This is a genomic window from Bradyrhizobium algeriense (assembly GCF_003062295.1).
Taxonomy (GTDB): Bacteria; Pseudomonadota; Alphaproteobacteria; order Rhizobiales; family Xanthobacteraceae; genus Bradyrhizobium; species Bradyrhizobium algeriense.
The window spans coordinates 1-57,175 of sequence record NZ_PYCN01000030.1 but is presented as its reverse complement, the minus strand read 5'-3'; the positions used below and the strand labels follow the sequence as shown (position 1 = coordinate 57,175).

Here is a 57,175-nt window from a genome sequence, read left to right as displayed (position 1 = left end):
TCGCGGCAACACGGAGCAGGCCTATCGCTTCGTCGAGACGCTGCCGAACGGCGTCAGCCACGCCATTTTCAAGATGCGCGACAATGGAAGGCTCGACAACATGCCCGAGGTGACGGTGCCGCCGGGCCAGCTGTTCGTGCTCGGCGACAACAGGGACAATTCCGCCGACAGCCGCGTAGCGGTGCGCGACGGCGGCGTGGGGCTGCTGCCGATCGACAATCTGATCGGCCGGGCTGATGCCGTGGTCGGCTCCTGGGATCTCGGCATGCGCAGCCAGCCGGTGTGGACCTGGCCGTCGGGTTTCCGGCTGGCGCGGTTTTTTACGTCCGTGCAGTGAAGGCCGCCCCTCATGGTGAGGAGACGCCAAGCGCCGTCTCGAAGGATGAATCGCACCAGCGGGGCCTCGTGGTTCGAGACAGCGCTACGCGCCTCCTCACCATGAGGGTTTAGGCTTGCCACACGCGGCATTTGCATGAACCAAAATGAATTCCTCACCGCCGCATTACAAAATCCCGCCAACGAAATCATTGCCGAAGAACTGTTTCGGCTGGCGCTGCCCGACGCGTGGCTGGTTTCCGGATGCCTGGTGCAGACGGTATGGAACGTGCTGACGAAGCGCGCGGTGGATTACGGCATCAACGATTACGACGTGTTCTATTTCGATCCCGATACGTCGTGGGAGGCGGAAGACAAGGTCATCCGCACGCTGGCGGAGCGTTTCGCCACACGCGGGATCAAGGTCGAGGCGCGCAACCAGGCGCGCGTTCATCTCTGGTACCCCAAGAAACATGGCCTGCCCTATCCGGAGCTGCGTTGTTCGACGCAAGGCATCGACCGGTTTCTGACCAGGAATACGCAGATCGGAATCCGGCGCACACGCGATGGCTACGAGGTCTATGCGCCGAATGGCTATGAGGATGTCGCCGCGCTGATCGTGCGGCCCAATCCGGGGCCAAATTTTTCCGCCGTGAATTACGAAGCGAAGGCTGCGCGATGGAAAGCGCTGTGGCCGGAGGTCACGGTGCTGCCGGCGGAATGATTCCGTAGCCCTACCGCACCACGCCCGAGGTAAACCCCGCCTTGCGCCGCGGCGGCTTGATGTCTTTCTTCAGGAAGCAGTGCGCCTCCTTGCCGGCGTAGCCGGGCCGGGCATAGGTCCAGGCGCGGCATTTGTTGTCGGCGGCGCAGGCGGCCTTGCAGGCGTCGTCGCCGTCGCCGCTCTTGAGATCAAAACTCTTGTAGTCGCCGCCGAAGCGGTCGATCGAGGTTTCGGTTGTCTCGTTGCGCCGTTCGACCACGCCGGCGCCGCGCACGCCGGAGACACAGCAATCGCTCTGCACCCGCGCCGGCACGTTGCTCTTGAGCCAGCATACCGCGCCTTTGGCCAGGTCGGTCGGATAGCTGAAGGTCCAGGCACGGCAGCGGCGGTCGCGCTCGCACACCAGCGCGCATTCCGCCGGATCGCCCGAGATCACGGGCGAGCTGAGATAATCGCCGCCGGGACGGTCGAAATTGGCCTGCGCCAGCGCCGGGCGCGCGGATACGGCCGCCGCCAAAAAGGCGAGCGTCACCATACACGCCCTGAGCAGGCGAACAGTCCCCATGCAAGGTTGCTTTCGAGTACGTTGCTTTCGAGTATGCGCTTCCAGCGCGGGATGGCTTTTCTTCTAAAAGCCGTCCCGCCCCAGCCCTTTGATTCGAGCATGATTTCCTTGGAAAACCGGCACCGGTCTTCCTTCGCGACAAACGCGAAAAACGCGTTTGCGCGGAGATCATGCTCCATCCGGCCGTCATTTGAGCGCCATCAACCTGTACGGTGGATGAACGGCCCAAAGGTTAAGCAACCCGTTAAATTAAAACGCGTATTCCTGATAGACGGGCTCCACGGAACCGCCCCACTCGCCGTTGAATTTGTCGAGCATTTCTTCCGCCGGCGTGCGGCCCGATTCGAGAATGCGCTCCAGCGGTTCGAGGTAGCGGCTCTCGTCGCGGCCGGAATGATCGACGCGGCCACGCCGCCGCAAGCCGGCATGCGATAGCTTCAGGCATTCCCGGGCGATTTCGAACAGATAACGGTCCTTGATCCGGGCCTTGAAGCCGAAGCGCGGCACGTCGTCGCGTAGCGCCTGACGCTCCTGCGCGGTCCAGTGGCTGACCAGCTCCCAGGCTTCGTTCAGGCTTTCGTCGTCATACAATAGCCCGACCCAGAACGCCGGCAGCGCCGGCAGCCGGCCCCATGGCACGCCGTCCGCACCGCGCATTTCCAGATAACGCTTCAGGCGGACTTCCGGGAAAATCGTCGACAGATGGTTGGCCCAGTCCGACAAGGTCGGACGCTCGCCAGGCAGTGAGTTGTTGCGGCCCTCGAAGAAGGCGCGGAACGAGGAACCTGCGACATCGATATAGGTGTCGCCGCGCTTGACGAAGTACATGGGCACGTCAAGCGCATAGTCGACCCAGCGCTCGAACCCCATGCCGTCCTCGAACACCCACGGCAACATACCGGAGCGCGCGTTATCGGTGTCGCGCCAGATCTCGGAGCGGAACGACAGGTACCCATTGGACTTGCCTTCGGTGAAGGGCGAGTTGGCAAACAGGGCGGTCGCCACCGGCTGCAGCGCAATCGACACGCGCAGCTTCTTGACCATGTCGGCTTCCGAGGAGAAGTCGAGATTGGTCTGCACCGTGCAGGTCCGGTACATCATGTCGATGCCATATTGCCCGACCTTCGGCATGTAGTTGCTCATGATCTTGTAGCGGCCCTTGGGCATCACGGGAATCTGCTCCCGCGACCAGGACGGCGTCATGCCGAGCCCGAGAAAGCCGATCCCAAGGGGCGTCGCGATCTCGCGCACCTGCGCCAGATGCGCCATCAGCTCGGCCTGGGTCTGGTGCACGTTTTCGACCGGCGCCCCCGACAACTCGAACTGCCCGCCCGGCTCCAGCGAAATCGCGCCGCCGCCGGTAACGTCGTAGAGCCCGATGATGTTGCCACGCTCCATGATCGGCTCCCAGCCGAGCAGGAGCTGCATACCTTCGAGCAGCGCGCCGATGCCGCGCGCGCCCTCGTATGGCACGGGCTGACGGCCCTCCAGCGTGAACGGGGTCTTCTCGTGTTCGGTACCGATGCGGAACTCGGACGGCGGCTTGCAGCCGGCCTCGAACCACGTGACGAGTTCGTCACGCGATTGCAGCGGCGTCATATCGATCTGGTCACGCGCCATGAAAAAATCCGGATATCTGGCGATTCGACCGAACGCGCCTTATGGCCAAGGGAATGCGGACGGCGACGTCCGCAACAACGAAACATATCAGGGTTGTCATCGCGCCGGCACGCCGTCGCGGGCAGCGGCCGTCTTGACGTCGGAGCAGGAGCAGCCCAGCCGGTCGAGCAGACCGCAAAGCTTAATGGCGTCGGCATCCGACAGTTTGGAGCCGACGTGCTTTTCGATCGCCGCCGAATAGGCGTTCCACATTTTCTTCTGCAGCTCGCGCCCGGCTTCCGTGATCTCCACGAACTGGCCGCGCTTGTCGATCTTGCATTCACGCCGCGCCGCCAGGCCCTCGTCCACCAGACGGTCGATCAGCCGCGAGGTCGAATATTGCGGGATCAGCATCTGCTTTTCCAGTTCCACCGGGCGCATCTCGCCGGACGGCGCGCGCGACAGTTCCAAGAGCGCGTCATACCAGGCCAGCGGCGGAAAGCCCGCTTTCTTCAAATCCTGCTCGACGGCATCGAGCACCCGGCTCTGCACCCGCATCAGGCGGATCCAGGCGGCGGTCGCCTCGGTCGATGGTTTGCGTTTCATCATCCAGTCCGTATCTGTCACAGATCAGTGTACCGCACTAAATGCAGCTGCATCAATCTTGCTATTCCATGCAAATGCATTTAGTCACTCCACCCGATAATGATAATATCGAGGGAAGGAAAGGCCGATGAAACTGTATTATACGCCAGGCGCCTGCTCGCTATCCCCCCATATCGCGCTTCTCGAGGCCGGTCTGCCCTACGACCTGGTCAAAGTCGACCTGCGCGCCAAGAAGCTGGAGAACGGTGACGACTTTTTGAAGGTCAACCCGAAGGGCCAGGTGCCGGTACTGGCGCTCGATTCGGGCGAACTGGTCACCGAGGGCCCGGTCATCGTCCAGATGATCGCCGACAAGGCCGCGGCCAAGAACCTGGCACCGGCCCGGGATTCGGAGGAGCGCTACAAGCTGCTCGAATGGCTGAACTTCATCACGACCGAGCTGCACAAGAATCTCGGACCGATGTTCTCGCCCGTGCTCGCCGACGACGCCAAGCCCTTCTTTAAGGACCGCGCGATGGGCAAGTTCAAATATCTGGAAACCGCGCTTGCCGGGCGCGACTACCTGATGGGCAAGCAGTTCACCGTCGCCGACGGCTACCTCTTCACCATGCTGATGTGGGCGGCCGACCGGCTGAAGTTCGACCTCTCCGGGCTGCCGAACCTGCTGGCCTACAAGGCCCGCATCGCCGCGCGCCCGAAGGTGCAGGAAGCGCTGACCAAGGAAGGCTTGATGAAGGCGGCGTGAGTTCTCGCGAATAGCGAATACGGAAAGGGCCGGATCGATGATCCGGCCCTTTGTCGTTCCGTAGCCCGGATGGAGCGCAGCGCAATCCGGGAAAGTGCCGCAAGTGGCGAGGTCCCCGGATTTCGCTTCGCTCCATCCGGGCTACGATCGTTCCTCAATGACGACCTACGCCGCCTGCTTCTTCGGCGGGAAGCGGCCGTAGAAGGTCTCGCCGCTGGCCGCCATGTCTTCCAACAGCTTTGGCGGGGTGAAGCGGGAGCCGTATTTGGCCTCGAGCTTATGGCAGAGCTCGACGAACTTCCGCGTGCCCATGAAGTCGATATAGGACAGCGTGCCGCCGGTGAACGGCGCAAAGCCGAAGCCGAGGATCGAGCCGACATCGGCCTCGCGCGGATCGGTGATGACGTGATCCTCGACCGTGCGCGCGGCTTCCACCGCCTGCACCACCAGAAAACGCTGCTTCAGCTCCTCGATATCGAGCGTATCGGGATCGAGCTGCTTGGGCTGCAGCGCCGACAGGCCCGGCCACAGGCTCTTCTGGCCCTTGCCCTTCTCGGGATAGTCGTAAAAGCCCTTGCTGTTCTTGCGCCCCAAGCGCCCCTGCTTCTCGACCAGCTCCACCATCAGCTTCTTCTGATCCGGGTTGATGGAGTTGGGACCGAGATCGGCTTCGGTTGCCTTGATGACCTTGAGGCCGAGGTCGAGGGCGACTTCATCGGACAGCGACAGCGGACCGACCGGCATGCCGGCCATCTTGGCGCAGTTCTCGATCATCGCCGGCGGCACGCCTTCCAGGAACATCTCGTTGCCTTCGGCGATGTAACGGCCGACGCAGCGGTTGGCGTAGAAGCCACGCGAATCATTGACGACGATCGGCGTCTTGCCGATCACCCTGACATAGTCGAGCGCGGCGGCAAGCGCGACGTCGCCGGTGTTCTTGCCGAGGATGATTTCGACCAGCATCATCTTCTCGACCGGCGAGAAGAAGTGGATGCCGACGAACTTGCCCTGCTCCTTGAAGCTTTCGGCCAGCGAGGTGATCGGCAGTGTCGAGGTGTTGGACGCGAAGATCGCGTCAGGCTTGAGGTATTGCTGCGCCTTGGCAAAGGTCTCGGCCTTGACCTTGCGGTCCTCGAACACGGCCTCGATCACGAGGTCGCAATCCCCGAGCGTGGCGTAGTCAGCGGTTGGCGTGATGCGCGCCAGCAGCGCGTCGCGATCGCCCGCCTTGGCGCGGCCCTTGGCGATCTGCTCGTCGATCACCTTCTGCGCATGCGCCTTGCCCTTGTCGGCGCTTTCCTGGTCGCGGTCGATCAGCACGACATCGAGGCCGGCGCGGGCCGAAACGTAGCCGACGCTGGCGCCCATGAAGCCGGCGCCGATCACGGCGACCTTCTTGATCTTGGTCGGCGGGACGCTTTGCGGACGCCGGGCGCCCTTGTTCAGCTCCTGCATGGACAGGAACAGGCTGCGGATCATCGCCGCCGCTTCCTTGGACCGCAGCACCTTCGTGAAGTAACGCGACTCGACGCGCAGCGCGGCGTCGATCGGCAACTGCAGGCCCTCATAGACGCAGCTCATGATGGCGCGCGCCGCCGGATAATTGTCGTAGGTCTCGCGGCGATAGATGGCGTTGCCGGCCGGGAACATCATCATGCCGTTCTTGGAGAACACCGGACCGCCCGGCAGCTTGAAACCCTTCTCGTCCCAGGGCGCGACGGCCTTGCCGCCGCCCTTGATCCAGTCCTTGGCCGCCTTGACCAGGTCGGAAGCCGGCACGATGGCGTGGATCAGGTTGAGCGCCTTGGCCTTGTCGACCGTGACCGGATCGCCCTTGAGCAGGATCGTCATCGCATCCTGCGGCGGCACCAGGCGCGGCACGCGCTGGGTGCCGCCGGCGCCGGGGAACAGGCCGACCTTCACTTCGGGCAGGCCGAGGCGGGTCTTGGGATTTTCAGCCGCAACGCGATAGTGGCAGGACAGCGTCACCTCAAAGCCGCCGCCGAGCGCCAGCCCGTTGATCGCGGCCGCCCACGGCTTGCCGCAGGTTTCGATGCCGCGCAGCACCAGCGAGAAGCGCCGGCTCTGGTCGAACAGCATCTGGTTGGCGGCGACCTCACCCTTTTCCTTGAAGACCTTGGCGTACTCCTTGTTCATACCTTCGAGCATGGAAAGGTCGGCGCCGGCGCAGAACGCATCCTTGCTCGAGGTGATGACAACGCCCTTCACCGCGGCATCCGCCGTGGTCTGCTTCAGGATCTCTTCGAGCTCGGTGGTCGAGGTCTCGTCCAGCACATTCATTGAACGGCCGGGGATGTCCCAGGTGACGAGCGCAATGCCGTCGGCGTCGGTCTCTAGCTTGAAATTCTTGAAGGCCATGTTGGTCGCTCCCTCGGTGCCGGCAGCCGATGTCAGGCGCGGCGGTTGACTTGGATTTCGTAGGGTGGGTTAGCGAAGCGTAACCCACCACTTCTCTCGCCGCGGCACGGTGGGTTACGCCTTCGGCTAACCCACCCTACGGCAGTTACACTCTTTCGATGATCGTCGCGGTCCCCATGCCGCCGCCGATGCACAAGGTCACCAGCGCGGTGGACTTGTTGGTGCGCTCCAGCTCGTCGAGCACGGTACCGAGGATCATGGCCCCTGTCGCGCCGAGCGGATGGCCGAGCGCGATCGCGCCGCCATTGACGTTGATCTTTGCATTGTCGATCTCGAACGCCTGGATGTAGCGCAGCACCACCGAGGCAAAAGCCTCGTTGAGTTCGAACAGGTCGATGTCCGACTTCTTCATGCCGGAACGCTCGAACAGCTTTTCGGTGACGTCGACCGGCCCGGTCAGCATCATCGCGGGCTCCGAGCCGATATTGGCAAAGGCGCGGATCTTTGCACGCGGCTTCAGGCCGTGCTTGGCACCCGCTTCCTTGCTGCCGAGCAGCACGGCGCCGGCGCCATCGACGATGCCGGAGGAGTTGCCGGCGTGGTGGACGTAGTTGACGCGCTCGATTTCCGGATGCGACTGGATCGCCACCGCATCGAAACCGCCCATCTGGCCAACCACGGTGAACGCCGGCTGCAGTTGCGCCAGCGACTGCATCGTCGTGGTCGGGCGCATGTGCTCGTCCTTGGCCAGGATGGTGAGGCCGTTGACGTCCTTCACCGGGACCACCGACTTGTTGAAGCGGCCCTCGTCCCAGGCCTTCGCGGCGCGCTGCTGGCTTTGCACGGCGTAGGCATCGACGTCATCGCGCGAGAAACCGTATTTGGTCGCGATCAGGTCGGCCGAAACACCCTGCGGCATGAAATAGGAAGGCACCGCCATCGAGGGGTCCATCGGCCAGGCGCCGCCGGACGCGCCGATGCCGACGCGGCTCATCGATTCGGCGCCGCCGCCGATCACGAGCTCATGCTGGCCGGCCATGATCTGGGCGGCGGCGAAATTCACGGCATCGAGGCCGGAGGCGCAGAAGCGGCTGATCTGCACGCCGGGGACGGATTCGCCGAGGCCTGCCTTCAGCGCCGCGAAGCGCGCGATGTCTGAGCCCGCCTCGCCGACCGGATCGACCACGCCGAGGATGACGTCGTCGACGACGTCTTCGCCGAGATTGTTGCGCTCCTTCAGCGCCTGCAGTGGCACCGTCGCCAGCGCCAGCGCGGTGACCTCGTGGAGTGCGCCATCGGACTTGCCGCGGCCGCGCGGGGTGCGAACGTGATCGTAGATATATGCCTCAGGCATGACGCCCTCCTGGTATGAGGATCATAATATTATAGGCGAGAAGGACAGGAAACGGCGGAAAATCTCAGAACGCTTCCGCCGCCAATTCCATGGTGGTCGCGCAGCCGGTCTGGATGCGCGCAAGATGGACGTGGGTTTCGGGCAACATGCGCTCCATGAAGAAGCGGCCGGTCACCAGCTTGGTGGAGAGATAGGGCGTGGCGCCACTGCTCGCAATCTTGTCCTGCGCTACCTTGGCCATCCGCGCCCACATATAGGCGAAGGTGACGAGCCCGAACAATTGCATGTAGTCGGTGGCGGCCGCACCCGCATTGTCGGGCTTGGTCAGCGCGTTCTGCATCAGCCAGCCGGTGGCCTGCTGCAGATGGCCGAGGGCTGCCGAGAGCGGGGTGACGAACGGCTTCATCGCCTCATCGCCGCCGTGCTCCTTGGCGAAAGCGCCGACTTCGGCAAAGAACGCCATCACGGCGCGGCCGCCGTCGCGCGGCAATTTACGCCCCACAAGGTCGAGCGCCTGGATGCCGTTGGCGCCCTCATAGAGCATGGCGATGCGCGCATCGCGCACGAACTGCTCCATGCCGTGCTCGGCGATATAGCCGTGGCCGCCATACATCTGCTGCGCCAGCACCGCGTTGGAGAAGCCGACATCGGTCATCACGCCTTTCATGACCGGCGTCATCAGGCCCATATGGTCGTCGGCCTCCTGACGGTCCTTGGGATCGGAGGAACGATGCGCGACGTCGCTCTTCAGCGCGGTCCACACCACCATGGCGCGCGCCGCCTCGTTGAAGGCGCGGATGGTGAGCAGCACACGGCGCACGTCGGGATGCACGATGATCGGGTCGGCCGGCTTGTCTGCTTCCTTTGCGCCGGTCAGGGAGCGGCCCTGCAGACGCTCGCGCGCGTAATTGACAGCGTTCTGATAGGCAACTTCGGACTGCGCCAGCCCCTGCACGGCGACGCCGAGGCGGGCCTCGTTCATCATCACGAACATGCCCTGCATGCCCTTGTTCTCTTCACCGATCAGCCAGCCGGTGGCGTTGTCGTAGTTCATCACGCAGGTGGAATTGCCGTGGATGCCCATCTTGTGCTCGATCGAGCCGCAGGACACGCCGTTGCGCGCGCCGAGCGAGCCGTCGGCATTGACCAGCACCTTCGGCACCACAAACAGCGACACGCCCTTGATGCCTGATGGAGCGCCTTCGATGCGCGCCAGCACCAGATGGATGATGTTCTCGGCGATATCGTGCTCGCCCGCAGAGATGAAGATCTTGGTGCCTGATATCTTGTAGCTGCCGTCGGCCTGCTTGACGGCCTTGGTGCGCAACAGGCCGAGATCGGTGCCGCATTGCGGCTCGGTGAGGTTCATGGTGCCGGTCCACTCGCCCGCCACCATCTTCGGCACGAACATCTTCTTCTGCTCGGGCTTGCCATGCACCAGCAGCGCCGCGGTGGCGCCCATGGTGAGACCGCCATACATCGAGAACGCCATGTTGGCTGCGCTCTGGAATTCGGTGACGACCTGGCTCAGCGTCACCGGCAGCCCCTGCCCGCCATATTCCGCCGGCGCCGACAGTCCGAGCCAGCCGCCCTCGGCGACCTGCTTGAAGGCTTCCTTAAAGCCCTTCGGCGTCGTCACCGAGCCGTCGTCATGCCGCTTGCAGCCTTCGAGATCGCCGACGCGATTGAGCGGCTGCAACACCTCTTCGGAGAGTTTTGCGGCTTCGCCGATGATTGCCTCGCGCACATCGGCGGAGGCGTCGGTGAAGCCGGGCAGATTGTCGTAGCGATCGATCTGGAACACGTCGTTGAGCAGGAAGGTGACGTCTTCCACAGGGGCTTTGTAGATCGGCATGGTGTTCTCCCGGCAGCGGCGAATGTGACGAAGGCGCTTGAAATGAAATTCGTGTGGCGTTCCGGACGTAGACCTTATCCGGTTCCGGAGATTCTAGGGAGTGAGCAGGCCGGCAAATATCTCGTCAGCCATTGCGGCGTAAACGGCGCCGGAGATGGTCGCGGCCTTTGCTCCCTCACCCTTTGGCGAGTTGCTCCCCCATCAAGCGGTGCAGCAGATTGATTCCCTTCAGCGGACGCACCATCACCTTGAAGTGCGTGATCTTACCGTCATCGCTGAAGGTGATGATGTCGACGCCGTTGATCTTGATGCCCTCGATCTCGTTTTCGAATTCGAGGACCGCGCCATCAGCGCTGCGCCATTCGCCGGTGTATTTGAAGCCGGGGCCACCGAGGACCTTTCCGGCGCCCGCCAGATATTTGAAGGTGATGTCGCGCCCGCGCTGCGGCGTGTGGACGACGGGGCTTTCGAACACCGCATCCGGGTGCAGCAGGTCCCACAACGCCGCCGTATCATGCGACTTCATGTAGCCGTACCACTTGTCGAGGCCGCTCATGGTCATCATGTCTCCTCTGGCGGGCGATGGCGGGCTGACGCCGGGGAATGGGTCTCTCCGGAGCTTATGCGAGTTGACGCATATGCAACTTTATGCATAATGTCAATCAATCCTGAGAACCGGAGGCCGGCGTCTTGGCGCTTGGTGACGCGATCCTTGCCTGCCTGACCGAACGTCCGATGACGGGCTATGAGCTCGCCAAGACGTTCGACAACTCCATTGGATTCTTCTGGAAGGCCGACCACCAGCAAATTTATCGGGAACTGACAAAACTCCGCGACCGCGGCCATATCCAGGGCCGCGAGGTGGTGCAGTCCGGCAAGCCGAACAAGCTGGTCTACACGCTCACGCCGGAAGGCCGAGCCGCGCTCAGGCATTGGGCCGCCCGGCCGAGCGTTCCGGCCTCGATCAAGGACGACCTGCTGGTGCGGCTCTATGCGCTCGACAGCGTCGACGTCGAACCGCTGCGCACCGACCTGATGGCGCGGCTGGAACATCACCGCGACCGTTTCGCCCGCTACGAGCGCCTGCTCAACAAACGTTTCCCCCAGGGCATCGCGGCGCCGGCCGATGTCGGCAAACTGCTCGGACTTCGCGTCGGCCTCAGCTATGAGCGCGCGGTGGCGGAATGGTGCGAAGAGGCGATCGAGGCGCTGTCGGCCCTGTCGCCCGGTGCGGAGCGGACCAATGTCGTGTCGCTCGAAGACGGCCAGCGCGAAAATAGCGGCTAGGGCTTTTCCGATCCGATCGAATCGGAACCGCCTTCCGGATTCCTAATCTGACGCGTTTTCCTGACGCGAACCGGCCGCCACGGCGGATCAAGTCCGGGGGCAGGCTTTCGCCGGAAAACGCTTTAAATCCAAAGCCGAACTGGCCCCCGGTAACTTTTGCGGCCGTCCGTCCCATTCCTTAACCCGTTCTTTACCGTAACGCGAAAAAGTCAGTTCCGAGGCAGGCGAGCCGCGCAAAAATTCTATTGTCTCTTCAGTGGGACGCGCGGGGAGGCTGATGGCGCAGGTGGGGCGCCGTAGCGGAACCGGACGAGAGCATGAATTCGCGCGTATCGTGGAGTGTTGACGGCATCGATCCATCCGTCCGCGAAAGGGCCGAGGCGGCCGCGCGGCGCGCCGGCATGTCGCTGAGCGACTGGCTCAATTCGACCATCGGCGAACCGCTCCCGCCCAGTTTCAGCGCGCCTTCCAGTCAACGGCCGGCGATGCCGAGCCGGGAAAGCCGCGACGTTGCCGACATTCACCAGCGGCTGGATTCGATCACAAAGCAGATCGAGCAGATTTCGCGGCCGGCGCCGCGCGGCGAGACGCCGCGTGGCGAAGCAGCGCGCGGCGAGCCGACGGTGGCCCGCCAGCTCAACGACGCCATTTCGCGCCTCGACGCGCGGCTGTCGCAGATTTCCAACCCAGCGCCGACCCGGCAGGCCCAGATGCAGGAAAAGCAGCGTCAGACCGAGCAGGTCGAGCGGGCCGCAGCCCAGGTCTATCGCCCCGCGCCGCCGCTCAATCCGGCCTCGCTGGATTTTGCGATCGCCGAAATCGCCGCGCGCCAGAACGAACTCGACAGTCCGCCACCGCGCCAGATGCCGCCGCGCCATGCCGCGCCGACGGCCCAGCCCAATTTTTCGCAGCCCAATTCTTCTCAACCTATGACGCAGGCAGCGACGGCCGGTCCGGACTTTTCCTCGCTCGAACGTCACCTGCTCAAGATCACAAGCCAGATCGAGGCGCTGCAGCGTCCCGATCACGTCGAGGAATCGATTGCCGCGTTCCGCAGCGAACTCGCCGAAATCCGCCAGGCCATCACCGAGGCGGTGCCGCGCCGGGAGATCGAATCGCTCGAGAACGAAATCCGTTCGCTGTCCCGCCGCATCGACGAAAACAGGCAGCACGGCAGCGACGGCCAGACGCTGACCGGCATCGAACGCGCGCTCGGCGAAATCCGCGAGGTGCTGCGCTCGCTGACGCCGGCCGAGCAGCTCACCGGCTACGACGAGGCGATCCACAACCTGGGCGCCAAGCTCGATCTGATCCTGCGCTCGAACGACGATCCGTCGACCGTGCAGCAGCTCGAAAGCGCGATCGCGGCACTGCGCGGAATCGTTTCCAACGTCGCCTCCAACGATGCGCTGGCGCGGCTCGCCGAAGATGTGCACACGCTGTCGGCCAAGGTCGACCAGCTTTCCCGCTTTGACGGCAACAGCGACGCCTTCGGCATGCTCGAGCAGCGCCTGGCCGCGCTGACCTCGACGCTGGAAAGTAGGCAGGCGCCGGCGGCGATCGACAATTCGGAATATCTCGAAAACGCGTTGCGCACGCTGTCGGAGCGGCTCGACCGTATCCCGGCCGGCAACGACAATGCGTCGGCGTTTGCCCATCTCGAACAGCGCGTGTCCTATCTGCTGGAGCGCCTGGAAGCCTCCGGCGATCGTTCCGCCGCGCCTGCCATCGATCTCGGACGGGTCGAGGAAGGACTGCACGATATTCTGCGTTCGCTCGAACGCCAGCATGCCAGCCTGGTCGCGCTCGCCGATTCCAACCGCAATTCGACCGACACGGCCCAGCCGGTGGACTCCGGCATCGTCGATCTGGTCAAGCGCGAGCTGTCCGACATCCGCTTCAGCCAGTCGGAAACCGACCGCCGCACGCAGGACTCGCTCGAGACCGTTCACAGCACACTCGGCCACGTGGTCGATCGGCTGTCGACGATCGAAGGCGATCTGCGCACGGTTCGCACCGCACCGCCGGCGATCGCCTCTTCTCCTGCAGCCGCCGAAATGCGCGAGGAAGCGCCCCGCGTGATGACGCCGCTGCAGACCTATCCGCAGCAACCGAAACCGGAATTGCCGAATCCCGCCGCACTGCAAGCGAGCCCTCAAGAACATTTTGCCGCCGCGCCGCGCGAATTCCACGCCGTGCAGCCGGCGGCTTCGGCCGCGCCGGCCGCGCCGCCCTTGCCGCCGAGGGCGATCAGCGAAATCCTGGAGCCGCATGCCGCAGCCCCGCGCACCGCGATCGCGCCGGAATTGCCGCCGGATCATCCGCTCGAGCCGGGTACGCGGCCGATGGTGCGCATGTCTTCGCCGTCGGAACGGATCGCGGCTTCCGAAAACGCGATCAGCGAGATCGCTTCCGGGCCCAAGGAGCCGGTGAGTTCGTCGAGCTTCATTGCCGCCGCGCGCCGCGCCGCGCAGGCCGCAGCCGCCGCGCCGCCTCCCGAGAAGGCGGGACGTTCGTCGGCAAAGGCCGCGCCCAAGGACAAGGGCGGCGACAAGGCCAAGGCGGACGACAAGAACCCCTCGAACATTTCCTCCAAGATCCGCTCGCTGCTGGTCGGCGCAAGCGTGGTCGTGATCGTGCTCGGCACGTTCAAGATGGCGATGACGCTGCTCGATACCGGCAGCGTGATGCAACTGCCGATGTTTGAATCCAGCGAGCCGGCCGCTCCAACGCAGGCCCCCGCACCGGCGGAGAGCAGCGCCAGGCCCGCAATGCCCGCGGCGCCGACGATGCCCGCTGCCCCCTTGATGATGTCGCCGACGCCGGTCGAGAAGCAGTCGAACAATTCTTCCGCACCGAACACGCTGGATAGCGCGCGGATCGCGGTCCCGCCGCAGGCCACGCCGCCGGCACCGGCGGCAACCAGCGACGTCACCGGCGCGATCACGACGATGCCGGCCACCGGCGGCAAGGTTGCCATGATCGCCGTGCCGCCGACCGAGCGGTTGCCTGACGGCATCGGCGGCCCGGTATTGCGCACCGCCGCGTTGAAGGGCGACCCGGCCGCGGCCTACGAGGTCGGCGTGCGCTTTGCCGAAGGCAAGGGCGTTGCCCCGGATCTCGACCAGGCCGCCAAATGGTACGACCGCGCGGCGCAGGCCGGCGTGGTGCCCGCGATCTTTCGGCTCGGGACCTTCTACGAGAAGGGCCTGAGCGTGAGAAAGGACGTCGATATCGCGCGGCGTTATTATGCGCAGGCGGCCGAGCGCGGCAGCGCCAAGGCGATGCACAATCTGGCCGTGCTCGACGCTGACGGTGGCGGCAAGGGCGCCAACTACAAGAGCGCGTCGATCTGGTTCCGCAAAGCCGCCGATCGCGGCGTCGCCGACAGCCAGTTCAACCTCGGCATCCTCTATGCCCGCGGCATCGGCGTCGAACAGAACCTCGCCGAATCCTTCAAATGGTTCAGCCTCGCGGCCGCCCAGGGCGACGCGGACGCCGGGCGCAAGCGCGACGACATCGCCAAGCGCCTCGACGTCCAGTCGCTGGCGGCGGCCAGGCTGGCGATCCAGACCTTTACGCCGGAGCCGCAACCCGACGACGCCGTCAACGTGGCGTCGCCCGCCGGCGGCTGGGATTCAGCTCCCGCACCGGCCACCGGCAAGCCCGGCGCCAAGCCGGCTGCGACCAAGCGCACCGCCGCTGTTCATTAAGCAAAAAGTCGCGATGCGCGCCGTCGCATAGACAGGTCGCGTCGCCGCCATATCCTCGGCCATAAATTCGTATAATGCTGCGGATCGGCCCGCCCCCGGACGGGTTCGCCTGCAACGAGGACCGAGTGTCGACCGAAGACAGCCAGAGTGGGGAAAATCGCTTCCGCAGGTCGCCGACCGGCCCGCCGGTCGCGCCGCCGCGCGGACCTGCCGGTCAGGCCCCGCCGCCGGTGCAACCGCCCCGCCGCAGACGGCATTTCTGGTCGGTCGCGATCTTCATCCTGCTGGTCTCCGGCGTCTGCATTCGCGCCTACCGCGACCTGTCGCAGCCCGAGGCCTGGCACTACTGGAAAGACCAGTACGTCTCGCCGAGCCTGACTTTTTCGCTGATCGACAGGGTCGACCTCGACGGCGCCGCGCAGGGCCGCCGCGCCCTCTTCGTCAGCGGCACGATCGGCCCCGCCGCCGCAACGCTGTTTCGCGACAAACTGGACCAGGTCAATCTTGCGGCGGGCGACATCGTCCTGCTGGCCTCCCCCGGCGGCGATCTGAACCAGGCCACGATCATGGGCGAGACCATCCGACAGCGTTCGCTCGCGACCGCGGTCGGCGGCGCCGATGCCTCGGGCCGCGTCAAGCCGGCTTATTGCGCCAGCGCCTGCGTGCTGGTCTATGCCGGGGGCAAAACCCGCTTCGGCGTCCTGGGCTCGGCCTTGGGTGTTCATCGGTTTGTCACAACCAGGCCCGTGGAAGACCCCGTCGCAGACACCCAGCGGATTGCCGGCGCCGTGCTGGGCTACATGACGAAAATGGGGGTCTCCTCCTCCATCGTGGAGGCGATGTCCGAGACCCGGGACATTCGCTGGCTCAGCCCCAAACAGGCGCTGGCGATGAACCTCGTCACCGACCCGCTCGGAAAGCCCTGAGCCAGCCGGATGCCGAGCTTGCGCGAACCGACCTGTCTTTCGGATTTGTAACGCGTTTCAAACGTCCTGACGGACGCGTGGCCACGTGAGGCAAAAATTTGCCTTCCCGGGCATTTTTAGTCCCCCCTCCCCCCGAATTCAGTTATGCAAAGACGCGGGAACCGGCCCTGCGCACGCAAAGGTGCATGCGCGAACCGGATTCCCCACTGCCGGCAAAGACAACAGAAACCGTGCCCTGAGCGGCCTCCCGGCCGTCTCTTGCGGCAAAGCTCCAAAAGCAGACGCGCGTGCAGCTCTACCTCCCGATCGCCGACATTCCAGTCAATGTTTTCCTCATCCTGGCGATGGGCGCGGCGGTTGGGTTCGTGTCCGGCATGTTTGGGATCGGCGGCGGGTTCCTGATGACGCCGCTGCTCATCTTCGTCGGCATTGCGCCGGCGGTCGCGGTCGCCTCCGTCGCCAGCCACATCGCCGCCTCTTCGTTTTCCGGTGCACTCTCTTATTGGCGACGGCGCGCCATCGATCCGCTGCTGGCGGCGGTGCTGTTGACCGGCGGCAGTATGGGCACCGCGCTCGGGGTCTGGACCTTCACGCTGCTGCGCTCGCTGGGTCAGCTCGATCTCATGATCGCGATGTCCTACGTGATCCTGCTGACCACTGTCGGCGCGCTGATGTTCTGGGAGGGCCTGCGGGCGCTGTTGCGGGCCCGCCGCGGCGGCCCGGTCACCACGCGCCGCCCGGGCAGCCATGTCTGGATCCATGGCTTGCCGCTGAAGATGCGCTTCAAGCGTTCGAAAATCTATCTGTCCGTCATTCCTATCGTGGTGATCGGCCTCGTCATTGGCTTCATCGGCGCCGTGATGGGCATCGGCGGCGGTTTCATCCTGGTGCCGCTGTTGATCTACGTGCTGCGGGTGCCGACCTCGACCGTGATCGGCACCTCGATGGTGCTGACCCTGGTCACGATGGTGTTCGCCACCATGCTGCACGCGGTCACCAATCATCTGGTCGATGCCGTGCTGGCGCTGATCCTGATGGTCGGCGGCGTCACCGGCGCGCAGTTCGGCGCGCGCGCGGGGCAGAAAATCCGCGGCGAACATTTGCGGCTGCTGCTCGGGCTGCTGGTGCTCGCCGTCGGCGTCCGGTTTGCCGTCGAACTGGTGATCCGGCCCGAGGATCTCTTCACAATCCGCGAAACCGGGGTGACGGGATGACCAGGCGCCTCATCCTCATGCTCGGATGGCTTGCGCTGGGCGCCGTATTCGCGGCCTCGCCCGCGCAGGCCGAACGGCTGATCGTGTCGGTGTCGAACCACCGCGTCACCGTGACGCCGAATTACTCCGGCGAGGAGCTCGTGCTGTTTGGCTCGGTGGAGAAGGACGCCAATACGCCGGCCAATCGCACTTACGATCTGGTGGTGACGGTGGCCGGCCCACGCGCCGACATGGTGACCCGCCGCAAGGAACGCCGGTTCGGGATCTGGATCAATACGGACTCCCGGCAGTTCCTGAAAGTGCCGGCCTATCTGGCGCTGTTCTCCAACCGGCCGTTCGACGCCATCGCTTCCCCCGAGGTGCAACGGCGGCAGCAGCTCGGGTTGAACAACGTGTTGCTGACCCAGCGCGTCGGCGGCGATTACGCCGACGTGGTGCCGGACGACGTGTTCCGCAGCGCCTTCGTGCGGCTGCGCAAGCAGCACGGCCTCTATCGCGAGGAGACCTCGGCGGTGACGTTCCTGACGCCGACCCTGTTCCGCACCAGCATTCCCCTGCCCGCGGAAGTGCCGATCGGCCTCTATAACGTCGAGATCAAGCTGTTCGCTGACGGCGCGCTGGTGGCCAAGACCGACACCGCGTTCGAAATCGTCAAGGTCGGCTTCGAGCAGTTCGTCGCCACTACCGCGCAGCAGCACGGCTTCGTCTACGGGCTGATCACCGCCTTCATGGCGCTGATGACGGGATGGATGGCGTCGATCGTGTTCAGGAAGGATTGAGGGGCGTTCGTCATTCCGGGATGGTCCGAAGGACCAGACCTCAGATGCGCAATTGCGCATCGGGGAATCTCGAGATTCTCCGATGCGCAACTGCGCATCGTAGTTCGATGCTTCGCATCGCCCCGGAATGACCTCAAACAAAAAACCCCACGCCCATCGCGACGACGCTGAGCACCATCGCTGATGTCGACAGCCAGCCGAGCCAATAAAGCCGACCCCTGACGACGAAGCGACCCATTACGTCCCTTCGCCGCGCCATCAACATCAAGAGCACCATCACCGGCACGGCGAGGACGCCGTTGATGACGGCGCTCCAGTACAGCGCCGAGATCGGGTTGATCGGCGTGAAGTTCAGCGCGATTCCGATACCAGCCGACAGCGCCAGCACGGCGTAGAAGGCGGCGGCTTCCTTCGGTTTGCGCGCGAGGCCAACCGGCCATCGCCGCCCCTCGCCGACGGCGTACGCCGCGGCGCCGGCGAGCACCGGAATTGCCAGCAGGCCAGTGCCGACAATGCCAAGCGCAAAGATCACTTCCGCGAACGCGCCGGCGATCGGACGCAGGGCTTCGGCGGCCTCCGCCGAGGTCTGGATGTCGGTCTTGCCGGAAACGTGCAGCGCCGCCGCCGCGGTGACGATGATCGACAGCGCAATCAGATTGGAGAACGCCATGCCGATGATAGTGTCGGCGCGGATGCGGGAAAATTCCCTCCGCGCGCCGTAGTGCTTTTCGACCAAGGGCCGCTTGTGCGTATCGACGCGCTGGTCCTCGGCCTCCTGCGAGGCCTGCCAGAAAAACAGATAGGGCGAGATCGTGGTGCCGAGGATCGCGACGATGGTGGTGAAATATTCCGTACTCCAGGTCAGTTGCGGAAGCAGGATGCCAGCCAATGCCTCTCCCCACGACACCTTCGCAAAGGCCAGCGCGGCGACATAGGCGAACAGGCTAAGCGTCAGCCATTTCAGCACCGCGACGTAGCGCTTGTAGTCGAGGAAGATCTGCGCCACCACCGACGTCACGCCGAACAGCAACACATAGAAGATGCTGTGGCCACCGATCAGCAGTTTGGTCGCATCCGCCATGGCGCCGAGATCGGCGCCGATGTTGATGGTGTTGGCGATGAACAATAGCACCATCACGCCATTGAGCAGCCATAACGAATAATGCCGGGACACATTTCCGGCTATGCCGTGCCCGGTGACGCGGCCGACGCGCGCGGAAATTTCCTGGATCGCCGCCATCAGCGGAAACGTCAGCAGCATGGTCCAGCCGATACCGTAGCCGAGCTGCGCGCCGGCCTGGCTGTAGGTGCCGATGCCTGACGGATCGTCGTCGGACGCGCCGGTGATCAGGCCGGGGCCGAGCGCCTTCAGCGCATCGCGGAAGCGAAACGGCCGCGGCGGCTTGGCCTTCGTGGCCTTCTTGTCGCCGCCGGTAGGCTTGTTCGCGTGATGCTTCGAATTGGATTTGTTGCGCTCTGCCATGCCGGGTCCAGCCGCGGCGATAACGAACCTGACGGGAGCAGGTTCCGGGCCGCGACCTTGCCCGAGGACGCCGTGGCAACCGTCGATGCCGTCACGCGGCGTGCGCCGGCTCGATGACGGTCGCCACGCCCGGCTTCAGGATGCGCAAGCGCGATCCAAACCCCAGCGTGTCGAAGGTGGCGCGCAAATCGCCGGCGTTCTGGCGGAAATGCGCCCAGCCGTCGGTATGCACGGGCACGATCACCGCATCGGAAAAGGCGCGCGCGGTCTCGATCGTGTCGTTGGTGTCCATGGTGAGATGGAACGGACCGCGGGTTTGCGCCGCGCCGGCGAATGGCAGCACCACGCCTGCCTTGAAGCGCCGCGCGACTTCCGCGACGCCATCGAACCAGGTGGTGTCGCCGCTGATGTAGATCGGGCGGCTGCCTGCTCTGCTTGATTCCACCACGAAGCCGATGACGTCGCCCGACAGCGGTTCGATGCCGGCCGGTCCGTGACGGGCGGGCGTTGCGGTGACTGTCAACGACTGGCCGCCCTTCTTCAACTCGGTCGATGCCCAGGGCGCAAAACCCTCGGTCTTGCCACCGAGCCGCTTTGCGCCCGCCTCCGTCGTCAGCACGCGCTGCGCTTCGTTAAGAAAGTCGCGCCCGGAATGGTCGAGATTGTCCGAGTGCTGGTCATGACTCAGCAGCACCGCGTCGATCGCGCCGACATCGCGGACGCTCAACGCGGGCCCGGTCAACTTCTCCAGCTTCACATGCGGCAGTTGATAGGCGCCGGGTTCGTCGAAGGTGGGATCGGTGAGAAGGCGAAAACCGTCGATCTCGATCAGGGCGGTGGGGCCGCCGATCAGGGTAATGGAAAGGCTCATGTCGCACTCCTCTTGCTCAACGCTGACGCCGCGGGGCGGGTCACCAGATAAATGCCGAGCGCCACCGGAACGATGCCGAGCAGATCGCGGAATTCGACGTGCTCGCCGAGCACGAGGAAGGCGAACAGCATGCCGAGCGGCGGCATCAGGAAATGATAGGCGCTCGCGGCGGTCGCGCCACACACTTTCAGGAGATGAAACCAGAGCAGATAGGCCAGGATCGAGCCGCCAAGCACGAGGAAAGCGAACGCACCCACGAGCCGCGCGCTCGGCACGACGTCGGCGACGCTGGAGAAGGTGAACGCGAACGGCAGCAGCACGATGCCGGCTGCGAGATTCTGCACGCCATTGCCGACCCAGAGGCTGCCCTTCGGCGCCAGCACCTTGAACAGGATGGTGCCGGCCACGATCGAGGCCAATGACGCCAACGTGAACAGAATGCCGTGCCAGTCATCCGTGCCGACTGACATCCGGTGCCAGACGATGAAGCCGACCCCGGCGATGCCAAGCAGAAGCCCCATCACCTTGCGCCAGGTCAGCGCCTCACCCAAGAAGGCCGCCGCGAGCACCGCGGTGAACACTGGATTGGCGCTGACGATCAAACCTCCGAGGCCTGCGGATACGGTCTGCAGCCCGGTATAGCCGAGGCCGAGATAGAGCGCGTTGTTGGCGACGCCAAGGATCGCGAAAATGGCTGCGTCGCGCCAGGTGAGCGAGGACCACGCTTCGCCGCGCAGCGCTGTTATGCCGAGGATCAGGACACCGGCCAGCGAGAAACGCGCCGCGAGCAGAATCAGCGGCGGGCAATCGGTCACGCCGATCTTGCCGGCGACGAAGGCGAAGCTCCAGAGCAGGCAGAACAGCGCGATATAGAGCGGGAGCGGATTGAAGGCGGCGCGGGGAACCGCGACCGAGGGCGCGAGCGACATGGGAAGTCTCCTTTGCCCATGATCTAGGCCTACGCCTTGCTATTTGGAAATTAAATGATAAACTGATATTCAGTGATTTTATAAATGGAGCATTTGCATGCTCGATCTGGAGCTTTTGCGCAGCTTTGTCAGCGTCGTCGATTCCGGCGGCTTCACCCGCGCCGGCGAGCGCGTCCACCGCACCCAATCGACGGTCAGCCAGCAGATCAAACGGCTGGAAGACGATGTCGGCCAGCCGCTGCTCAATCGCAACGGCAAGGACGTGACGCCGACCGAAGCCGGCGAGCGGCTGTTGTCCTATGCGCGGCGCCTGCTGGCGCTTGCGGAAGAAGCACGCGACGTGGTGGCGCGCCCCGAGAGCGAGGGCGCGGTGCGGCTTGGTGTGCCCGAGGATTTTGCCGCGTATCGCCTGGCGAAGCTGCTGGCGGCATTCTCGCGCTCACATCCCGGCCTACGGCTCGACGTCCGTGCCGATCAAAGCGCCAACCTCAAGCGGGAGCTCGAACGTGGCGAACTCGACCTGGCGCTGTTCAAGCGCTCGGCCGGCGAGAAAGGCGGCATCGCCGTATGGCCGGAGCGCGTACATTGGGTCACCAGCAAGAGCCATCCGCGCGATACGCGCACCGGCTCGGTGCCGTTGATCGGGTTTCCCACCGGCTGCCTCTACCGGGCAGGCGCGATCCACGCGTTGGAAAGTGCCGGGCGTTCGTGGCACATGACCTACACCAGCTCCAACCTCTCCGGCATCCAGGCCGCGGTCGCCGCCGGCATGGGCCTGAGCATTCTTTCGGAAATCGCAATCCAGGCCGACCATCGCGTACTGACCGCCAAGGATGGCTTCGCACCAATCGACCGGACCGAAGTGGCATTGGTAGCGGCCCCCGATGCCAGCCCCGCGACGTTGCGGCTGGCGGATCGGCTGGCCGAGTTCTGCAGCACAGTGCAGGCGAAGGCGGCGTAACCGTACGAGGAATCGTAGGGTGGGCAAAGGCGCTCTTGCGCCGTGCCCACCATCGAGCACGCTGCTCGCGATGGTGGGCACGCTTCGCTTTGCCCACCCTACGTCGCTGCGGCTCGCAGCGAATTTCTCAGTAACACCGCGAGGCGGCGATGGTGTGCACGCGGTTGTCACCGAGCACATGCGCCATGAAGCCGGGCGCGCCAAAGATTTTCGCGAATGCCATATCGCGGATGCTCAAGCCCCCCGTATAGGCGCCGAAGGCTGGCATCACGGCGCGCTCGCCGTCGGACGCAAAGCATCGCCGCTCCATCGATCGTCCCCTTGTGGCGACGCGGGCCTTGGGATGCAGGTGGCCGGCGATTTCACCCGCCGCCCCTGTCGGCTCGTGGCGGAACGCAATCGGGCCGATCGCGACTTCGCTTGCCACCACGCCGCCGAGATCGGACGGCAGCGCCGGATCGTGATTGCCCGAGATCCAGATCCAGTCGCGCCGCGCCTGCATCGCCGAGAGCGCGTCGCGGTCGGGCGCCGACAGCCGCTCATGCGCGGAGCGGTCGTGGAAACTGTCGCCGAGCGCAATCACCATGCGCGGGTCATGCCGCGCGATGACGGCGGCGAGACGGCCGAGCGTCGCCACCGTGTCGTAGGGTGGCAGCAGCACACCGCGCGTGGCGAAGCTGGAGCCCTTTTCCAGATGCAAATCGGAGACGACGAGCAGGCGCTGCTCCGGCCAGAACAGCGCGCCGGAGAGATCGGCAACGAATGTCACGTCTGATATTGTGACCTTCGAGGCGCGCATCTGTTGATCGTCTCCCGAAGATTGCGCCCCTGCCGTCACGTGCCTTCCCGTCTATCCCATTGCCTCTTTGACGAGTTCATCGGCGGCTTCCGCCAGCAACTCATCTCCCGCTTCGCCATAAACTGACTCGCGGCCGATTTCCAGCATCACGGGAACGGCGAGCGGCGAAACATGTTCGAGTTCCCGATGGGTGATTCGCCCCTGAATGCGCGACAGCATATCACCCAGGCGCTTGAGATCGAGCAGGCCGGCGGCGGCGTCCGCGCGCGCGGCGCGCAGCAGCACGTGGTCGGCCTGATGCTTGCGCAGCACATCGTACACAAGATCGGTCGAGAACAGCACCTGACGGCGGCTTTTCTCCTCGCCGGTGAAGCGGCGCGGGATCAGGCCCGAGATCAGCGCGCAATTGCGGAAGGTGCGTTTCATCAGCGCGGATTCCGCCAGCCACGCCTCGAGGTCGTCGCCGAGCATGTCGGCTGCGAACAAGGCGGCTAGATCGAGCTTGCCGTGGCGGATCATGAACGACATGTCGCCGAGGCCCCACACCGCCAGCGCATATTCATTGGCGACGAAGCCGAGCGGTCGCACCCGCGCGCGCTCCATGCGCCGTGTCAGCAGCATGCCGAGCGTCTGGTGCGCCAACCGCCCCTCGAAAGGATAGCAGACGAAGTAATGCTTGTTGCCGCGGGGAAAGGTTTCGACCAGCAGCTCCCGCACTGCCGGCACAAGTGAAAAGCTCTTTTGCAGCGACAGCCAGTCGCGCACCTGTTCCGGCAGCGCGTTCCATTGCCGCCGGTCGTCCAGCAGTTTTCGCACCCGTTCGGCGAGATAAGTGGACAACGGAAACTTGCCGCCCATGTAGGACGGCACCTTGGCGTCTTTGTCGTTGGCGCGGGAGACATAGACCTGGTCCTCGACCAGCGCCTCGTAGCGCACGATCTCGCCGCCGAACACAAAGGTGTCGCCGGCGACCAGTCCCTCGATAAAGTATTCCTCGATCTCGCCCAGCATCCTGCCGCCGCGGCCGATCATGCCGGTGGAGCCGGCGCCGCCGCCGCGGCCGCGCACCAGCCTCACCTTCAGCATCGCCTCTTCGACGATGGTGCCGACATTGAGGCGGTAGCTCTGCCGCACTTTTGGGTTGGCGACGCGCCAGCGCCCCTGCTTGTCCTGCTTGATGCGCGCGAAGCGTTCATAGGTCTTCAGTGCGTAGCCGCCGGTGGCGACGAAATCGACCACGTCGTCAAAGTCGGTCCGCGTCAGCGACGCGTATGGCGCCGAGGTCAGCACTTCCGCGTAGAGCTCGTCTGATAGAAACGGCTCGCCGCAGGCGCAGCCGAGCACGTGCTGCGCCAGCACGTCGAGCGCACCGGTGCGCAAGGGCGGCGTGTCCTGTGCATTCTCCGCGATCGCATCGATCGCGACGCGGCATTCCAGCACCTCAAAACGGTTGGCCGGGATCAGCACCGCGCGTGAAGGCTCGTCGAGCCGGTGGTTGGCGCGGCCGATTCTTTGCATCAGGCGCGAGGCCCCCTTGGGCGCGCCGACATTGACGACGAGATCGATATCGCCCCAGTCGATGCCGAGATCGAGCGAGGACGTGCAGACCACGCCGCGCAGTTTGCCCGCCGCCATCGCATCCTCGACCTTGCGGCGCTGGGCGACATCGAGCGAGCCGTGATGCAGGGCAATGGCGAGGCCGTCGTCGTTCATGCGCCAGAAATCCTGGAACAGCATTTCAGCCTGGCTGCGGGTGTTGACGAAAACGAGCGTCGTCTTGTTGCGCTTGATCAGCTCGTACATTTCGCCGAGCGCATGGCGCGCGGTATGGCCGGCCCAGGGCAGGCGCTCCTTGGTGTCGAGCATCTCGACAACAGGCGCCGCCGCGCCGCCGGCCACGACGATGTCGGCGGCGACTTCCTTGCCGTCCAGCTGCGGCACCAGAAACCGCGCCAGCGATTCCGGCTCGGCGACCGTCGCCGAAAGACCGATCGCGCGCATTTCGGGCGCCAGCCGCCACAGCCGCGCCAGGCCGAGCGACAACAGATCGCCGCGCTTGGAGGTGACGAGCGCATGCAGTTCGTCGAGCACGATGCGCTTGAGCGAGGAAAACAAGAACGGTGCGTCGTCGGATGACAGCAACAGCGCCAGTTGCTCGGGCGTGGTGAGCAGGATATCCGGCGGATAGCGGCGCTGCCGCTGCCGCCGCGAAACCGGCGTATCGCCGGTGCGGGTCTCGACCTTGATCGGCAGCCCCATCTCGGCGATCGGCGTTTCCAGATTGCGCGCGATATCGACGGCGAGCGCCTTCAGCGGCGAGATGTAAAGGGTGTGGAGGCCGCCGGTCCGTTTCACGGTGCGACCGGTGGAGATGAGGCTCTTCTCGCCACCGCCCTTTGAGGCGGCGGGAGAAGAAAGCTCCACCAGCGTCGGCAAAAAACCCGCCAGCGTCTTGCCGGCGCCGGTCGGCGCAATCAGCAGCGCCGAGGCGTCATCGCCGGCTTTGGCGAGCAGCGCCAGTTGATGCTCGCGCGGCGACCAGCCCCGCGCCGCGAACCAGCGCCGGAAGCGGTCGGGCAGCAGCGCAGCCGTTTCAAGCGGCGTCAGGGATAAGGGATCGGGCGACGGCACGGAGAAGAGGTAAGCCGTCAGGGCCGGTTCGTCGAGGTAGTTTTGCGCGTCATTCCGGGGCGATGCGCAGCATCGAACCCGGAATCTCGAGGTTCCCCGATGCGCAAATTGCGCATCTGAGGTTCGCGCCTTCGCGCGCCCCGGAACGACGGCCGCCTACTCCGTCACCGGCTTGTCGGAAATATCCCAGTCCTTGCCGTTGAAGATCGAGATGTAGAGCGTCTTCATCGGTGTGTAGTCGTCGGGCGTGTAGCTGTAGGTGACGCCGTCCAGCATGTAGGGGGAATGGAAGCCCGCCAGCGTCGTGGCCTGCTTCAGAACGTTGGCGCGGGTGAGCTCGTCGCCGCAACGGCGCAGGATCTCCGCCATCGCCACCACCTGGCCGTAGCCGGCAAAGGCGATGGTGTTATCAGGGTCGACATTGGGCAGGTACTTCTTGCGCAGCTCCTCGAACGCCATCACGTCGGAATCCTTTTCGAAGCGCGGCACGCCGACCTCCTTGGCGTAGCGGATCGCGACGATGCCGGTGCAGTTCTCGAGGCCGGCGGCGCTGAGAATCGACCGGCCCGTCGATCCCGCTGACAGCAAATGCAGCGGCTTCCAGCCGAGTTCGGCCAATTTCCGTATCGACTGCGACGACGCCTTGCCGGTCGAGATATTGTAGAAAACATCCGCGCCGGATTTCGAGAGATTGATGAGCTGCGAATCGATCGTCGGTTCGGTCAGATCGTAGGTCTGCTCCATGATCACCTTGGCGGTCCCGCCGGCATCCGCCAGCACCTTCTTGAAGGGCGCGAGGAAATCGCGGCCGAAATCGTCGTTCTGGTAGAGGATGCCGATCTTGGCGTTCGGTTTCACACCCACGACATGCTTCGCGAGAATGCGCGCCTCGGTCGGATAGAGCGGCAGGCCCGCCATGGTCCATTTGAAATTCTTCGGATCGTTCCACTTCGACGCGCCGGTGTTGAGCAATAGCTGCGGCACGCCCTTCGCGTTGAGATATTTGTGCACGGCGGTCTGCGGCGCGGTGCCGAGCGAGCCGTACAGCGCCAGCACTTCCTCCTGCTCGACCAGCCGCCGCGTCGCCTCGACGCATTTCGGCGCGCTGTAGGCGTCGTCCATGGAGAGGAATTTCACCTTGCGCCCGTTGATGCCGCCCTTCTCGTTCAGCATCTGGAAATAAACCTCGCCGACCCGCCCCAGCACGCCATAGAGCGAGCCGGGACCGGAATGCGGCACGGTCTGTCCGAGCTTGATTTCGGTGTCGCTGGCGCCGGGATCGTATTTCTTCTCCGCCGCCCAGACTGATGGCGCCGGCATGGCGGATGCGAGGACGGTAGCGAGCGCGGTGGCGCCGAATTCGCGCCGGGTCTGCTTGTTCTTCATTGTTGTTTTCTCCCTTATGGGAGTCTTGATCAGCCATTCCGACGCAGGTGGCAATAGCTCACATGTCGCACGCAATGCCGCTATTCGGGCATTGCGTAGCGCCTAGACTCAAGTTTTCGCGGCGACAGCGACCAGGCCGGGCACCGGAGCGCCGTCCTCGTTGCGAGCGGAGCGATCTTCCAGCAGGGGCAATTTGAGGCCGGTGGATTCGACCACGACGCGCACATAGGCTGCCGCATGGGCGTAGCGCAGCCCCTGGCCGATGACGACGCCTTCGCCGTCATGGGTTTCGGTGGTGAAGGCGAGCAGCCCGCCCGGGGCCAGAACGCGAGCGGCTTCCGCGAGCACCGGCGCGAGATCGGCGACGTACACCATTGCATCCGCCGCAAGAATGAGGTCGGCGCTGGCATCCCCCCGCGCCCGCAGACCCTGTAACATGTCGGCGACTTCAAGCTCGGCGTAGAGGCCCGTGGCGCGGGAGCGCTCGATCATGCGCGGCGACAGATCGACGCCGATGAAATGGTCGACCGTGCGGGCGAAGGCTGCCGCCGCCAGCCCGGTGCCGCAGCCGAGATCGATCGCGCGCTTGAAGAGCGCCGGCTTGCGGGCGGCCGATCGCACCGACAGCACGGCCTTGAATAGCAGCGCCGGGCCGCGATAGCCGAGGTCATCCACCAGCGAGGCTTCGAACCGCGGCGCATATTGATCGAACAGCGTCTGCACGTAGGCCTGCGGCATGCCGGCCACTGGCTCGGCGCCGAGCCGCATCAATCGAAGTCCGGCGCCGTGGCGGTCATTGGCATCGCTGGCTTGGGCCCTGCGAAACGCCGCGATCGCCGCGTCATGCTCGCCGAGTTCTTCGCGGATGCCCGCGAGCGTGAACCAGGCGGACGTGAAATCCGGCACCAGTTCGATCGCCTGCATCAGCAGGTCGGCGGCGGCCGGCAGATCGCCCTTCAATTGCAGGTCGCGGGCGAATTCGAACCGGCGGTCGGCCATCAGATCGCCGGAAGACAGAAAAAGGCGGGCAGGCATTTCAGGAACCAAATTCTTCATTGCCAGCCACCTGACCTCGATCGGGGACGACCCGGCAATCCATCAATTAAGCAATTCTTCCGAGATAGAGGTGCGGGTCAAGCGCGCGCATGACGGCTAAACATCGCAGGGAGACCGCCTATATAGAAGGCATGCGTCCGCAGGACATCCTGATCCCCGCTCCGGCCGGCCTTTGCTGCAAGCCAGGTGGCTTCCATATCGACCCGGTCCGCCCGGTCGAGCGCGCCGTGATCACCCACGGCCATTCCGATCATGCCCGGCCCGGCCATGGCGCCGTGCTCGCCACGCAGGAAACGCTCGACATGATGCGGCTGCGCTATGGCGACAATTTCGCTTCGACCACGCAGGCCGTTCGCTATGGCGAAGAAATCCGGCTCGGCGACGTCACCATCAAATTCCACCCTGCGGGCCACGTGCTCGGCTCGGCGCAGATCGCCGTGACCTGCAAGGATACCTGCATCGTCGCCTCGGGCGACTACAAGGACGCTTCCGACCCGACCTGCACGCCGTTCGAGGCGGTGCCGTGCGACGTCTTCATCACCGAGGCGACGTTTGGCCTGCCGGTATTTCGCCATGGCGATGCGGCCGATGAGGTGAAGAAACTGCTGGCATCCGTCGCACTGTTTCCGGAGCGCGCGCATCTGGTCGGGGCCTATTCGCTCGGCAAGGCGCAGCGCGTGATCGCGCTGCTGCGCCAGGAAGGCTACGACGCGCCGATCTATCTGCATGGCGCGATGGAAGAGATCACCTACTATTATCAAAGCCGTGGCATTGCCCTCGGCGAACTTCGCCCGGTCAAGGGCGTCAAGAAGGCCGATCTCGCCGGCACCATCGCGCTGGCGCCGCCATCGGCTACGTCTGACATCTGGACCAGACGTTTTCCCGATCCGGTTACGGCATTTGCCTCGGGCTGGATGCGCGTGCGGGCGCGCGCCCGCCAGCGCGGCGTCGAACTGCCGCTGGTGATCTCGGACCATGCCGATTGGGATGGCCTGACCGCGACCATCGCGGCCACCGGCGCCGGCGAAGTCTGGGTCACCCACGGGCAGGAAGACGCGCTGGTGCATTGGTGCAAGTCGCGCGGGCTTGCCGCGCGGCCGCTGGATCTCGTCGGCTATGGCGACGAGGAGGAGCACGAGGTGGTTGCGGCCGACGAGGCCGAGGCATGAACCGCTTTGCCGAACTGCTCGACCGCCTCGCCTACGAGCCCGGCCGCAACAACAAGCTACGGCTGATCACGGCCTATTTCCGCGATACCCCCGATCCCGACCGCGGCTACGCGCTGGCGGCGCTGACCGGCGCGCTGTCGTTCAAGCACGCCAAGCCGGGGCTGATCCGCGATTTGATCGCCGATCGCACCGATCCGGTGTTGTTCGCGCTGTCGTATGATTATGTCGGTGATTTATCCGAGACAGTTGCGCTGATGTGGCCGAAATCTTCCCCCTCTCCCGCTTGCGGGGGAGGGCCGGGGTGGGGGTCTGGCCGCTTGCTCGGCGGAGAGAAAGAACCCCCACCCGGATCGTCTGACAGCGCTCGCGCGCTGTCAGACGATCCGACCTCCCCCGCAAGCGGGAGAGGTAAGGAAGCGCCAAGGCACGCATCCAGCCTCCACAACAACCCGCCGCCCCCCACCCTCTCCGAGGTCGTCACGACCCTTCGCACCCTCGGCAAGACCGACCTGCCAAAGCAGCTCGCGCGCTGGCTCGACGAGCTCGACGAGACCGGCCGCTGGGCATTGTTAAAACTCGTCACCGGCGCGATGCGGATCGGGATTTCGGCGCGGCTGGCGAAAACCGCGGCGGCTGCGCTTGGCGACAAGGACCCGCATGAGATCGAACTGATCTGGCCGGGGCTGGCCCCGCCCTATCTCGACCTGTTCGCGTGGCTGGAGGGTCGCGGCGAGAAGCCGGTCAACCGCGATGCCGCGCCATTCCGGCCTGTCATGCTGGCGCATGCGATCGAGGATACGGACTTTGCCAGTCTCGATCCTGCGGACTTCATCGCGGAATGGAAATGGGACGGCATTCGCGTGCAGGCGGTCTCGGGCCGCGACGAGCGCGGCCAGTTGCAGACGCGGCTCTATTCGCGCACCGGCGAGGACATCACCAAGAGCTTTCCCGACCTCGTGCCGTCGCTGCATCTGCCCGGCGCCATCGACGGCGAACTGCTGGTGCTGCGCGAGGGACGCGTGCAGACCTTCAACGTGCTGCAGCAGCGGCTCAATCGAAAAGTCGTCTCGCCGAAATTGATCAAGGATTTTCCGATCCAATTGCGCGCCTACGACCTGCTCGGCGACGACGAAAACGACCTTCGCGAACTGCCGTTTGTCGAGCGCCGCGTCCATCTCGAAGCTTTCGTCACAAAGCTCGGCGATCCGCGCATCGACCTGTCGCCGACCATTGCCTTCGATAGCTGGGAGGCGCTGATGGCGGCGCGTGCCGATCCCTCAAGCGCCGGCGCGGGAGAGGATGCCGAAGCCGTCGAAGGCGTGATGCTGAAACGGCGCGACGCGCCCTACCTGCCGGGCCGCCCCAGGGGCCAGTGGTGGAAATGGAAGCGCGATCCGCACATCATCGATGCCGTGCTAATGTACGCGCAGCGCGGCCACGGCAAGCGCTCGTCCTATTATTCGGACTACACCTTCGGCGTCTGGACCTCGGGCGAGAGCGGCGAAGAGCTCGTGCCGGTCGGAAAAGCCTATTTCGGTTTCACCGACGAGGAACTCATGCAGATCGACCGTTTCGTCCGCCGCAACACAACAGAGAAGTTCGGGCCGGTGCGGCATGTGGTGCACGAGCCGGACCAGGGGCTGGTGCTGGAAGTCGCCTTCGAGGGATTGGCGCGCTCGCCACGGCACAAATCCGGCGTGGCGATGCGGTTTCCGCGCATCAGCCGGCTGCGCTGGGACAAGCCGCCGCGCGAGGCCGACCGGCTGGAGAGGCTGGAACGGATGCTGAAGGACGTGACAGCAAATTAACATTCCTTGGGCGTATGGCGGCCATTGACTGACACGAGCGGGTTCCCCATGTGCCCCGCCGTGCGTATAATGGGCACGTTCCGCGAGGAGAAACCGATGCCAAACGACGTCAGAGACCTGCCGGCCAGCAATGACGGCCTGTACCGCTTCCTCGGCGGCTCGCCGCTGTCGGTGGCGTTCCGGCTGATCCTGCTGTCGATCCTGGTCGGCGTGGTGCTCGCCGCCATCGGCTTCGATCCCTGGAATATCCTGCACAGCATCCAGACCCTGTTCCGGCGGCTGTGGGATCTCGGTTTTGACGCCGTCAACTGGCTGTGGCGCTACTTCCTGCTCGGGGCCGTGATCGTGATCCCGATCTGGCTGTTGTCGCGGCTGTTCGGCAGCCCCCGCGGGCGATAGTCACGCAACAGGCGGTGAGCAGCCGATGCAATTGCGATTTGTCGGCTGCGGCGACGCGCTCGGTTCCGGCGGCAGGTTCAACACCTGCTTCCACGTCACGGGCACTAACGTCAATTTCCTGATCGATTGCGGCGCGTCGTCGTTACCGGCGCTGAAACGCCTCGGCATCGCACGCGACGCCATCGACCTGATCCTGATCACGCATTTTCACGGCGACCATTTTGGCGGCCTGCCGTTCCTGCTGCTGGATGCGCAGTTCACGCGCCGCTCCCGCCCGCTCGTCATTGCCGGGCCACAGGGCATCGAGGCGAAGCTCCCCAATTTGATGGAAGCGCTGTTCGAGCACTCCTCCAAAACCACGCCGCGCTTCGATCTCGCGGTCGTTGCGCTCGAACCGGAGCAGAGCCGAACGTTTGGCGAGGTCAAGGTGACGCCGTATCCGGTGGTCCACGGCGAATCCGGCGGACCCTTCCTGGCCTATCGCGTCGAGGCCGAGGGGCGCGTCATCAGCTACAGCGCCGATACCCAATGGACCGATATGCTGATCCCGGCGGCGCGTGGCGCGGACCTGTTCATTGCCGAGGCCTATTACTACGACAAGATCGTCAAGAACCATCTCAGCCTGAAGACGCTGGTGGCGCATCTTCCCGAGATCAACGCCAAGCGGCTGGTGCTGACGCATATGAGCGAGGACATGCTCGCCCGGCTGGGCGAACTGCCCTACACGACCGCCCATGACGGCATGGCCGTCGAGCTCTAGGCATGCATTCGCCCGTAGCGCCATCCAGGGTCACAACGGCACAGGTGTTTGCGATCGCGGGTCCCGCGATGGTCGCGAATCTTACCACGCCGCTGATCGGCATCGTCTCGACCACGGCGATCGGCCGGCTCGGCGATGCCGCGATGCTCGGCGGCGTCGCGATGGCGTCCGTGCTGTTCGACTGCATGTTCTGGCTGTTCGGCTTCCTGCGCATGAGCACGTTAGCGTTTGCGGCGCAGTCGCTGGGATCAGGCGAGACCTCGGAATTGCGCGCGATCCTGCTACGCGGGCTGATCGTCGCGGCGCTGATAGGGACGGCTCTCATCGCCTTGGAGATCCCGCTCGCGGCCCTGCTGCTCGGCGCGATGGGCGGCAGCGAAGGCGTCACGCGCGCCGCGAAGACCTATTTTACAATCCGGATCTGGTCCGCGCCGCTGGCGCTTGGCAACTATGTCGTGCTGGGATGGCTGATTGGACAGGCTCGCGCCAAACTGGCGCTCGGCACGCAGGTCACCATCAACCTGATCAACATGGCGGCAACGGTGCTGCTGGTGCTGGTATTCGACCTCGGCATTGCCGGTGCTGCGATCGCCGCGTTGATTGCGGAGGCGGCGGGCCTCGCGCTCGGTGGCCTGATCGCACACCGTCTCTCGCAGGGCCAACTCGCGGTGTCTCGCGCCACGCTGTTTGACAGCATCAAGCTGATGCGAATGCTCTCGGTCAATCGTGACATCCTGATCCGCACGGCATCGCTGATCGTGGCGTTCCTGTTCTTCACCTCGCAGGGTGCGCGCGCCGGCGACATGACGCTCGCCGCCAACGCTGTGCTGAACAATTTTCTCCTGATCAGCGCCTTCTTCCTCGACGGCCTCGCGAACGCCGCCGAGCAGCTTTGCGGCCGCGCCTATGGCGCACGCGACAAGAATGCTTTCGCCGGCGCAGTGAAGCTAGTTGTCATATGGGGCTTTGGCTTTGCCCTTGCGGTGGCCGGGACTTTTCTGCTGTTTGGCCCGGCGCTGATCGACATGATGACGGCGAGCGTGGACGTACGGCGCATCGCGCGCGATTATCTGCCGTTCGTGATATTCGCGCCGCTGCTCGGCGTATTCGCCTTTGCCTATGACGGTGTCTATATCGGCGCCACCTGGGCGCGCGACATGCGCAACCTGATGGTGCTGGCGCTTCTGATTTTTCTCGGCGCGTGGTTTGCGTTGCGTTCGTTCGGAAATGCCGGGCTGTGGGCGGCGTTCCTGGTGCACTATGCGGCGCGCGGCGGGCTCGAGGCGTTGAGATATCCGGCACTGCTGAGGAAGTCGTTCGGTTCGTAGCCCGGATGCAGCGAAGCGAAATCCGGGGCCGTCGCCGCGGTGAGATTGTCCCGGATTGCGCTGCGCTCCATCCGGGCTACGCCGCATCAGTAACTACACCACCGGCCAATCCTCGGCCGTGATCGTCGCCGCGTCGGCGCCGACGATCTCCGACAGCGAGTCGCGCCCGGTTCGCAGCAATGTCGAGGCGAGATCGTTCTTGATGTCGTCGACCAGCCCGAGGCCCTTGTAGACCAGCGACGAATAGAGCTGGATCAGGCTGGCGCCGGCGCGGATCTTCGTCAGCGCCGCGCCGCCGGAATCGATACCGCCGACGCCGATCAGCGGAAACGCGCCTTCGGTGCGGACATAGGTCTCGGCCACCATGCGCGTCGACAATCGAAACAGCGGCCGTCCGGATAACCCGCCCTGCTCTTTCGCGCGGGCCTGTTCGCGCAAGGACGAGGGCCGCGCCAGCGTGGTGTTGGCGACGATCATGCCGTCGACCCGGCGCGAGCGCGCGATGTGCACGACATCGTCGAGCTCGGTCAAACTCAGATCCGGCGCGATCTTGAGCAGCACCGGAGAATCGCCGGCATTCCGGCGCACCCGCTCGCGCGCATCGATGACCTTGGCGAGCAAGTCGTCAAGCGCCGCGGATTGCTGCAGATTGCGCAAGCCCGGCGTGTTCGGCGAGGAGACATTGACGGTGAAATAGCTCGCCACCGGCGCAAATGTCTCGATCAGCTTGACGTAGTCGGCGACGCGGTCGGACGAATCCTTGTTGGCCCCGACATTGACGCCGACGATGCCGCCATGGTGGGCGCGCGCCGCCAGCCGGCGCAGCGCGGCCTCGGCGCCGTCATTGTTGAAGCCCATGCGGTTGATCACGGCTTCATCCCGCTCCAGCCGAAACAGCCGCGGCCGCGGATTGCCGCCCTGCGGCTTCGGCGTCACCGTGCCGATTTCGACGAAGCCGAAACCGAGCCGCAACAACGCGTCGGGCACCTCCGCGCTCTTGTCGAAGCCCGCGGCCATGCCGATCGGATTGGGAAAATTCAGGCCGAAGGCGCGCACCGCCAGCTTGTGGTCGTCGGCCCGCGGCTTGACCGGCGGCAGCAGCCGCAGGCCATGGATCGCCATGCGATGCGCGTCTTCCGGATCGAACCAGCGCAACAGCGGCAGCGAAAAGGCGTCGAAGGCGCGGATCACGGGAGAAGCTCCGGAATGTCGTGAGTGCCGTCGGACCGCGCGCGCATGTCGAGGATGGCGGTCACCGCGCCGAGATCGAGTTCGCCATAGAGATGCGGGAACAGTTCGTCGTTGCGCGAAGGCTCCCAGCGCAAGGCATCGCCCAGCGCGTCCGCGTCGACCGCAACCAGGAACAGGCCGGTCTGGCCGAAATAATGTTTTCGCGCCGTCTCGGCGACCTGGGACGCCGTGGAGAAATGAATGAAGCCGTCGCGCAGATCGTCGCTGCTGCCCCGGTAGACGCCCTGCCGTTCGGCCTCGCGCCAGGCCGAGGCGGGAGTGATTTTATAGATCGTGCGCACGACTTTCCGGGCTTGTCATTGAGTAACTTGGGATTTTCCCGGAAATGGCCGGGTGGCGGCCGACCGTAAAGGCGGCAGGCCGCCAACTCAAGCGCTGCGCAGCAGGGCGCGGCACGAGATTTGCGAAAAGGAGCCGAATGAGGCAATAATTCCTAGGCGATTCCGGGATTTTCGATGGCCAGGCATTCCAAGGCGCAGCGCATTTTGACCCACAGCCAGGTCTGGACCGCGCTCGACCGCCTGGCCGAACGCGCCGGGATGTCGCCGTCCGGCCTTGCCAGGCGCAGTGGCCTGGACCCCACCACCTTCAACAAATCCAAGCGCATCACCGCCGACGGCCGCGAGCGCTGGCCCTCGACCGAATCGGTTTCCAAGGCGCTGGCCGCGACTAATTCGTCGATCGACACCTTTGTGCAGTTGATCGGCGACGGCGCGCGGGGCCTGCAATCGGTGCCGCTGCTTGCCCTGGCGCAAGCCGGCAGCGGCGGCCATTTCGACGAGAGCGGCTTTCCTGCCGGCCGTGGCTGGGACGAGGTGGCGCTGCCACAGGCCTCTGACGAGCACGCCTACGCGCTGGAGATCTCAGGCGATTCGATGAAGCCCGCTTATCGCGACGGCGACATCATCGTGGTATCGCCGGGCACGCCGATCCGGCGCGGCGACCGCGTGGTGCTCAAGACGTCGGACGGCGAAGTGATGGTCAAGGAATTGAAACGCCGCACTACCAGGACGCTGGAACTGCAGTCGCTCAACCCGGCCCAGGCTGATCGCACGCTCGACGCCGAAGATGTGGCGTGGATTGCAAGGATCGTGTGGGCGAGCCAGTAGGATTTGTCGCTCCGTGACGGATGTGCTGAGCGACCTGCTGCAACATTCCCTTCGCATCGTGCTGTGCGGAACCGCCGCGGGGACGACATCCGCCGCCGAGCGGGCCTATTACGCGCACCGGCAAAACAAGTTCTGGAAGATTTTGCACGAGACGAGGCTCACGCCGGAGCAGCTGCAGCCGCATCAATTCCGCAACCTGCTGCAATATGGAATCGGCCTGACTGATCTGGTGAAAGCGGGCGCGGGGATGGACCGTGCGACGCTTCCGAAGCTGACGACGGCGGATCGTGCCCGGCTGAGCAAGACAATCGCGACATTTCGTCCGCAGTTCCTGGCCTTCACCAGCAAGACGGCCGGACAGAAGTTCTTTGACGGGAAGCGGGACTACGGCGAGCAGTTGGAGCTGATTGGCGATACCAGGGTGTGGATTTTGCCTTCGACCTCGGGCGCCGCCAATGGAAGCTGGCGGCCGGAAATCTGGCACCGATTTGCGGATGAGGTTAGAGGGGCGGTTGGCTGATGGAGTCGCGGGCGCGAACCTTCGTGGATCGCTGACGCGCAGCGGCAGCGAGACGGATGAGGGGTCTGCATCCGCGGATAGAGACCCCTCATCCGCCTTGCCTTCGGCAAGGCACCTTCTCCCACAAGGGGAGAAGGGAAGAAGGGCCCTGCGCTCGCGGCAACGACCGACGCTTACGTCGCGTAATCCGGCTCTTTGCGGTCCAGCATCCGCTTCAAGGCATCGAAATGCCGCTGGGCCGGAGTCGGTCCCTTGTAGAGATGCTCGTCCTTGTAGTCGCGCTTGGTTTTCTCCACCACTGGCGCAGGAAGCTGTTTCAGCTTCTGCCCGGTCCACATCGCATAGATCTGCACCTGGGCGGCGCGCTCGACGTAGTAGAGCATGTCGTAAGCTTCAGCGACGGTGGCGCCGACGGTGGAAATGCCGTGATTGGCCATGAACAGCACGGTCTTGTCGCCGATGACTTTTGCGAGCCGCGCGCCTTCGGCGGGATCGAGCGCCGGGCCGGTATATTCGTCGTCATAGGCGATGGCGCCCGACAGCCCGACTTCGGTCTGGCCGATTTCCTTGATGCGGGGGTCTTCGAGCCGGGTCAGCGCGCTGGCGTGCGGCATGTGGGTGTGAAACACCGCCTTCGCCTGCGGCAACGCCTTGTGGATCGGCGCGTGGATGCAATAGCAGGAACGCTCCACCTCGCCCTCGCCGCGCTTGACCTCGCCGTCGTCGATGCCGACTTCCATGAAGCAGGAAGCGGTGACCTCGGACCAATGCGTGCCGAACGGGATCTGGTAGTAGCGATCGGTGCTATCAGGCACAACGAAGGTCAGATGGTTGAAGATGCCTTCGGAAAAACCCTGGATGAAGGCCAGCCGGTGCGCGGCCGCAAGATCGACCCGCGCCTGCCATTGCTCGGTGCTGACATTGTCCTGAAGCGATTTTGGCGAAACCCTGAACTGCATCCGCTTTCTCCCTGATCCGCTGTGTTGCCTGTCGCTCGGCGGAGGCTTTGGGAGGATTGTAGCGCAATCCGGCGCGGGCCGCGGCTGAAATTGCGGCGGGCCTGCCATCCCTCTTTGTGGGCTCTGCCTCGGGCCGAGGCGTAGCCCGGATGGAGCCAACGGGTCGCGCGAATGCGCGCCCGATGACAGGCTCCGCACAATCCGGGAGCCGCTCGAGCCGCTTGCACTGCCCCTGGATTTCGCTGCACTCCATCCGGGCTACGGCACACGACAACAGGTAGCGTCGTGCTGACAGTCATATTTTCAGCTTACGCTTGCCGCGGAATCGGATACTGCAAAGTTTTCATCCAGGCAGGGGCATCACATGAATCGTCGAAATCTTTTGAAGGCGCTCGCCGGGCTCGCGGCTTGCCCGGTCTGCACGACCGGGGGATTTGCCGCCGAAGGCGCCCATTGGAGTTACGAGGGCGTGGGAGGGCCTTCCAAATGGGGCGATCTCGATGCCGCCAACAAGGCCTGCTCACTCGGCGCGCAGCAATCGCCGATCGATATCGTGGCCCCCATCAAATCGCAGCACCCGGCGCTGAAACTGTCATGGGGCAAGACCGCCGATACGATCGTCAACAACGGCCACACCATCCAGCTCAATTTCGCCGAAGGCTCGACGCTGAAGCTCGGCGACACTACCTACAAACTCTTGCAGGTGCACTTTCACCGACCGAGCGAACATCTGATCGACGGCAAGAGTTTTCCGATGGAAGCGCATTTCGTGCACCGCGCGAATTCGGGTGCGCTCGCCGTGGTCGGCGTCATGTTCTCGGAAGGAAAGCCGAATGCGACCTTCGGCAAGATCGTAGCCACCATGCCGGCCAAGGAAGGGTCCGCAGTGAAGGCGGATGGCAGCATCAATCCGAACGGGCTGTTGCCGGCGAAGCTCGGCTACTACCGGTATCCGGGCTCGCTGACGACACCGCCATGCTCGGAAGTCGTCGAATGGCTGGTGCTCACCGATCCGATCCAGGTCGCGACCAGCGATGTCGCCGGTTTCGCAAAACTCTATCCGATGAACGCCCGCCCGGCGCAGCAAGACAACCGCCGCTACGTGCTGCAGTCGGTTTGATGCGACTGTCATTGCCGGGCTTGACCCGGCAATCCATCGACCAAAGGAGTCTTGCGAAGCAAGATGGATGCGCGGGTCAGGCCCGCGCATGACGACCTTTAGCGTACCGTCGACATCCTACGCGCTCCGTGCCAGTGCGCCGTCGATCATCGCTACCGCATTCGTCACACCGTACACCGCGACGAACGAGCCGAAGCGCGGGCCCTTCTCCTGGCCGAGCAGCACCTGGTAGAGCATGTTGAACCAGTCGAGCGAGACGCCGGGCCGGCCGTCCTTGCCCCTCTTCACGGGATCCAGAAACGGCTCGCGGCGGCCGATCTCGTAGACCACGTTCTGGATATCTTCGGCGCTCGATCCCGCCGGCATGTTCGACAGCGCATCGCGGAGATCCTGCAACGCGACGCGCTCGCTGTCGGTCGGCTCGCGGAACTGCTTCGTCGGCGCCACGAAGTCGCGATAATAGTTTATGGCGTAGCCGACCATCGCATCCAGCTTCGGATGGGTCCGCGGCGTCACGCCCGGACGGTAGCGGCCGATGAAGCCCCACAGCGTCTCGGCGTTTTCCGCGTTCGACGACGACACCAGCGTCAGCAGAAGCTGGAAAGTGACCGGCATGTCGGCCTTGGGCGGATTGCCGGAATGGATGTGCCAGACCGGATTGACGAGCTGCTGCTTGGCATCCTGCCGCGAAAAGCCATCGAGGAATTGCTGGTAGTCGTCGACGTTGCGCGGGATCACGTCGAAATACAGCCGCTTCGCCGCCTTCGGCTCGCGGTACATGAACAGCGACAGCGATTCCGGCGAGGCGTAGCGCAGCCATTCATCGATGGTGAGCCCGTTGCCTTTCGACTTCGAAATCTTCTGCCCCTTGTCGTCGAGGAACAGCTCGTAATTGAAGCCCTCTGGCGGCGTGCCGCCGAGCGCCGCACAGATCTTGCCCGACAGCTTGACCGAGTCGATCAGGTCCTTGCCGGCCATTTCATAGTCGACGCCGAGCGCGAACCAGCGCATCGCCCAGTCAGGCTTCCATTGCAGCTTGCAATGGCCGCCTGTGACCGGAAGCGTCACGCGCTCCCTGGTTTCGGGATCGTCGTAGGAGACCGTTCCGGCCTTCACGTCGTGCTCGACGATTGGCACGTACAGCACCATGCCGGTGCGCGGGCAGATCGGCAGGAACGGCGAATAGGTCGCGGCACGTTCCTCGCGCAAGGATGGCAGCATGATCTTCATCACGGCATCCAGCCGTTCCAGCATCCGCAGCAGCGCCGCGTCGAACTTCCCTGACGCATAGTAGTCGGTCGAACTGGCGAATTCGTAGTCGAAGCCGAAGGTGTCGAGAAACGCCCGCAGCCGCGCATTGTTGTGCGCGCCGAACGATGGATACTCATTGGAGAACGGATCGGGTATCCGCGACAGCGGCTTGCCGAGATGCGACGCCAGCATCTCCTTGTTCGGCACGTTGTCGGGCACCTTGCGCAGGCCATCCATATCGTCAGAGAACGCCAGGAGCCGCGTCTTGATCTTGTCCTCGGTCAGCACGCGAAACGCATGACGCACCATCGTGGTGCGCGCGACCTCGCCGAAGGTGCCGATATGCGGTAGGCCCGACGGGCCGTAACCGGTCTCGAACAGCACCTCGTCCTTCGGGTTTTTCTTCAGCCGCGCAACAATCGCCTTGGCCTGCTCGAACGGCCAGGCGTTGGATTGCTCGGCGAGCGCGCGCAAATCGCTCGGGCTAAAGGCATGGTCGATCGTGGACATTTTGTAAGGGCTCTCTCCGGAAGCCGCGGAAACTAGCGCTTCCGCGTAAAAATGCAAAATGATGGGCCCTCCGCCGTCATTCCGGGGCGATGCGCAGCATCGAACCCGGAATCTCGAGATTCCCCGGGGTGCAATTGCACCCCTGAGGTCTGGTCCTTCGGACCATCCCGGAATGACGGTGTCAAAACGGACTGATCGAAAAATACCGCAGCCACAGATCCGTGAAGCGGCCTTTTTCCCAGATCCGGAACAGCGCCCAGTTCAGCGACGTCCGCAGCAGATCGTTGCCCTTGCGGACGGCGATGCCGATGCCCTCGCCGAAATAGCGGCTCTCGACAAAGGGTCCGCCCGAGAACGCGCAGCATTCGCCCGAATCGGTGCCGTTGATCCAGAACGCCAGCGAGATCGCGTCGCCGAAGATGAAATCGACCTCGCTCCGCCGCAAGGCGAGCCGCAGCGCGTCGTCATTGGGATAGGACTTGATCTCGGCGTCGGTGAACATCGCCTTCAGATAGGCCTCGTGCGAAGTGCCGGCGATGACGCCGACCTTCTTGCCTTCGAGATATTCAGGGCGGACCTCCGGCATGACAGCGTCGCGCCGCGACACGAAGCGCGCCGGCGCGCGGTAATAGGGATCGGTGAAATCGAGCCTGGCGCGCAAGGCCGGCGTCACCGCCATGGAGGCGATAATGGCGTCACCGCGGTTGCTGGTAATGGCGTCGACCAGCGTCTCGAACCGGCGCATCTGGACGGTGCAGGAAATCTTGATCTCGTCGCACAGCGCGCGCGCCAGATCGACATTGAAGCCGGCGGGATTGCCGTCGGCACCGGTGAAGTTGAACGGCGGGTAATCGGTCTCGGTCAGGAACCGGATCACGGTGAGGCGCGACATGTCCGGCCGGTCCGGACGCCGCCGCGGGTCCCAGAAGCCAGGCACTGCCTGCGGGGCCGCCTCGACCGCCGGGCGGGGTTGGGTCTGCGCCTGCGCAGCACCGCCAACAGCCATCAACGCGAACGCAATCAACAGCCCGGCCAGCCAGGCGCGGACGCTTCGATGCAGTCTTGCATTGGTTAACGGTGCGTTAAGATATGGCATTTTCGGCAATGCTTGCGGAATTTCACGGCCTTATAGACCATCCGACCCACGATGCGAGGGCCGTTTTTAGAGCTTTTGGCCAGCCCTGCCGGCTCAGAGATAGCGCTTCAAATCCTTGGCGGCTTCCGCTGGCGTCCGTTTCAGGTTGAAGGGCGCTACGAAATGGCCGTCGCGGTCCATCAGATAGACCAGCGCGGTATGGTCCATGGTGTAGTCGCCGTCCTTGAGCGGGACTTTTCTGGCATAGACCCGATAGGCCGAAATCACCTTGGCTACCGCCGCAGGCTCCCCGGTCAGCCCCTTCAAATGCGGATCGAAGCTGGAGAGATAGTCCTTCATCGCGGCCGCCGTGTCGCGCTCGGGATCAACGGAAACGAACCAGGCGTTGACCTTGTCGGCGTCCGTGCCCATTGCCTTCAAGACCTCGGAAATCTCGAACAGGGAGGTCGGGCAAACATCCGGGCAATGGGTAAAGCCGAAGAAGATCAGCGTCGGCTTGCCCTTCAAATTCTGCTCGGTGACGGCCTGGCCGGCCTGGTCGGTCAGTTGAAACGGACCGCCGATCGCAGCCGGCGCGGTCACGGTGCGCAGGCCGCCCATCGCCCACAGCATGATCACCAGCCCGACCACGAGGCTCGTGGCAAAGGCAGCGATAATCACCAGCGGGCGGATCGTCCGGTCCATCGTGGATTCCTTTTCGCCGTATCAGAAGCAGGCCGAGATGCCGGCGGCGATCATCTCGAAAAACACCGCGGTGCCGTAATGGAACCACAATGCCGCCGCGCCGAGCACGGCCAGCGCGCCGAGGGCGGCTGCGCTCCAAACGATCATGGACGCCACCCTGCCCTGACGCGAGGTCGCGGTCATCATTCCGGCTTGGGTGGAGATCGGCTGAGCCATGCATTTCAGATAGGGCTAGTTCCCGGGGCAGGCAAGCGGAATGGCCGCGCCGGACATCACGTCATGCGGAGGGGCAGACTGGGCGAGAGGTGCACGAAAAGTAAATGGCCGGGAAGACCCGGCCACGACGTCACCTTTCGGCGAAACGGCCGCCCAGGTTCAGCGCGATGATGCTGGCTTGTTGGTGGAGGCTTGCGCGTCGAGGTAGCAGGGCTTGTACATCGACTGCAGCTGCTTGCCGCGCAGGAAGAGCATGCGCTGGGTCAAGCCGCCACGCGCCGCAATCCACTTCCGCACCGCTGGCGGATACATCGAATACAGCATGTGGGTGGCTTCGGCGTTGGTGACGGCGCGGCCGTTGGCGCCGAAATCCCAGGCGGCATGAAAGCCGAGATTGGCGTGTGACGTCACACAGATACGGTCATGGGGAACCGCGCCGAGCACGATGGTGCAGGCCGAGGCGCAGAGCCCATCGATGATGACGGTTTCGCCCGAGGTGCGCAGGCCCTGGTATTTGTCGACATAGGTGCCGATCCGGCCGCCGCGGTCGTCGGCAATCCGCACCACCGCATGGCTCGCCCCTACCCCCGCCAGCAGCAGCACCGCTGCAAGCAACCCCGTCACCAGCTTCATATCCCAGCCCCAGTCGAAGAAATGTCGAACCCGAATCTGATTGTCTTAGTGATGCAAGACGGGATGTAGCGTCGTTTGAGATCGTGATTTTGTCTAGGCAGACACAGCCCGTCAAAACAAATTCAAATTAAGTGTTGCCGGGCCGCTGCACCCTCCGCGCGAAAAGGTCCCATACTGGAACAAACGACTCTCGCCGAGGTGGCGACGCAGCCACAGGCAAGACGCTTTGCCGTTGACCGCGCGCGAGGACGCGGGCTTGAATCATAAATGGCACGGGGGAGGAAACGATGACTGAGGTCACAGACGTAATCGTGGTCGGCGGCGGACTGGCGGGGCTGGTCGCGGCGACCGAAATCGCAGACGCCGGCAAGCGCGTCATCGTCATCGACCAGGAAGGCGAACAAAGCCTTGGCGGACAAGCCTTTTGGTCGTTCGGCGGACTCTTCCTGGTGGACTCTCCCGAGCAGCGCCGGCTCGGCATTAAGGATTCCTACGATCTCGCCCTGCAAGACTGGATGGGGACCGCGGGCTTCGACCGCGACGACGACCATTGGCCCAAGCAATGGGCGGAAGCCTATGTCGCGTTCGCGGCCGGCGAGAAGCGCGACTGGCTGCGGGCGATGGGCCACCGTATTTTTCCGGTGGTCGGCTGGGCCGAGCGCGGCGGCTATGACGCGATGGGCCACGGCAATTCGGTGCCGCGCTTTCACGTCACCTGGGGCACCGGCCCCGGCATCGTCGAGCCGTTCGTACGCCGCGCACGCGAAGCGCAAAAAAACGGCCGATTAACGTTCAGGTTTCGCCACCGCGTCGACACACTCGTGATGACGAACGGCGCGGTCGAGGGCGTCAGTGGTTCGGTGCTCGAACCTGACAGCGTCGAGCGCGGCAAGAGCTCCTCGCGCAAGGTCGTGGGCGATTTCAGCTTGCGCGCGCAGGCCGTGATCGTCGCCTCCGGCGGCATCGGCGGCAATCACGACATGGTCCGGCAGAACTGGCCGAAGCGCCTGGGCGAGCCGCCGAAATTCATGATCTCCGGCGTGCCCGAACATGTCGACGGCCGCATGATCGGTATCACCGAGGCCGCCGGCGCGCGGCTGATCAACCGCGACCGGATGTGGCATTACGTCGAGGGCATCCGAAACTGGAATCCGATCTGGCCGCGCCACGGCATCCGCATCCTGCCCGGCCCGTCGTCGATGTGGTTCGACGCCACGGGCAAGCGGCTGCCCGCGCCGCTGTTCCCCGGCTCCGACACGCTCGGCCAGCTCGAATACATCATGGGCACTGGCTACGATTATTCCTGGTTCATCCTGACCCAGAGCATCATCAAGAAAGAGTTTGCGCTCTCCGGCTCCGAGCAGAATCCGGACCTCACCGGCAAGAGCTGGCGCATGACCATCAAGCGCGCCACCAACAAGGGTGCACCAGCGCCGGTGGAAGCGTTCAAGAAGAACGGCGCGGATTTCATCGTGCGCGACAATCTCGCCTACCTCGTCAGCGCGATGAATGCGCTTTCAGGCGACGGCCTGCTCCAGCACGACCACATCAAGGCGCAGATCGAGGCGCGCGACCGCGAGATCACCAACCCCTACGTCAAGGACGCGCAGGTGATGAACCTGCACAATGCGCGCCGTTACATCGGCGACAAACTGATCCGCACGGCGAAGCCGCATCGTATTCTCGATCCCGACCACGGCCCGCTGATCGCGGTCAAGCTCAACATCCTGACGCGGAAGACGCTGGGCGGCTTCGAGACCGATCTGGACTCGCGCGTGTTCGGCACGAGCGGCCAGATCATCCGGGGACTTTATGCCGCAGGCGAAGCCGCCGGCTTCGGCGGCGGCGGCGTGCACGGCTACCGTTCGCTGGAAGGCACTTTCCTGGGAGGATGCCTGTTCTCAGGGCGAAATGCGGGACGCGCGGCGGCGAAGGCGGCGGGGTGAAATGCCTTCCCGTCAAGGCCTGGCATAGCCGCCTGAGGACGGCGTCGCTTCCGCTCGCCTGTGCCGAGGTTCGATGCAAATAACGCAGTAGTCCTCGAGGCGTGAGCACGCTAAGAAGCCGCCGCCCCTTATCAGGAGAAAAACATGACCATCCAGCGCTTCGAAACCGGACCTCGCATGAGCCAGGTCGTCGTCCACGGCAACACCATCTATCTCGCGGGCGTCGTCGCCGGCAAGGCCGCCGGCAAGAGCGTGACCGAGCAGACGCAAGACATCCTCGCGATCATCGACGGCCATCTCGCCAAGGCCGGCACCGACAAGTCGAAGCTCTTGTCCGCCACGATCTACATCACCGACATGAAGACGTTTCCCGAAATGAACGCGGCGTGGGACGGCTGGGTGTCGGCGGGCAACACGCCGGCGCGCGCCACCGTCGAGGCCAAGCTCGCCGCGCCGCAGTACAATGTCGAGATCATGGTGGTCGCGGCGAAGTAAGCCCCACCGCCGCAACGCATCTAGCTGCCCCGGATTGCAGACGCGATCCGGGGCATTTTCATTTTGCATCTCACGCGCGGATTTTTGCGCCGGCGACATCGCCGATGTCGGCCTGAAGCCACCGGACGATCCGGCGCCAGGAATGGCCGAGGGCCTTGCGCCCCATGAAAAGGCTGAGGTGCCCGCAAGGCTCACAGGCCTGTTCCAGCCACGCCGGTGGCGTACCCAACAGCCCTGCGGTGGCAAACGCCTGATCGCGCGGAACGACGATGTCATCGGCTCCGGCCAGCAGGAAGACCGGCACGCGTACTTCAGCGAGATCGATCCTCCGGCCGAGCGCGACGAAGCGGCCCTCGGCGATCAGGTTCTGCCGGAAAACCTGCTCGGTCACCTCGAGATAGTAGGTCCCCGGCAGATCGAGCGTCGCGCGATCCCAGCGCTCGAAACGATCCAGCAGCATCTGCGCCTCGTCCGATCCATCGCCGAGATTCCTTTGCAGCACGGCTTCCACGTCATGCTGGCTGAACGGAATGTTCCAGAGCTTAAGCATGTGCTCGCCGCTGACGAGGCCATCGCCCTGCTGCACCATCTGCTCGAAGGCCTGATGCGGAAGTGCGGCCACCATCTTCGAGAGTTCTGACGGCGTGGAAATATCGACAGGCGCGCCGGCGAGTACGAGCCGCCGCACCTTGCCGGGAAAACGGGCGGCATAGACCAGCGACAGCCATCCGCCCTGACACAGGCCGACCAGATCAACCGGCGCGCCAATCTCATCGATCGCGACATTGAGATCGGCCAGATAATTGTCGATCGAGAGATAGCGCATTTCCGGCGTGGCCGAGCGCCAGTCCGGGACATAGATCCGGTTCACGCCGCCTTTTTGCAGCGCCTGCACCAGACTATGGCCCGGTGCGAAGTCCGCGATCAGCGCACCGTGCAGCGCATAGGGCGCGCAGACGACAACCGGCGGCTGCGTCGAACCCTTGCGCGAAAACTCCCGCAATCGCATCGACTGAAGTTGGAGTACCACGGCGTTCGGCGTGGTCCAGGCAAGCGGCGATTGGTCCGGCACGTCGGGAGGAGCGGGCTTCTGATTTGTGAACCATTGCGCGTAGCTGTCGAGCGCCAATTTCGTGGCTTCCAGCGGCCACAGCCACAGCTGCTGCGCCCAGTCGGCGCCCGCATGCTGTTTCGGCGTCTTGGTTTCTTCTGGCACCGATCGATCGCCCCATGATGATGAGGACGGCAAGGGCCCAAGTGTTGACGTTTTCCCCCTGGGAACCACGTGGTTCATGCTTTTACGCCAAATCCGGCGCAGGCCCTAGCCCGATCATTGGTCAGGGGGCGCGATCCGACAATCCTTGACCTCCGAGGTAATCGATTGACGCGCGCGGATATCAGATAGTCGGTCAGCCGATCAATCCGGCCTAACGATAAGGAGATCCTCATGACCGACGTTCACACCATTGCCCGCGGCTATATCGACCTGTGGAACGAGCGCACGCCAGCCCGCCGCCGCGAGATGCTGGCGGCGAACTGGACGACGGATGCGAAATACGTCGATCCCCTGATGAGCGGCGACGGCCACGACGGCGTCGATGCGCTTGTCGCCGGTGTGCAGCAGCGTTTTCCGGATTTCAAATTCAGGCTGATCGGCGAGCCCAACGGGTTCGGCGACCACGTCCGCTTCTCCTGGGGACTGGGTCCCGATGGCGGCGACAGCCCGATCAAGGGTACGGATTTCGCCGTGCTCAGCGACGGCCGCATCCGCAGCATCACCGGGTTCCTGGATCAAGTACCGGCGGTGTAACGGGTTTGTAGGATGGGTGGAGCGCAGCGATACCCATCAATTCCCCTGTAGAGACATGATGGGTATCGCTTCGCTCCACCCATCCTACGAAACCGAATAATTTTTGGGAACCTCTTCCCCTCTGCCGCATCCAACCCCAATACGCTGTTATTGGTGGACATCATGCGCCAGGCCCAAATACCACAAATCGCGCCCGTCGAATCCGGCGACACCGAGCTGGTGCGGCGGGCGCTGGCGCGCGACGAAGCCGCCGTCCGTGCCATCATGCAGGCGAATAACCGCAGGCTCTATCGCCTTGCCCGCGGCATCCTGCGCAACGATGGCGAGGCCGAGGATGTGGTGCAGGAAGCCTACGTCCGCGCCTTCACACATCTGGAAAATTTTCGTGGCGATTCCAGCCTGTCGACCTGGCTGTCGCGGATCGCGATGAACGAGGCACTGGGCTGGCTGCGCCGCCGTCGGCCCGCCGTGGAACTGGACTCCTTGCCGCAAGGCGCGCTCGAAGCCGAAATCATCCAGTTCCCCCTCGCCGCCGCCGATCCGGAAAAATCCATGGCCCAGCGTGAAATCCAAGCCGTCGTCGAACATGCCATCGATGAATTGCCGGAAGCGTTCCGTCTCGTCTTCATCACCCGCGTCATCGAAGGGATGAATGTGGAAGAGACCGCCGAGATTCTCTCGCTCAAGCCCGAGACCGTGAAGAGCCGGCTGCACCGCGCCCGCACGATGCTGCGCGACATCGTCGAGAAGAAAATTGGTCCCGTGGTGATGGAGGCGTTTCCCTTTGCCGGCAAGCGCTGCGAGCGGCTGACGGACACGGTGCTGAAGCGACTGGGCTTCGATTAACTTTTCCGGGAACCTCTGCACTCCACGACCATCCAACTCCTGTTCGTCAACAACGCGCGGCATTGGTTCCGCGCCACAGGAGTGTCAGACATGTTCGTTCGATTGAGCGCGGCGATCGCCGCATTGAGCATCCTAAGCAGCGCAGCGCTGGCGCAAGGCGCAAAGCCCACCGATCCCCAGATCGCGCATATCGCCTACACCGCAGGGGTCATCGACATCGCCGCCGCCAAGCAGGCGATCGAGAAGGCTGGCAATAAGGACGTCAAGGCGTTCGCAGAAGGCATGGTGCGCGACCATGAGGCCGTGAACAAGCAGGCGCTCGACCTCGTCAAGAAGCTGAACGTGACGCCGGAGGACAACGACACCAGCAAGACGCTGTCGAAGCAGGCGGCCGAGAAGCTTAACGAACTCGCCAAGCTGAAGGGTGCCGAATACGACAAGGCCTATGTCGCCAACGAGGTCGCCTACCACAAGGCCGTCAACGGCGCGCTGGAGACGCAGCTCATTCCATCAGCCAGTAATGCCGAGCTGAAGAGCCTGCTGCAGACCGGCCTGAAGATCTTTCAGGGCCACCAGCAGCACGCCGAACAAGTCGCCGCCAAGCTGAAGTAAGGAGCCTGCCATGCGTCCGGGACGCTATCCGCCTGTCATGGCTGCCCTGCTGTTCGGCATGATAGCCGCCCCGGCGCATGCGACGACTATACAGATCACGACGACCGATCTGGTGTTCGCGCCGGCAGAGGTCTCGGCCAAGGTCGGCGACACCATCGAATGGATCAACAAGGACGTGTTCGTGCACACCGCGACCGCGCGCAACGGCGACTTCGACGTCAACATGCCGCCGAAGAAAACCGTGACGTCAGTGCTGAAGAAGGCCGGTACCGTCGAGTATTATTGCCGGTACCATCCGAACATGAAGGCGGTGCTGACGATCGCGCCCTAGCAGCGTCCGCTTTTGCGATGGGGGCGGCTCAGGCCGCCCGCACGGAACTGAGGAACTTGCCGACCTCGCGCTTGAGCCGGTCGCTTTCGCCGGACAGTGACTTTGCCGCGCCGAGCACCTGGGCCGAGGCGGACCCCGTCTCGCTGGCGCCACGCTGCACGTCGGCGATGTTGGAGGAAACCTGCTGCGTGCCGTGCGCGGCCTGCTGCACGTTGCGGGAAATTTCCTGGGTCGCCGCGCCCTGCTCCTCGACGGCGGCCGCGATGGTGGAGGCGATCTCCGACATCCGTCCGATGGTATCGCCGATCTCCTTGATGGCGCCGACCGATTCCTGGGTCGCGGCCTGGATGCCCGATATCTGCTGGCTGATCTCGCCCGTTGCTTTGGCCGTCTGTTCGGCCAGCGCCTTCACCTCGGACGCGACCACCGCAAAGCCGCGTCCGGCTTCGCCGGCCCGCGCCGCCTCGATGGTGGCGTTGAGCGCCAGCAGGTTGGTCTGGCCCGCAATGGTGTTGATCAGCTCCACCACGTCGCCGATCCGGGCGGCGGCCTTGGCGAGTTCGGCGACGCGATCGTTGGTCTTCTGCGCCTGCTCCACCGCTTCACCGGCGATCCGCGCCGAGCCCTGGACCTGCCGGCTGATCTCGTTGACCGACGACGCCATCTCCTCGGTGGCGGATGCGACCGACTGCACATTGGTGGAGGCTTCCTCGGAAGCCGCCGCAACCGCGGTGGCAAGCTCCTCCGAACGTTCCGCGGTCGCCGTCAGCGTGCCGGCGGAGGCTTCCAGCTCGGTCGAGGCCTGTGACACGATCTCGACAATCTGGCCGATCATCGCCTCGAAATCGCCGGTGATCCGGTCGACGCGCTGGCCGCGCTGGATTTTTGCATCCGCTTCCACCGCGGCGGCCTCGTCGGCAGCCTTCTTGGCGATCAGGGCGTCCTTGAAGACCTGCAGCGAGCCCGCCATGGCGCCGATCTCATCGGCACGCTCGACGGTCGGGATCGTGACGTCGTGCCGGCCGGCGGCAAGATCTCCGACCGCGCCGGTCAAGGTCGCCAGCGGCGTGATCACGCGCCGGCGCAGCATCACGGTGACGCCGGCGAGCACGCCGAGCAGCGCCATAACGGCAAGGCCGGCCAGCGCCAGCATCGTCAAGGCCGCGTCCCGCGCGGCGCCCACACGTTCTCCCGCTTCCGCCAGCGCGGCATCGCGCACGGCGAAGAATGCCTGCACCGCCGGCACGATCGTGCTGGCGAGTTGATCGGAGCCGATGGCGTATTTGCCATCGTTGCGTCCGACCGCCATTTCCTTTTCAAGCCATGGCGCGGCCTTTCCGAAATAGGCCTCGATCGCGTCGTTCATCGCTTTCGCAAGACGCGACGGGCTGCCGATCTGATCCACGCCGGCCTCGATCCGTTCGCGGTCGAGATCGACGCGGCCCTGGGCGCGGTCCATGCTGGAAATTTCAGCCGCCGTCAGCGCACGGCGGGTGCTGATCGCAAGCGACACCGTAGCAGCCCGGCCGCCGGCCGATATCCGCAGATCCTGCGACGTGCGGGCGACATTTAGCAGCGCCGTCAACGACGCGTCCGCCATCGCGACTTGGTTTTCAAGGCGGTTCAACAGCGGTTCGAGAATCCCGACAACCCCGGCAATGCCCGGAAGGAAGCCCTTGATCGCGGCCTGATCGCGCGCGCTCATTGGCAAGGCCATCGCGCGATCGCTCGCTGCGCGAACCTCGGCCAGTTTGGCCGCCGCCTGATTGAGGCCCTGGACGAGCGCCGCGCCATCGCTGAGCGCGCCGACGGCGGTCCGCGCCTTTGCGAACGCGGCATCTGCGATCTGCACGGCCTTCGCCGCCACATCGAGCTGGGCCTGCGTCGCGGCGCCTTCCTGAAACAACGGACCGACATAGGGCGCGCGGTAGGCGGCAACCTGCTGGCCAACCGCAAGCACCGTGCCATAGGCCTCTACCGCCTTGATCGCTTCGGTCTTGCTGGCAAAGGTACGATATTGCGGGACGAGAACCCCGGCGCCAAGGATGATCGCCAGGACCGTCACCGAGAGCATCGATACCGCAAAGAGTCGACCGATCCGCATGTTGTGATTCCGCTGCATGAGGGAGCGGTCAACGTAGGCGGAACTGGGCTAAGGCAGCCTTAATGCAGGCTTTAATGCAGGACGGTAGAACTACGGGGCTGCACGCGGCTTTGCGCTGTCACGACCGCAGCACCATCACCAGCCGCAGCGCGACCGCCGCCTGCCAGACGGGATAGAGACACGAGGTCCGGTCGAGGCCGAGCGCATTGTCGAGCGCAAGCAGCGTACCAGCGAGCGTCCCCGTGATCAGCATCGGCCACCATGCGGCGGCATTGCGCGGCCCCGCCGGCAGCAGCGCGATTCCGAGCGCCATCACTGCCGTGCCGACGAGGCCGCCGGTCAATCCGGCGAGCAGATAGCGCATGACCGTGGCCGCGCCCGCGGTCTGTCCCTCGATAAAGATCGCCGCGTTCACCGCGCAGACGAACGCGATCATGGTGACGATCGCCGCGAGCCCTGCGGCCCAAAGCGGATTGGCGCTGAAGCGCCGCACCAGTATCAAAACGAGCACGGCGAACGGCACTGCGATCAGCGAAATGCGAAGCTGACCGGGCAAGCCAACGATCAAGTCGATCAGCGTTGGCAACAGCGGCGTGAGGATACCGGAGATGATGCCGCCGGCGGCGACGATGAACAGGCTGTTGCGAGAAGCGTCGGCGGAAGTGATCGCCCGGGTCAACGTGCACTCCTCTTTTGCGACACGCCTCATGCCTAACACGGCAGCGACGGAAATTGAAGGCAACGCGCGAGGAGCGGGCCGGGCCGCAAATAAAAGCCGCGCCAACCCGAAGGCTGACGCGGCGATGGCCGTTCTGTTGCCAGGTGGACCAACCCCGAACAGGTTACGCCGCGAGGCGCACTTCGTTCAATGCAACGTTATCGTTTGCATTTAGGTTTTTGACCCGATAACGGCGGTATCATGCCGAGCACAATTCAGAGCTTCTTTGCGACCATCGATCCTGGTTCGCCCCCGCCCTAGCAGCCCTGGGATTCGGCCTTTCGGCAGAATCGATCTCACCGAGATGAGACCTTTAAGCTCAAGCTGCTAAGGTGGAGGCGCCGGGTACTGCCCCCGGGTCTGCCCGCAGTCCACTCTAAGGTTCAGCGCCATCGTCTTGCGACGAAGCGACCCTACGCGCGATCGAAAGCGAAAGATAGGCTTCTGTTGCCCGTAGCCGACGGGTCGAGCTGGCGACAGGCCTAAAGCATCACAATCCACCCTTCGGCAAGAAGAAGCAGAGCTCGTCGCCGGTCCTCCTGTTTATAAACAGCACGGGCAAATGATCTGGCGTGTCTTCAGATTTGATGATGTCGGGTGGGATGACTTTCCATTGACCGTCTTTGAGGTATTGCCACTGGTCCGAATGGTCGTCTGCGACGCGAAAGCGTGTTTTGAATACATCGCCGTTGTCGCAACACGATTTCCAGGGAACACCGAGCCGGTGTTGGGCGGCAGGGTTCATTTCCTGCCTGTTGAACCACTCGTGGTGCGGCATCGACGCATCGTGAGCGTCAGCACGAAAAGACACCAGAAGAATACCGAACATCGTTAGTACGCGACCGAACGCTTTCATGGCAGCCTCCATTGTGGACTGTCATCAATTCGCGAATCACACGAACTCCCGGCAATTAAGGAGGCCAGATTCCAAAAAAGAATGGGAGCCCATTTTCTGAGCGGCCAGCTTTTTCAGACAAGACTGTTGCTTTCCTGTTCGTGCGGAACGAAGTCGAAGGCCATGCCAGTGCAGCGAAGAAGCTCTTGGCGTTCTTCGTCAGCTCACCGATTTACCATCAAGCGAACTACCGAACCGTAATAACACGGGGAATTCGAAACAGGCCTCTAGGCAGGTTTCTGACGTCCCTCGTTTTGATAAATCAGGTCACAAGCTATCATCCTTGTCGAAGGCGCTGGGATTGCGAAAAGCTGCATTTTTGCGCAACGAGGTCAGCGGCTGCTTGCAGGTACCTGCAAAGCCGTAGCAGGAGATTTTATGCCCCCGCGCGTATTTGCCTTGTGGTCCGATTGGCTCGGAACCACTGCGGCAAAGAGGACGGAACCCACGCAAAGCGAATTGGTGCTGAATACTGGATCAATATGCGCAGCGCGGAACGCCTGGCAATTGTCGATAACATAATCGATGTCATTGTTCTGAGCAAAACTGAGCGTCTCGCTGAGAGTTCTAAGTTCTAGAAGAGCGTCCATTCGCGACCTCCATTGCGCGTGGTAGGAGGGGCTCCACATCACCGCAGCGCCTCTTTTAAAGTCAACCCAAATACGTCGTCGCGAGCTGGCCTCAAATACTACCGAAGCAGCGGAGAGTGCTCCTGAATGCAAGTCATCAGGGCTCGAAACTCTGACTGCTTCAGTACCCTCACTCTTCGAGATCAAGAACATGCTGTTCGGATCAGTGGATGACTTTGCCCAAGCGCCGATTGTTTCCCACTCCCTGACAGCCTCCTTTGCTGTGGAAGTGAGTTTGAAGTGCTGCCAAGCTTGCCAAGGTAACACGAAGAGGCCGAGAGCGACGAAAACAACCGCACGGAGCACGTTATCTCGCTCTTTCACGCTGCCACAAATAGTTTTGTAAAACGCAATCAAAATGGCGGCCATTGGGAGCAAGCATTTGATGATGATGAAAAACAGCAAACACGGCCCCAGAATGGCTGCCTCTTGACCGTTGCGACTACTCAACCATCTGGCTGCAAGTGCAGCGGTGCACGTGGCAACCAAAAGGTGGATCATCACACCCGACCGCAACAGATGTAAGTTCAGTATCGTCGGGTTGTCGGTCAGTAACGGAACAATGGTACCGATGATGTAGAGTGACACCATGCCCACGAGCGCTGCCTTAAGCTCAACTCCACCACGATTAAACCGCGATAGAGCAAGCCACCCCAGGACAGCGAGGGTAACGAGCAAAACGATCTGATACCAAGGGTTTGATCCGACAAAGAAATGATTGCCAAAAAGGCTGCGAAGATACCCCGAATAATCGAATCCGACGTTTCCACCGAAATCCGGATTGGAGAGGATGTTGTAAACCACGGGCGCCGTCAGGAGCGCATATGCAATCAAGCCGACCACAGCTTGCGGCAACATTTGCGAAATGCCGATCTTTTGTCGCCAAATGAGCGATATCACGATGCAGCCAAGCGGCAAGACTAGCCACGCCCCCATGAATGCGTTGAGGAAAAATGTCAGACCGGCGAAGATGCATGCGATTGCAATTTGAGCGCGCGCAGCAAAAAAAACCGCCAGTAGCATGGTTCCGTTTGCAACTTCCGAATGGCTAAACGTCATCACAAAGAGAGCGCCGTGGCCCGCAAAGCTCGTGCCGTCAAGTATCGAGCTGAAGCAGAGAATAAGACAAAAAATGATCTGTTCGCGAACGGACTGCACTCCGATCAGCGAGGCGCAACAAACAAAGCCGACGAATGAAAGTAACCGGGAAAAATAAAGCAGGAGATGAAACATGAGGTGGCCGTCACCGGCGTGTCGCTCGCTTCCCGCCAGTACGAGCCAGAGTCCCGACGAGTAATGTCGCAGAGACTGTATAAACGCGTCATTACGAAATTGATCGTCGTCGTAGAGCCGATGAATAATGGGCAGATGGTATAGATGGTTGTCGAGTCCGAACACGGAGCCGGTGAAAAGCAATGAGATCAAGCTGGCCACGATGCAAATGCCCGCGATCTGCATTGGGCTTGCATCCATATCAAGCCAACGCTCTGCCGGAGGCGTCTCGCATTGAACGGAATGTTCGAGAGTTGCGGTGAGTATTTTCACGATGGCGCCGAATCTCAAACGTCAGATCGCCGCAAGCACTACAATGAACATAAGCAGCGCTGTGATTTGACTAGGACCATCGCTAACGGCAAATACGACGGGGTCGTGGTTCATCTGCCTGCGATGCGAAAGAATCAAAGCTCGAGCAATCCAGTAAATGAGTAGCGGGTCTAGTAGCCAAAGAAATGCCGGCTTGCTGTAGAGTGCGAGAACAGCAGGTGAAGAGAGATAGAGTGAGATAATGGTCACGGCGTTTGAGCCGCTCGCCGCAGCGAGTGGTCCGACAATTTGCATGTCACTGACCCCATAGTCGCGATTCGCTGCGTCGGGAAGTGATGCGTCAAGACGCATAGCAAGTTCGGCGTACCGCTTAATTAGGGCAAGCGATGTAAAAATAAAGATCGAGAAAACGAGAAGCCATTCGGACAGGATAACATCGATTGCAGTTGCGCCGGCGACAATCCTCAATGTGTAGAGGCCCGCAAGAACCACGATATCTACCATCACCAGGCGCTTCAGATACAGCGTATAGGCGACGGTCAGCGCAAAGTAGCCCAGCAAAGCTCCTGCGAAGGTAGCAGAAATGGCTAGGGAAATTAGAATCGAGACTGCGAGCAGAAATGGAACGGCAATCTTGGCAGCTCTCGTTGAAAGCTGTTTTGAAGCGATAGCCCTTAAACGCTTGCGGGGATGCGCTCGGTCAGCTTCGAGATCGGCCATGTCGTTCAGCAGATAAGCCGCGGAAGCGCATAGCGAGAACGCGAAGAAGGCTAGTGTTGCACTAAGGCAGTTTGCCAGCGAAAATTGGTGCGAGGTCAGTAGTGGTATAAATACAAGAACATTTTTGGTCCATTGATGTATCCGGAGTGCATTAGACCAAATGAGTAACCGGTTGTTGCCAAGCGCGGGCGCGGAATGGGGCTGTTCGTTTCCACTTTTGGAACTAGTCAACGTGCTGTGAGCAGCGGCAGCTAAGATGCGTTGATCACAACGAGAGCCGCCAATGTAGTCGAAAGCTTTTGATCCGAATTCGCGAATCAAAACGTCAAATTTGGTCTGATCTGTTAGTTCTCTGTCAATCGTGGATGCGATGACCCCTTTAAACAGGCCCAGATGAGCGGCGATACCCAGCGTTACACGTTCACTCGCCTTCGCAATAAGATAGACGGCCTTTCCTTCGGAACGGGCTTGGCGCGCTTGCTCTATAACGTCTTCGAGGTATGGAAGGCGGGCATAGTCGAATCCTACATCGAGTGAATTCGATGCACACTGTAATCGACCAATGGCTCCAATCGATCGGTCTATGAGAGTTTTTTGAACAAAGTCGCTATCGAGCAAACCGCCATCAAGATCTATCACTAGAGGTAGTTCTGCAGGTCGCCGCTTATCGACCTGCGGCTCCCTCGATTGACTTGTTACGTCTCGCATGGTGCTACTTCACCTCGAAGGAGTTGCCATGCTGATACGACAGGTGCGTAACCTGAGAATGAGTACGGCGACCAGATTCCTTTATGTGCAGAAATTGGTTTACGCACATTAAACGTGTGCATTGAGATCCTCGAAGGGCCGTCGAACTCGGTAGGATCGCGGGTAATCCTTGCGAGGGCATTAAGCACTTTATACAACAACGACCGCTCTGAAATTATTTGGACTGACGCCGATGTCACGCACATCAAGAGAACCTGCTCGGCCGAGGTAGCCAACGCAGTCGACCTAGCTTGCCACACCGGCTTGCGGCTGAGCGATCTGATACGCGTGGCTTGGTCGCACGTCGGCGACGACGCGATCGTCCTCACCACAGGCAAGAGCAGCCACCGCCGCGAAGCGATCATCCCTCTGCATAGCGCGCTTCGCGATGTCCTTGGGCGCATCCCAAAGCTCGCGACCACGATCTTGACTAGCAGCCGACGACGACCGTGGACGGCCGATGTGTTTCGGAAGCTCCTTCAACAAGGCCAAGATCGATGCCAGCATGTCGGAGCGCGATCTACGCTAGCGTGGGAGGAAGATTGGGTCGAGAAGATCATCGGCCGTTACGTGGCCGCGCGGCTGCCATCAAAGCGAGAATCACGAAACTGGAGATCAGAAAATGAACAAAGTCGACAAAACCGTCTGGCCAACTTCGGCTGAGCGGCCCGAGACATAGGTGACATTTCGTACCGGACACATGGGTTACACTTTTCGCTTTTTTTGCAAGCGGGAGGTGTGGATGCCGTGGAAAGCGAGTTCGGTGATGGAAGAACGGCTTCGCTTT

At 63.3% G+C, this 57,175-nt stretch carries 52 protein-coding genes and 1 other RNA gene (1 of these 53 cut by a window edge); 23 read left to right on the top strand and 30 right to left on the bottom strand.

Going from position 1 to position 57,175, the window contains the following annotated elements:
• Both lepB and C7G61_RS34705 read left to right on the top strand, forming a co-directional pair.
• Positions 1-337, top strand: partial view of a signal peptidase I gene (gene lepB, locus C7G61_RS34710; RefSeq protein ID WP_244608600.1) — the end only. The gene continues 437 nt to the left of window position 1, outside the view; only the last 337 of its 774 coding nucleotides appear in the window; the start codon falls outside the window, past its left edge; its stop codon occupies positions 335-337.
• Between the two features lie 135 nt (positions 338-472).
• On the top strand, positions 473-1,039 hold the full coding sequence (locus C7G61_RS34705; protein ID WP_108522205.1) for a nucleotidyltransferase family protein: 567 nt from the start codon (positions 473-475) through the stop codon (positions 1,037-1,039).
• A gap of 10 nt (positions 1,040-1,049) precedes the next feature.
• On the opposite strand, the gene C7G61_RS34700 is transcribed toward C7G61_RS34705, so the two are convergent.
• The 3 genes from C7G61_RS34700 to C7G61_RS34685 all read right to left on the bottom strand — a co-directional run bounded on the left by C7G61_RS34700 (position 1,050) and on the right by C7G61_RS34685 (position 3,809).
• Entirely contained in the window at positions 1,050-1,574 is a 525-nt protein-coding gene (locus C7G61_RS34700) for a PAN domain-containing protein (protein WP_108522204.1), read from the bottom strand.
• Positions 1,575-1,853: 279 nt separating this feature from the next.
• The gene (locus C7G61_RS34690) at positions 1,854-3,224 is read right to left on the bottom strand and encodes a glutamate--cysteine ligase (RefSeq protein ID WP_108522202.1); all 1,371 of its coding nucleotides are present in this window, start codon (positions 3,222-3,224) and stop codon (positions 1,854-1,856) included.
• 96 nt (positions 3,225-3,320) lie between these two features.
• Positions 3,321-3,809: a MarR family winged helix-turn-helix transcriptional regulator gene (locus tag C7G61_RS34685; RefSeq protein ID WP_108522234.1), complete on the bottom strand. Its 489-nt coding sequence runs from the start codon at positions 3,807-3,809 to the stop codon at positions 3,321-3,323.
• 127 nt (positions 3,810-3,936) lie between these two features.
• On the opposite strand from C7G61_RS34685, the gene gstA reads away from it, so the two are divergent.
• Positions 3,937-4,554: a glutathione transferase GstA gene (gene gstA / locus C7G61_RS34680; protein WP_108522201.1), complete on the top strand. Its 618-nt coding sequence runs from the start codon at positions 3,937-3,939 to the stop codon at positions 4,552-4,554.
• Positions 4,555-4,719: 165 nt separating this feature from the next.
• Here gstA and C7G61_RS34675 read toward each other — a convergent pair whose 3' ends face one another.
• The 4 genes from C7G61_RS34675 to C7G61_RS34660 form a co-directional block, all read right to left on the bottom strand.
• Positions 4,720-6,933 carry an FAD-dependent oxidoreductase gene (locus C7G61_RS34675; protein WP_108522200.1) on the bottom strand — a complete coding sequence of 738 codons (2,214 nt, stop codon included), beginning with the start codon at positions 6,931-6,933 and terminating at the stop codon, positions 4,720-4,722.
• A 145-nt stretch (positions 6,934-7,078) separates the two neighbouring features.
• Positions 7,079-8,287 carry an acetyl-CoA C-acetyltransferase gene (locus C7G61_RS34670; RefSeq protein WP_108522199.1) on the bottom strand — a complete coding sequence of 403 codons (1,209 nt, stop codon included), beginning with the start codon at positions 8,285-8,287 and terminating at the stop codon, positions 7,079-7,081.
• Positions 8,288-8,351: 64 nt separating this feature from the next.
• Entirely contained in the window at positions 8,352-10,142 is a 1,791-nt protein-coding gene (locus tag C7G61_RS34665) for an acyl-CoA dehydrogenase C-terminal domain-containing protein (RefSeq protein WP_108522198.1), read from the bottom strand.
• A 175-nt stretch (positions 10,143-10,317) separates the two neighbouring features.
• Positions 10,318-10,704 (bottom strand): nuclear transport factor 2 family protein, encoded by a 387-nt coding sequence (locus C7G61_RS34660; protein WP_108522197.1) that lies wholly within the window; start codon positions 10,702-10,704, stop codon positions 10,318-10,320.
• A gap of 128 nt (positions 10,705-10,832) precedes the next feature.
• Between C7G61_RS34660 and C7G61_RS34655 the strand changes: the two genes are divergently transcribed.
• The 5 genes from C7G61_RS34655 (at position 10,833) to C7G61_RS34635 (ending at position 18,061) form a co-directional block, all read left to right on the top strand.
• A complete protein-coding gene (locus C7G61_RS34655; RefSeq protein WP_108522196.1) occupies positions 10,833-11,429 on the top strand; it encodes a PadR family transcriptional regulator in 597 nt (198 codons plus the stop codon).
• Positions 11,430-11,746: 317 nt separating this feature from the next.
• Positions 11,747-15,142, top strand: a complete 3,396-nt coding sequence (locus C7G61_RS34650) for a tetratricopeptide repeat protein (RefSeq protein WP_108522195.1) — start codon at positions 11,747-11,749, stop codon at positions 15,140-15,142.
• A 125-nt stretch (positions 15,143-15,267) separates the two neighbouring features.
• Entirely contained in the window at positions 15,268-16,068 is an 801-nt protein-coding gene (locus C7G61_RS34645; protein ID WP_108522233.1) for a COG3904 family protein, read from the top strand.
• A gap of 287 nt (positions 16,069-16,355) precedes the next feature.
• The gene (locus C7G61_RS34640) at positions 16,356-17,282 is read left to right on the top strand and encodes a sulfite exporter TauE/SafE family protein (RefSeq protein WP_108522194.1); all 927 of its coding nucleotides are present in this window, start codon (positions 16,356-16,358) and stop codon (positions 17,280-17,282) included.
• Entirely contained in the window at positions 17,279-18,061 is a 783-nt protein-coding gene (locus C7G61_RS34635; protein WP_108522193.1) for a TIGR02186 family protein, read from the top strand. The genes C7G61_RS34640 and C7G61_RS34635 overlap by 4 nt, the downstream gene beginning before the upstream one ends.
• Positions 18,062-18,194: 133 nt before the next feature.
• On the opposite strand, the gene C7G61_RS34625 is transcribed toward C7G61_RS34635, so the two are convergent.
• From C7G61_RS34625 to C7G61_RS34615, 3 genes are all read right to left on the bottom strand, one after another.
• Positions 18,195-19,544 (bottom strand): NRAMP family divalent metal transporter, encoded by a 1,350-nt coding sequence (locus C7G61_RS34625; RefSeq protein ID WP_108522192.1) that lies wholly within the window; start codon positions 19,542-19,544, stop codon positions 18,195-18,197.
• A gap of 91 nt (positions 19,545-19,635) precedes the next feature.
• Positions 19,636-20,415, bottom strand: a complete 780-nt coding sequence (locus C7G61_RS34620) for an MBL fold metallo-hydrolase (protein WP_108522191.1) — start codon at positions 20,413-20,415, stop codon at positions 19,636-19,638.
• Complete coding sequence (locus tag C7G61_RS34615) at positions 20,412-21,344, bottom strand: DMT family transporter (protein WP_108522190.1); 933 nt, start codon at positions 21,342-21,344, stop codon at positions 20,412-20,414. Before C7G61_RS34615 ends, C7G61_RS34620 begins: the two co-directional genes overlap by 4 nt.
• Before the next feature lie 97 nt (positions 21,345-21,441).
• Between C7G61_RS34615 and C7G61_RS34610 the strand changes: the two genes are divergently transcribed.
• On the top strand, positions 21,442-22,305 hold the full coding sequence (locus tag C7G61_RS34610; RefSeq protein ID WP_108522189.1) for a LysR family transcriptional regulator: 864 nt from the start codon (positions 21,442-21,444) through the stop codon (positions 22,303-22,305).
• Positions 22,306-22,432: 127 nt separating this feature from the next.
• Here C7G61_RS34610 and pdeM read toward each other — a convergent pair whose 3' ends face one another.
• The 4 genes from pdeM to C7G61_RS34585 all read right to left on the bottom strand — a co-directional run bounded on the left by pdeM (position 22,433) and on the right by C7G61_RS34585 (position 28,156).
• A complete protein-coding gene (gene pdeM / locus C7G61_RS34600) occupies positions 22,433-23,104 on the bottom strand; it encodes a ligase-associated DNA damage response endonuclease PdeM (protein ID WP_190242107.1) in 672 nt (223 codons plus the stop codon).
• 51 nt (positions 23,105-23,155) lie between these two features.
• Positions 23,156-25,756, bottom strand: a complete 2,601-nt coding sequence (locus C7G61_RS34595) for a ligase-associated DNA damage response DEXH box helicase (protein WP_420836816.1) — start codon at positions 25,754-25,756, stop codon at positions 23,156-23,158.
• Between the two features lie 135 nt (positions 25,757-25,891).
• Positions 25,892-27,121, bottom strand: coding sequence for an ABC transporter substrate-binding protein (locus C7G61_RS34590; RefSeq protein WP_108522187.1), 1,230 nt, complete (start codon positions 27,119-27,121; stop codon positions 25,892-25,894).
• A gap of 108 nt (positions 27,122-27,229) precedes the next feature.
• Positions 27,230-28,156, bottom strand: coding sequence for a class I SAM-dependent DNA methyltransferase (locus tag C7G61_RS34585; RefSeq protein WP_108522231.1), 927 nt, complete (start codon positions 28,154-28,156; stop codon positions 27,230-27,232).
• Positions 28,157-28,308: 152 nt separating this feature from the next.
• On the opposite strand from C7G61_RS34585, the gene C7G61_RS34580 reads away from it, so the two are divergent.
• The 5 genes from C7G61_RS34580 (at position 28,309) to C7G61_RS34560 (ending at position 33,641) form a co-directional block, all read left to right on the top strand.
• On the top strand, positions 28,309-29,346 hold the full coding sequence (locus tag C7G61_RS34580) for a ligase-associated DNA damage response exonuclease (RefSeq protein ID WP_108522186.1): 1,038 nt from the start codon (positions 28,309-28,311) through the stop codon (positions 29,344-29,346).
• Positions 29,343-31,154, top strand: coding sequence for a cisplatin damage response ATP-dependent DNA ligase (locus C7G61_RS34575; protein WP_108522185.1), 1,812 nt, complete (start codon positions 29,343-29,345; stop codon positions 31,152-31,154). The genes C7G61_RS34580 and C7G61_RS34575 overlap by 4 nt, the downstream gene beginning before the upstream one ends.
• A 96-nt stretch (positions 31,155-31,250) precedes the next feature.
• Entirely contained in the window at positions 31,251-31,553 is a 303-nt protein-coding gene (locus C7G61_RS34570) for a DUF6460 domain-containing protein (RefSeq protein ID WP_108522230.1), read from the top strand.
• A gap of 25 nt (positions 31,554-31,578) precedes the next feature.
• The gene (locus tag C7G61_RS34565) at positions 31,579-32,313 is read left to right on the top strand and encodes an MBL fold metallo-hydrolase (RefSeq protein ID WP_108522184.1); all 735 of its coding nucleotides are present in this window, start codon (positions 31,579-31,581) and stop codon (positions 32,311-32,313) included.
• Between the two features lie 2 nt (positions 32,314-32,315).
• Positions 32,316-33,641, top strand: coding sequence for an MATE family efflux transporter (locus C7G61_RS34560; RefSeq protein ID WP_108522183.1), 1,326 nt, complete (start codon positions 32,316-32,318; stop codon positions 33,639-33,641).
• Between the two features lie 93 nt (positions 33,642-33,734).
• Here C7G61_RS34560 and C7G61_RS34555 read toward each other — a convergent pair whose 3' ends face one another.
• Together C7G61_RS34555 and C7G61_RS34550 are read right to left on the bottom strand one after the other, a co-directional pair.
• Positions 33,735-34,832, bottom strand: coding sequence for a quinone-dependent dihydroorotate dehydrogenase (locus tag C7G61_RS34555; RefSeq protein WP_108522182.1), 1,098 nt, complete (start codon positions 34,830-34,832; stop codon positions 33,735-33,737).
• Complete coding sequence (locus C7G61_RS34550; protein ID WP_108522181.1) at positions 34,829-35,173, bottom strand: DUF952 domain-containing protein; 345 nt, start codon at positions 35,171-35,173, stop codon at positions 34,829-34,831. The genes C7G61_RS34555 and C7G61_RS34550 overlap by 4 nt, the downstream gene beginning before the upstream one ends.
• A 174-nt stretch (positions 35,174-35,347) precedes the next feature.
• Between C7G61_RS34550 and C7G61_RS34545 the strand changes: the two genes are divergently transcribed.
• Both C7G61_RS34545 and C7G61_RS34540 read left to right on the top strand, forming a co-directional pair.
• On the top strand, positions 35,348-36,001 hold the full coding sequence (locus C7G61_RS34545; protein WP_190242105.1) for a S24 family peptidase: 654 nt from the start codon (positions 35,348-35,350) through the stop codon (positions 35,999-36,001).
• Positions 36,002-36,014: 13 nt separating this feature from the next.
• Positions 36,015-36,521 carry a mismatch-specific DNA-glycosylase gene (locus tag C7G61_RS34540; RefSeq protein WP_202975808.1) on the top strand — a complete coding sequence of 169 codons (507 nt, stop codon included), beginning with the start codon at positions 36,015-36,017 and terminating at the stop codon, positions 36,519-36,521.
• Positions 36,522-36,694: 173 nt separating this feature from the next.
• On the opposite strand, the gene C7G61_RS34535 is transcribed toward C7G61_RS34540, so the two are convergent.
• Positions 36,695-37,480 carry a class II aldolase/adducin family protein gene (locus C7G61_RS34535; protein WP_108522179.1) on the bottom strand — a complete coding sequence of 262 codons (786 nt, stop codon included), beginning with the start codon at positions 37,478-37,480 and terminating at the stop codon, positions 36,695-36,697.
• A 364-nt stretch (positions 37,481-37,844) separates the two neighbouring features.
• On the opposite strand from C7G61_RS34535, the gene C7G61_RS34530 reads away from it, so the two are divergent.
• Positions 37,845-38,600 (top strand): carbonic anhydrase, encoded by a 756-nt coding sequence (locus C7G61_RS34530; protein ID WP_108522178.1) that lies wholly within the window; start codon positions 37,845-37,847, stop codon positions 38,598-38,600.
• A gap of 117 nt (positions 38,601-38,717) precedes the next feature.
• Here the strand turns inward: C7G61_RS34530 and C7G61_RS34525 are convergent, their stop codons facing one another.
• From C7G61_RS34525 to C7G61_RS34500, 5 genes are all read right to left on the bottom strand, one after another.
• Positions 38,718-40,361 (bottom strand): lysine--tRNA ligase, encoded by a 1,644-nt coding sequence (locus tag C7G61_RS34525; RefSeq protein WP_108522177.1) that lies wholly within the window; start codon positions 40,359-40,361, stop codon positions 38,718-38,720.
• Positions 40,362-40,542: 181 nt separating this feature from the next.
• Positions 40,543-41,457, bottom strand: coding sequence for a transporter substrate-binding domain-containing protein (locus C7G61_RS34515; protein ID WP_108522176.1), 915 nt, complete (start codon positions 41,455-41,457; stop codon positions 40,543-40,545).
• Positions 41,458-41,550: 93 nt separating this feature from the next.
• Positions 41,551-42,141 (bottom strand): SCO family protein, encoded by a 591-nt coding sequence (locus C7G61_RS34510; RefSeq protein WP_108522175.1) that lies wholly within the window; start codon positions 42,139-42,141, stop codon positions 41,551-41,553.
• A 21-nt stretch (positions 42,142-42,162) separates the two neighbouring features.
• Complete coding sequence (locus C7G61_RS47100) at positions 42,163-42,288, bottom strand: hypothetical protein (protein WP_274542300.1); 126 nt, start codon at positions 42,286-42,288, stop codon at positions 42,163-42,165.
• Between the two features lie 228 nt (positions 42,289-42,516).
• Entirely contained in the window at positions 42,517-42,990 is a 474-nt protein-coding gene (locus tag C7G61_RS34500) for a hypothetical protein (protein ID WP_108522173.1), read from the bottom strand.
• Positions 42,991-43,277: 287 nt separating this feature from the next.
• Between C7G61_RS34500 and C7G61_RS34495 the strand changes: the two genes are divergently transcribed.
• Both C7G61_RS34495 and C7G61_RS34490 read left to right on the top strand, forming a co-directional pair.
• Positions 43,278-44,936 carry an FAD-binding dehydrogenase gene (locus tag C7G61_RS34495; protein ID WP_108522172.1) on the top strand — a complete coding sequence of 553 codons (1,659 nt, stop codon included), beginning with the start codon at positions 43,278-43,280 and terminating at the stop codon, positions 44,934-44,936.
• Between the two features lie 144 nt (positions 44,937-45,080).
• Complete coding sequence (locus C7G61_RS34490) at positions 45,081-45,431, top strand: RidA family protein (RefSeq protein WP_108522171.1); 351 nt, start codon at positions 45,081-45,083, stop codon at positions 45,429-45,431.
• A 70-nt stretch (positions 45,432-45,501) separates the two neighbouring features.
• Here the strand turns inward: C7G61_RS34490 and C7G61_RS34485 are convergent, their stop codons facing one another.
• The gene (locus C7G61_RS34485) at positions 45,502-46,647 is read right to left on the bottom strand and encodes an alpha/beta fold hydrolase (protein ID WP_244608596.1); all 1,146 of its coding nucleotides are present in this window, start codon (positions 46,645-46,647) and stop codon (positions 45,502-45,504) included.
• A gap of 231 nt (positions 46,648-46,878) precedes the next feature.
• Between C7G61_RS34485 and C7G61_RS34480 the strand changes: the two genes are divergently transcribed.
• From C7G61_RS34480 to C7G61_RS34465, 4 genes are all read left to right on the top strand, one after another.
• Positions 46,879-47,241 carry a nuclear transport factor 2 family protein gene (locus C7G61_RS34480; protein WP_108522169.1) on the top strand — a complete coding sequence of 121 codons (363 nt, stop codon included), beginning with the start codon at positions 46,879-46,881 and terminating at the stop codon, positions 47,239-47,241.
• 162 nt (positions 47,242-47,403) lie between these two features.
• Positions 47,404-48,087 (top strand): RNA polymerase sigma factor, encoded by a 684-nt coding sequence (locus tag C7G61_RS34475; RefSeq protein WP_108522228.1) that lies wholly within the window; start codon positions 47,404-47,406, stop codon positions 48,085-48,087.
• Between the two features lie 90 nt (positions 48,088-48,177).
• A complete protein-coding gene (locus C7G61_RS34470; protein WP_108522168.1) occupies positions 48,178-48,699 on the top strand; it encodes a DUF4142 domain-containing protein in 522 nt (173 codons plus the stop codon).
• A 10-nt stretch (positions 48,700-48,709) separates the two neighbouring features.
• Positions 48,710-49,030, top strand: a complete 321-nt coding sequence (locus C7G61_RS34465; RefSeq protein ID WP_108522167.1) for a cupredoxin domain-containing protein — start codon at positions 48,710-48,712, stop codon at positions 49,028-49,030.
• A gap of 28 nt (positions 49,031-49,058) precedes the next feature.
• Here the strand turns inward: C7G61_RS34465 and C7G61_RS34460 are convergent, their stop codons facing one another.
• From C7G61_RS34460 to C7G61_RS34430, 7 genes are all read right to left on the bottom strand, one after another.
• Entirely contained in the window at positions 49,059-51,134 is a 2,076-nt protein-coding gene (locus C7G61_RS34460; RefSeq protein WP_108522166.1) for a methyl-accepting chemotaxis protein, read from the bottom strand.
• Positions 51,135-51,252: 118 nt separating this feature from the next.
• Positions 51,253-51,813, bottom strand: coding sequence for a hypothetical protein (locus tag C7G61_RS34455; protein ID WP_108522165.1), 561 nt, complete (start codon positions 51,811-51,813; stop codon positions 51,253-51,255).
• 120 nt (positions 51,814-51,933) lie between these two features.
• Positions 51,934-52,295, bottom strand: a transfer-messenger RNA (tmRNA) gene (gene ssrA / locus C7G61_RS34450).
• 47 nt (positions 52,296-52,342) lie between these two features.
• Positions 52,343-52,708: a hypothetical protein gene (locus C7G61_RS34445; RefSeq protein WP_145963739.1), complete on the bottom strand. Its 366-nt coding sequence runs from the start codon at positions 52,706-52,708 to the stop codon at positions 52,343-52,345.
• A 371-nt stretch (positions 52,709-53,079) separates the two neighbouring features.
• Complete coding sequence (locus C7G61_RS34440) at positions 53,080-54,921, bottom strand: hypothetical protein (protein ID WP_145963738.1); 1,842 nt, start codon at positions 54,919-54,921, stop codon at positions 53,080-53,082.
• 21 nt (positions 54,922-54,942) lie between these two features.
• On the bottom strand, positions 54,943-56,349 hold the full coding sequence (locus C7G61_RS34435) for a UbiA family prenyltransferase (protein ID WP_108522162.1): 1,407 nt from the start codon (positions 56,347-56,349) through the stop codon (positions 54,943-54,945).
• A gap of 285 nt (positions 56,350-56,634) precedes the next feature.
• The gene (locus tag C7G61_RS34430; protein WP_108522161.1) at positions 56,635-56,895 is read right to left on the bottom strand and encodes a hypothetical protein; all 261 of its coding nucleotides are present in this window, start codon (positions 56,893-56,895) and stop codon (positions 56,635-56,637) included.
• Between the last annotated feature and the right edge of the window lie 280 nt (positions 56,896-57,175).

Bases quoted from the DNA above. Each gene is read 5' to 3' on its own strand.
- C7G61_RS34705 (WP_108522205.1), top strand. From the start codon at position 473: ATGAACCAAAATGAATTCCTCACCGCCGCATTACAAAATCCCGCCAAC.
- C7G61_RS34700 (WP_108522204.1), bottom strand. From the start codon at position 1,574: ATGGTGACGCTCGCCTTTTTGGCGGCGGCCGTATCCGCGCGCCCGGCG.
- C7G61_RS34690 (WP_108522202.1), bottom strand. From the start codon at position 3,224: ATGGCGCGTGACCAGATCGATATGACGCCGCTGCAATCGCGTGACGAA.
- C7G61_RS34685 (WP_108522234.1), bottom strand. From the start codon at position 3,809: ATGAAACGCAAACCATCGACCGAGGCGACCGCCGCCTGGATCCGCCTG.
- gstA (WP_108522201.1), top strand. From the start codon at position 3,937: ATGAAACTGTATTATACGCCAGGCGCCTGCTCGCTATCCCCCCATATC.
- C7G61_RS34675 (WP_108522200.1), bottom strand. From the start codon at position 6,933: ATGGCCTTCAAGAATTTCAAGCTAGAGACCGACGCCGACGGCATTGCG.
- C7G61_RS34670 (WP_108522199.1), bottom strand. From the start codon at position 8,287: ATGCCTGAGGCATATATCTACGATCACGTTCGCACCCCGCGCGGCCGC.
- C7G61_RS34665 (WP_108522198.1), bottom strand. From the start codon at position 10,142: ATGCCGATCTACAAAGCCCCTGTGGAAGACGTCACCTTCCTGCTCAAC.
- C7G61_RS34660 (WP_108522197.1), bottom strand. From the start codon at position 10,704: ATGACCATGAGCGGCCTCGACAAGTGGTACGGCTACATGAAGTCGCAT.
- C7G61_RS34650 (WP_108522195.1), top strand. From the start codon at position 11,747: ATGAATTCGCGCGTATCGTGGAGTGTTGACGGCATCGATCCATCCGTC.
- C7G61_RS34635 (WP_108522193.1), top strand. From the start codon at position 17,279: ATGACCAGGCGCCTCATCCTCATGCTCGGATGGCTTGCGCTGGGCGCC.
- C7G61_RS34625 (WP_108522192.1), bottom strand. From the start codon at position 19,544: ATGGCAGAGCGCAACAAATCCAATTCGAAGCATCACGCGAACAAGCCT.
- C7G61_RS34620 (WP_108522191.1), bottom strand. From the start codon at position 20,415: ATGAGCCTTTCCATTACCCTGATCGGCGGCCCCACCGCCCTGATCGAG.
- C7G61_RS34615 (WP_108522190.1), bottom strand. From the start codon at position 21,344: ATGTCGCTCGCGCCCTCGGTCGCGGTTCCCCGCGCCGCCTTCAATCCG.
- C7G61_RS34610 (WP_108522189.1), top strand. From the start codon at position 21,442: ATGCTCGATCTGGAGCTTTTGCGCAGCTTTGTCAGCGTCGTCGATTCC.
- pdeM (WP_190242107.1), bottom strand. From the start codon at position 23,104: ATGCGCGCCTCGAAGGTCACAATATCAGACGTGACATTCGTTGCCGAT.
- C7G61_RS34590 (WP_108522187.1), bottom strand. From the start codon at position 27,121: ATGAAGAACAAGCAGACCCGGCGCGAATTCGGCGCCACCGCGCTCGCT.
- C7G61_RS34585 (WP_108522231.1), bottom strand. From the start codon at position 28,156: ATGCCTGCCCGCCTTTTTCTGTCTTCCGGCGATCTGATGGCCGACCGC.
- C7G61_RS34580 (WP_108522186.1), top strand. From the start codon at position 28,309: ATGCGTCCGCAGGACATCCTGATCCCCGCTCCGGCCGGCCTTTGCTGC.
- C7G61_RS34575 (WP_108522185.1), top strand. From the start codon at position 29,343: ATGAACCGCTTTGCCGAACTGCTCGACCGCCTCGCCTACGAGCCCGGC.
- C7G61_RS34570 (WP_108522230.1), top strand. From the start codon at position 31,251: ATGCCAAACGACGTCAGAGACCTGCCGGCCAGCAATGACGGCCTGTAC.
- C7G61_RS34565 (WP_108522184.1), top strand. From the start codon at position 31,579: ATGCAATTGCGATTTGTCGGCTGCGGCGACGCGCTCGGTTCCGGCGGC.
- C7G61_RS34560 (WP_108522183.1), top strand. From the start codon at position 32,316: ATGCATTCGCCCGTAGCGCCATCCAGGGTCACAACGGCACAGGTGTTT.
- C7G61_RS34545 (WP_190242105.1), top strand. From the start codon at position 35,348: ATGGCCAGGCATTCCAAGGCGCAGCGCATTTTGACCCACAGCCAGGTC.
- C7G61_RS34535 (WP_108522179.1), bottom strand. From the start codon at position 37,480: ATGCAGTTCAGGGTTTCGCCAAAATCGCTTCAGGACAATGTCAGCACC.
- C7G61_RS34530 (WP_108522178.1), top strand. From the start codon at position 37,845: ATGAATCGTCGAAATCTTTTGAAGGCGCTCGCCGGGCTCGCGGCTTGC.
- C7G61_RS34525 (WP_108522177.1), bottom strand. From the start codon at position 40,361: ATGTCCACGATCGACCATGCCTTTAGCCCGAGCGATTTGCGCGCGCTC.
- C7G61_RS34515 (WP_108522176.1), bottom strand. From the start codon at position 41,457: ATGCCATATCTTAACGCACCGTTAACCAATGCAAGACTGCATCGAAGC.
- C7G61_RS34510 (WP_108522175.1), bottom strand. From the start codon at position 42,141: ATGGACCGGACGATCCGCCCGCTGGTGATTATCGCTGCCTTTGCCACG.
- C7G61_RS47100 (WP_274542300.1), bottom strand. From the start codon at position 42,288: ATGATCGTTTGGAGCGCAGCCGCCCTCGGCGCGCTGGCCGTGCTCGGC.
- C7G61_RS34500 (WP_108522173.1), bottom strand. From the start codon at position 42,990: ATGAAGCTGGTGACGGGGTTGCTTGCAGCGGTGCTGCTGCTGGCGGGG.
- C7G61_RS34495 (WP_108522172.1), top strand. From the start codon at position 43,278: ATGACTGAGGTCACAGACGTAATCGTGGTCGGCGGCGGACTGGCGGGG.
- C7G61_RS34490 (WP_108522171.1), top strand. From the start codon at position 45,081: ATGACCATCCAGCGCTTCGAAACCGGACCTCGCATGAGCCAGGTCGTC.
- C7G61_RS34480 (WP_108522169.1), top strand. From the start codon at position 46,879: ATGACCGACGTTCACACCATTGCCCGCGGCTATATCGACCTGTGGAAC.
- C7G61_RS34475 (WP_108522228.1), top strand. From the start codon at position 47,404: ATGCGCCAGGCCCAAATACCACAAATCGCGCCCGTCGAATCCGGCGAC.
- C7G61_RS34470 (WP_108522168.1), top strand. From the start codon at position 48,178: ATGTTCGTTCGATTGAGCGCGGCGATCGCCGCATTGAGCATCCTAAGC.
- C7G61_RS34465 (WP_108522167.1), top strand. From the start codon at position 48,710: ATGCGTCCGGGACGCTATCCGCCTGTCATGGCTGCCCTGCTGTTCGGC.
- C7G61_RS34460 (WP_108522166.1), bottom strand. From the start codon at position 51,134: ATGCGGATCGGTCGACTCTTTGCGGTATCGATGCTCTCGGTGACGGTC.
- C7G61_RS34445 (WP_145963739.1), bottom strand. From the start codon at position 52,708: ATGAAAGCGTTCGGTCGCGTACTAACGATGTTCGGTATTCTTCTGGTG.
- C7G61_RS34435 (WP_108522162.1), bottom strand. From the start codon at position 56,349: ATGCGAGACGTAACAAGTCAATCGAGGGAGCCGCAGGTCGATAAGCGG.
- C7G61_RS34430 (WP_108522161.1), bottom strand. From the start codon at position 56,895: ATGCTGGCATCGATCTTGGCCTTGTTGAAGGAGCTTCCGAAACACATC.